The organism is Nocardiopsis rhodophaea (assembly GCF_039530945.1).
GTDB lineage: Bacteria > Actinomycetota > Actinomycetes > Streptosporangiales > Streptosporangiaceae > Nocardiopsis_C > Nocardiopsis_C rhodophaea.
Map to the genome: position 1 here is coordinate 1 of NZ_BAAAPC010000027.1, position 57,037 is coordinate 57,037.

Here is a 57,037-nt window from a genome sequence, read left to right on the forward strand (position 1 = left end):
CCCGCACCGCCCAGCGGCTGCTCGCGATGGCAGCGGCGATCTGGCACAACTGGGAGACCGGAGCACCGGTCAAGCGCTCCCTGATCGCCTACGACCACTAAAGACATCGGACTCAATCATCTAGCCCTAGCCGACCCGCCGTCATACGCGCGCGGCCCGTCGGCCTACGCCGCCCGGCCACGCGCGGTCGTGTGCTCAGGCCAGCCCGCGGCGGGCCACAGCGGGCGGGCGTGTGCCCCGGATCGACGCGACCATGTCGAGCGCCTGCCGGGTGTCGCGCGGCCGGTCGGTCGCGAAGAACCGGGCCCCGAGCCAGGCGTAGACGGAGATGAGCGCGATGACCTCGGCGGCGGCCGCACCGCTGTCGTCGGTGGCCGCGCTCGCGCAGCGCACCAGCACCGGTCGGCCATGCGCGACCAGTTCGCGGACCCGGGCCGCACTCGGGCGGTGACCAGCGTCGACTACGCCGTCCACCACCGCGTCGACTTCCACGACCTGCACAGTTTGATCCGCCCCCACGTCACCGAGTCTGCCACCGCCCGCGACTGCGCTGGAACCGGGTGTTCTCCTCGCGGCCGCGAAGGTGTGGCACCATCGGTCCCGTGAATCCAACCATCATGGTCCTGATCGCCGTGGCCGCGCTCGCCGTCCTCGCCGGCGTGGCGTTCGTGGTCATGGGCAAGGGCGGCGAGCTGGCCCGGTTCGAGGCCGACCACCCTCCGCTGGATCTCCCCACCGACCGGCCGCTCACCAGCTCGGACATGAGCCGGGTGGCGCTCCCGCTGGCCCTGTGGGGATACCATGTCCGGGCCGTCGACGAACTGCTGGTCCGGCTCTCCTCCGCGCTCGATGAGCGCGACGCGCGCATCGCCGAGCTGGAACGGCACGTCAGCGGCACCGCCACGGGGCCGCGCCTGCTCCATCCCCGCGCCGACCCGGCGACCGCGCCCCCGCGCACGGGCGCCAGCACGCGGCCGGAGTACAGTGCCCCCGCTGACACGGAGTCGCCCGCCACGCGCTCGGGCGCAAGTACGCGCGGCGACCGCGGCACCCCGGCCGAGGCGCTCTCCGAACCGTCCGACCCGACCCCGCCACCCGACCCGACCCACCGACCCGAGCGGCCCGACCCGTCCCCGCCCTCCACCGCGTCCGCGGGCGACGATCGCGCGGATGAGGAGCCCCCGGCGGCGCGTTCCTCGCGGCACGGTTGACGCGGGCACCTGACCACCCCACCCACCCCGGTTCCCCGACCACCGTGAGCGACGAGACGACCCCCATGACCGACATGACGGCCCAGCCTGGCGCCGATGGCCGCCGGCGCTGCCACTGGGCGCTGGCCACCCCGGACCTGCTGGCCTACCACGACACCGAGTGGGGCGTCCCGGTCCGGGGCGACCAGGCCATGTTCGAGCGCCTCTCCCTGGAGGGCTTCCAGGCGGGGCTGTCCTGGCTGACGGTGCTGCGCAAACGCGACGCGCTGCGGGAGGTGTTCGCGGGCTTCGACCCGGTGGCCGTCGCCGACTACGGCCCCGGGGATGTCGAGCGTCTGCTCGCCGATGCCCGGATCATCCGCAGCCGCGCCAAGATCGAGGCGGTCATCGGCAACGCGCGGGCGGCCCTGGAACTGAACGAGGGCCTCGCGCAACTCGTGTGGAGACACGCGCCGGATCAGCACCCGACACCCACGACCATGGACGACGTACCCGCCTCCACCGCCGAGAGCACAGCACTCGCCAAGGCCCTGAAGAAACGCGGATTCCGGTTCGTCGGCCCCACCACCGCCTACGCTGCCATGCAGGCCACCGGTGTGGTCGACGATCACCTCGCCGACTGCTTCCGCTAGGGCGGCGGACCGCCGAACCCGACACCGGTGGCCTCGGCCCTCGTTTCCCTCCTGTGCCGCTGGTCACCCTACATTTCCGCATAAACGTGTCCGGTGTGCCCTATTCTCTGTCGCTGTACACGCGAGCGGTTCCCCGCGTCCGTTCGCCTTGGAGGAGTCTCACGCGATGATCAACGCATACGGCACCGCCGACCGCTCCTTCGGGGACCCCCGGTGAGCAGCGCGCCGACCGGCCGACCGGCACCCGACGACCACGGCGCGTCGCCGATCCGGCAGATGTCCCTGTGGCCGCCGCCCCGGTCCAGCCGGCACAACGCCAAGCGCCGTCGGGGCGTCATCGTCATGAGCGGGGCCGCGGTGCTGCTGCTGGGGGCCGCGGGCGGGGCGGCCTGGGCGCTGCGCGACCGCGCCGACACCCCCATGAGCGAGGCCAGCGTCCCCGACTCCTATGCCGGAACGTGGAGCGGGGAGATGAGCCAGCAGGACGCCGACGGCAACCACATCCTCGACTGGGACGCGCAGGTCAAGCTGGAGTCGGGTGCCGAGCGCGGCGTCTCGGTGTGGGCCACGCTGAACTGCCGGGGCAGCCTCTCCCTGACCGAACGCCACGGCGACCGGCTGGTCTTCGACTACGTCGAAACCTACGACCCCGACGCGCGGTGCATCGACGAGTCCGAGCTGACCCTCACGCCCGGCAGCACCACGGGCACGCTGGAGGCGACCTGGAACGCCGTCTCGCACGACGGAACCCCGATGATCTCCACCGGGACGCTCCGCTGAGCACCGTGGAGCGCCGCGCCCGCCCGGGCGAGGCGGATCAACTCCGGTGCGCACGCCGGTGTCCTCGGCGGTGGCGCGGCGGCCGTCCTCGGTGCGCGCCGGTCGTCTGGCCGCTCGACGCGGCGGACGGCTCCTGACCCGGCGCGGATCGCGGGGTCAGCGCCCCTCGAAAGCGGGCTTCTCCTTGTTCAGGAAGGCCAGGGTGGCGTTCATGTGGTCGGTGGTCTCGGCGCACTGGTCCTGCAAATTCGCCTCCATGTCCAGGGCGTTGGCCAGGTCCAGGCCGGAGCCGAAGGTCAGTTCCGCCTTGATCGCCGCGTAGGCGACGGTGGGGCCACTGGCCAGACGCACCGCGAGCTCGCGCGCCGTCGTGTCGAGCTCCTCGGCGGGGACCACCTGGTTGACCAGGCCGATCTCCAAGGCGCGCTGGGCCTTGACCGGCTCGGCGAGCATCAGCAGCTCCGTCGCGCGCGCGTGGCCCACCAGCCGGGGCAGCGTCCACGAGGCTCCGGAGTCGGAGCCCAGTCCGACGTTGGCGAACGCCATGAGGAACGACGCCTTCTCCGAGGCGATCCGCAGGTCGCAGGCGAAGGCGAGCGACGCCCCGGCGCCGGCGGCGACGCCGTTGACGGCGGCGATGACCGGCTTGGGCATACGGGCCAGACCGAGAACGATCGGGTTGTAGTGCTTGCGGACCGTTTCGTTCAGGCCCTTGCCCGCGCCGAGCGCGTCGGCGTGCTCCCGCAGATCCTGGCCGGCGCTGAAGGCCTTGCCGCTTCCGGTCAGCAGGACCGCGCGGGCGTCGGTGTCGGTTCTGGCCTGTTCGACCGCGGCGAGGAGCTGGTCCTTCGCCTCGGCGGTCAGCGAGTTCATCGCGTCGGGTCGGTTGATCGTGATCGTCGCGACGCCGTCGGAGAGGTCGTAGACAACGCTGTCTGACTCGGGCACGCGGATCTCCCTGCTGCGGTCGGCCGTAAGGTCCCGGCGCCCACGGTAGGGCACCGCGGCTATAACCTTACTGTTCGGATTCTCAGCAGCCGAGGGCCTGGGGGCTGTCCGATCGTTCCCATTCAGGTCTGAAAGCTTGAGATAATGACAGAACAGTGATTCATTCCCTGAGTCACGCGGATGAGGCTCGAACCGAGGACCTGGCTCGCCGCTGGCGCGCTCCCTCCCACGGTGTGGCCCATTCACCCGCGAGAGTTTCCTATGAAAGGGGATACGCACATGGCGGCGATGAAGCCGAGGACCGGTGATGGTCCGATGGAGGTCACCAAGGAGGGTCGCGGCATCATCATGCGGGTCCCGCTCGAAGGCGGCGGCCGCCTCGTCGTCGAGCTCACCCCGGATGAGGCCACCGAATTGAAGGCGGCCCTGGAGGGTGTCGTCGGCTAGTCAGCGGTCCTGGCCGTCCCCGTGACCTGGTGATCCTTTCCGGGTCCGTGTCTGTGGCGGGTCCCTGCAGCCGCCGTCGCCGCAGAACGCGTCAGGCCGCAGAGTGCCGGCCGCCCCGTCCCCCCGCGAACGCGGGGATGGTCCCCGCCGATCACCAGTTTGGAAAGATTGTGAGCGCCCGTGCCTTTCGCTACGGAGATCCACCCGGCCCCGGGCACCCTCGCCGATTCCGCCGCCGACCTGGTGGCGATTCCCGTCCGGACTGACAGCGACGGTCCCGTCGCGGTCACCACGGGAACAGGGTGGTCCCCAGAGGCTCTCGACACGCGACTTCCGGCGCCCTTCGCGGACCTGATCGCGCACTACGAACTCACCGGAAAACCCGGTGAGACAGCCACATTCCCGGCCGACCTCGGTCGGGGGCTCGTTCGTCTGGCCCTGCTCGGTACGGGCGCGGGCGTCCCCGACGACCTGCGCGCGGCCGGCGCCGCGCTGGCACGCCTGGCCAAAGGACGTGAGCGTGCCGCCATCGCGGCCCCGTCCCTGGCCGAGGAAGGCCAGACCGGGCGGGACGCCGCCCTGGCCGCCTTCGCGGAGGGGGCGCTCCTGGCCTCCTACACGTTTTCCATGAAGTCCGCCGAGAAGGGGCCGCGTCCGGTCCCGGCGATCGACCTCGTGGCGGACGACGACGGCACGGCCGCCGACCCGGTGCGCCGCGGCACCGCGCTGGCCCGAGCCACGGCGCTGGCACGCGACCTGATCAACACACCGTCGCTGGAGAAGGACCCGGCGTGGCTCGCCGGGCGTGCCGAGGAGATCGGGACCGAGGCCGGACTCGACGTCGAGGTCTGGGACGAGGAGCGGCTGGAACGCGAGGGGTTCGGCGCGATCATCGCCGTGGGGCAGGGCTCGGTCCGGCCGCCGCGCATGGTCAAGCTCAGCTACCGGCCCGAGAACCCGACCTCGCACGTCGTCCTCGTCGGCAAGGGCATCACGTTCGACACCGGCGGTCTGCAGATCAAGCCGACCGACAACATGATGCTCATGAAGACCGACATGAGCGGGTCGGCGGTGGTACTGGGCGTGGTGTCGGCGCTGGCCGAACTGGGGGCGCGCGCGAGCGTCACCGGTCTGATCCCGCTCGCCGAGAACTCGGTCTCCGGGTCGGCTCAGCGCCCCAGCGACGTGATCACCACCTACAACGGGCGTACGGTCGAGGTGCTCAACACCGACGCCGAGGGGCGCCTGGTCATGGCCGACGCCATGGCGTACGCGGTCGAGGAGCTGGACGCCGACACCATCGTCGACGTGGCCACCCTGACCGGGGCCGCCAAGCTGGCGCTGGGCACCCAGACCGGCGCGCTGTTCAGCACCGACGACGCCCTGGCCGAAGCCCTCGCCGCGGCCGGCCGGGCCTCGGGTGAGGAGCTGTGGCGGATGCCGCTCGTCGAGGAGTACCGCGACACGCTGGACTCCCCGGTGGCGGACCTCGCGAACATCGGTACCACGACCGACTACGGCCACCCCGGCGCCACCGAGGCGGCGCTGTTCCTGCGCGAGTTCGCCGGCGGCCTCCCATGGGCGCACCTCGACATCGCCGGGCCGGGACGGGCCACCGGTGACGACGGGTTCATCACCAAGGGCGGTACCGGCTTCTCCACGCGGCTGCTGCTGCGCTGGCTGACGGCGACGCCCTAGCAAAAGGCGGCGCGCGTCAGGCCCCGGGCCGGGACGCTTCGGCTCAGGGGGCCTCCTCGCGGATCGCCGCGAGGAGGCCCTCGCCTACGGGCAGCAGCAGCGGGACCAGGTTCTCGTCCTCCCGGATCAGGCGCCCCACCTCGCGCACGGACTGCTGGGCGCTGGGAACGCTCAGCGGGCCGTCGGGCACCGGGGCGGCGTCCAGGCCGTTGTTGAACACCACGATCCCGCCGACCCGCAGCAGGCGCAGCGACTCGGCGAGGTAGGCCGGGTACTCGTCGGTCGCCGCGTCGATGAAGACCATGTCGTAGGCGCCGTCGGTGAGCCGCGGCAGCACGTCCATGCCGCGCCCCTGGATCAGCCGGGTGCGGTTCGCGGGGAACCCGGCGAGCCGGTAGGCCTCCCGCGCCGCCTCCTGGTACTCGGGTTCGAGGTCCACGGTGGTCAGGATGGCGTCGGGGCGCATGCCGCGGAGGAGCCAGATGCCGGAGCTCCCGCACCCCGTGCCGACCTCCACGACGGAGCGGGCGCCTATGGCGGCGGCGAGGAAGCGCAGCACGGCCCCGCCCGCCGCGCTGATCGGGCCCACGTCGGCCCGTCGCCCGGCCTCGCGGGCCACGGCCAGGGGGTCGTCCTCGGCGACATAGGAATCGATGTACGCACGTGTATCGTCTCGGCTGGCGATGTCGGCCTCCCGCACGTGGAACGGATATGACGGCTGCTCGCCGGGTGGGCCCCGCGGTGGGGAAGCGGGAACGCTCAGTCGTGTCGAGAGTGGGCGGCACGGCCCGGCAGATGCGTTCGATCTGAGAACACCGCGACCATCACGCACTGTCGTAATGTGATTACGGTCAGACGATGTTCCCGGCTAAAGACTAGCCCGTCCGGAAGCGAGACGGGGCTGTGGGAACTTAATTGCCGCCGCGCGGCGTTGCAATCCGGTGAAGGGTCCTCGCGGACGATCCCACATCGGGAACATCTATCCGCGCGATTCGGTCGACGCGACCGGATACGGGACGCCGCTCGCATGCGGATCGTGCCGAAGAAGGGGGTAGCGGTGGCAGGCTCCGAAACTGCCGCGGACTTCGAGCAATGGGAGCCGCCCAGCTGGGACGAGGTGGTGCGGAACCACTCGGCACGCGTGTACCGGCTCGCCTTCCGCCTGACCGGGAACCAGCATGACGCCGAAGACATCACCCAGGAGGTCTTCATCCGCGTCTTCCGCTCCCTGGCCAACTACACGCCCGGGACGTTCGAGGGCTGGCTGCACCGCATCACGACCAACCTCTTCCTCGACATGGCGCGCCGCAGGGCGCGCATCCGCTTCGAGGGCCTCGCCGAGAACGCCCACGAACGCCTCCAGGGCCGGGAACCCTCACCGGCCCAGTCGTATGACGACAAGCACTTCGACGCCGACATCCAGAGCGCGCTCGACGCGCTGCCCGCGGAGTTCCGCGCGCCGGTAGTGCTGTGCGACATCGAAGGGCTCTCCTACGAAGAGATCGCGGCGACCCTCGGAGTGAAGCTGGGCACTGTGCGCAGCCGCATCCACCGCGGCCGCGCTCAGCTGCGCAAGGCGCTGGAGCACCGCAAGCGCATGGCCGCCCAGCAAGAGGGCGTCCCCCACGCGAACGTGACACAGGCTCATGGCTGGGGCCGGGAGGTGGAGTGAACAATGGATCACTTGGGGGAACGGCTGTCAGCTCTCGTCGACGGCGAGCTGGGTGACGCCGAGCGCGATCGGGCGCTGATCCACCTGGCGTCCTGCGAGTCCTGCCGCTTCGAGGCCGAGATGATGCGCCGGCTCAAGCGGCGACTGCACCACCTCGACGAACCCGCGCCCTCGAATGACTTCATGGGACGCCTGTCCGCACTAAGCGGGTCGCCGTCCGCGGAACTACCCGGGGGGCCGCCGCCCAGCGGCGGCCCCGGGGCGCTCAGTCAGCCCAGAGGTAGCCGCCCGCCGTTCGGAACCGATCCGTTCGGCGCCCCGGTGCCGGGTTCGCTCGGCGGTCTGGCCGCCGAGGCCGCGCCCGCTCCCGCTTCCACGGCCACCCCCGCGACGCGGGCGCTGCGTCGCCGCCGCGGCCCCGAGCCGCTCTCGGTGCTCCGCCCCGGCTGGCCGGGCGCGCGCTACGCCGTCGCCGGAGCTTCCGCTGTCGCGCTGACCTTGGGAACGGCGTTCATGGCGGGAGGCGACCCCCAGCCCGTGCCCGTCGTCCGCCCGGCCTTGGAGGAGTACGCGGTCGAGCACGCGGTCACCGCGCGTCAGGGCGCCTTCCCCACGGCTTCCCAGCCCACGCCCGCCCCCGCCAGTGTCGAGACGGTCGTCCACACACCGGCCAGCGGTGCCGACACGGGCGCGGCCGACGCGTCCCGGCCCCGGTGAGCGCGGCGGACCGATGGCGCGGTCCGGCCGTTGCGCTGGTCCTGTTGACGTTGCTCATCGTGGTGCCCCTGACCGCGTCCGGTAGCCGCGGGGCGGCCGCGACCGCCCCGGAGGGCGACGACGACGGCATGGCCCTGCTGCGCCGCGCCGCCCAGGCGGAATTCGGCACCTCCTACCAGGGCGTTCAGTCGGTGACCTCGGGCATCGGTTCGGAGGTCGAGACCCGACTGGTCCAGGTGGTGCACCGGGCCGGGCACGGTACCGAGTACGGCGGCCCCCCGGGGACGACCGGGGCCGACCGCGTCGTGGTGGCCCCGTCGCCGACCCTGCTGCGGATGGACGAAAAGCTGCTGGGCGTCCTCGCTGACAACTACCGCGTGACCCGCGCCGGTTCGGGCACCATCTGCGGGCGGCGTGCGACGGTCGTGGAGGCGCTGCGCGCGAACGGGACCGTCGCCGGGCGGTTCTGGATCGACGACGGCACCGGACTGCCGCTGCGCCAGGAGATCCGGGACGGGGGCGGGCGGATCGCCCACTCCACCGAGTTCACCGAGTTCCAGACCGATGTGGGCGGTGGGGCCGTCCCCGTGTCAGCGCATCGCGAGCTGCCGTGGAAGGGCATGACCTCGGCGGAGCAACTGGACGACCTGCGTGCCGAGGGCTGGACGGTGCCCGACTACCTCGACTGGGACCTTTCCCTGATCGAGGTCTGGTCCCGGGGAGCGGGCGAGGGCCGCGTCCTCCACCTCTCCTACTCCGACGGATTGTCGGTGGTGTCTGTTTTCCTGCAGCGCGGGCGCCTTGACGATGCGTCAGAGGGAACCGACAGCGGCCTGACCGCCGTCGGCAACGGCGATAGCACCGTCTACGTCGACAACGCGGGGCAGCAGCGCCGCGTGTGGGAGACCGATGGATACGTCTACACCGTGCTGGCCGACGCCCCCGAGGAGACGGTCAAGGCGGCGGTCGCGGGTTTGCCGGCCCCCGACGGGAGCGGGTTCTGGCCGCGCGTGATGCGCGGATTCGAGCGGCTCGGTTCCTGGACAGGGCTTCCGTTGGCGGAGGCTACCTGAGGCCGTACCCCCCATAGGCGACCTGAACGGCGTGAACGCCCCGTCGAGGACGTAAGGTGCGCCAGTGGGCGCCGTCTATTGGCGGCGCCTGTTAACCAACGGCTTATGTCGGCCGCCTCAGAATTGGGAGCGGCAGCGACAACACGGAGAATTCATGACGGATGAGACCGGACCCCGCCCCCCGGCGGAGAACGGGGAGCAGACCTGGTCGGTTCCGCCGGGAGCGGAGTGCGAGGACGAGCGCCCCCGGGCCGCGGAGGCGTTCTCGGCGGGACAGACCGAGGCGCGTGGCGCGGACGCCCCGCCGAACCGGGGCGACATCCTCGCGTCGCCCGGTTCCACCGAGGACCAGAGGCAGACCACCCACCTGGTGCCGGGGAGTCCGTGGCAGGGCGCACCGAGTGATGCCGCGGCGGGCGCCCGGAGTCCGGCGGGGGACGGCGTGGCTCCGCCCGACGCGGCTGGACCACCGCAGGCCCTTCCGGGGCCGCCACCGGGCGGACCCGCCGTCGCACCGTCCGGAACCGGCCAGTGGCCGGTCGGCGGCGCGCCTTCGGGCACAACCGGCGCATTCGCATCGGGCGGATTCGGTGGTCCCGGCGGAACCACCGGCCCCGCCTTTCCCGGAGGGCCGGGAGGACCGCGGATCCCCGGTGGCCAAGGAGGCCCCGGGGCGCCCGGAGGCCCTGGCATGCCGGGAGGACCGGGCCACCCCTCTGGACCCGGCGGCCCCACGGGGCCCGGCGGTCCGGTCGGCCCCGGTGGCCCTGGATGGCCGGGGGACGGGGGGCCCGGCGGGCCCTGGGGCACCGGCCCCGGCGGCACGGCGATGATGCAGTTCCCCAGCGCCCCGCGGAAGCGCCGCACCATGCCGGTCTGGTCCGTCGTGCTCGTCGTCGCCCTGGTCGGCCTCGTCTCCGCCGGTGTCGGCGGGACTATCGGCGCGCAGCTCGGGCTGAGCAACGGCGACGGCGGCCAAACGAGCGCGCCGTCGCTGAACAACCCGCCGCCCACCGGCGCCCCGAGCCGCCCGCCCGACACCATCGCCGGGGTCGCGCAGAGGGTCAGCCCCAGTGTCGTCTCCATCCAGGCCAGCGGTCCCGGGCTGAGTGGCAACGGTTCGGGCTTCGTCATCGCCGATGACCACGTCGTGACCAACAACCACGTGTCCTCGGCGCTGCAACGCAAGGGCATCGAGGTCGTCTACAGTGACGGCCACACGAGCGGCGCCAAGGTCGTCGGCGCGGCACCTAGCTCCGACCTCGCCGTGCTCAAGCTGGACGACCCCATCGACGTCGAAGCCCTGGAGTTCGGCGACTCCGACCAGGTCACCGTCGGGGACCAGGTCATCGCGATCGGCGCGCCCCTCGGCCTGGCCGGAACCGTCACCACCGGCATCATCAGCGCGGTCGACCGCCCGGTCACCGTCGGCGAGGAGGGCGAGGAGACGTTCATCAGCGCCCTGCAGACCGACGCCGCCATCAACCCGGGCAACTCCGGCGGGCCGCTGGTCGACGAGCAGGGCCGGGTGATCGGCGTGAACTCGGCGATCGCCACCATGGGGGGCATGGCGGGCGAGCAGACCGGCAGCATCGGGCTGGGCTTCGCGATCCCGTCCACACAGACCGAACGGGTCGTCAACGAACTGATCGAGAACGGCGACATCCGTCCGGCCGTGATCGGCGCCGTGCTCGACATGCGCTACGGCCAGGGCGGCGCCCCGATCGTCACCGACGAACAGGCCGGAGGCGACGCGGTCATCCCGGACGGCCCGGCCGACAAGGCGGGCCTGAAGGCCGGCGACCTGATCGTGGAGTTCGACGGCCAGAAGGTCGCCGACGCCACCGAACTGCGGCTGCTCCTCTCCCAGAAGCAGCCGGGCGACAAGGTCGAGGTCGGCTACGAGCGCGACGGCAAGAAGCGCACCACCACCATCACCCTCGGGGCGGCCAAGGACTGACCCGCGATCCCGCCCGGATCGCGCACCGCCTTTCCGGTGAGGACCACGGGTCGATGCGTGACGCCGCCCGCGCCGCGTCACACCTCGACCGTTGGCGGGGGCCTCCTTCGGGGAGGCCCCCGGCTTATCGTCGGTGGAGGAATCGCACCCCTGCGGAGCAGGGCGAGAACGGGGGCGCGCCCCAGGGCGAACGGCCGCCCCCATGGCCGGGTGCGGTATGCCCCCGCGCGTCGCGAGTACCCGGCGCGCACACGGTGCCGGGGGGAGAAACCACGAGGGCACAGAACGGCCGAGCTCTGCGCCGGGGGTTAGTCCTCGGCGTCCTCGCCGATGTCCTCGTTCCAGAGTGCGGGGTTGGCCGCGATGAAGTCCGTCATCAGCCGCGCGCAGCGCGGGTCGTCGAGGAGGACGATCTCCACGCCGTTCTCGGCGAGCCAGTCGTGGCCGCCGGTGAACGTGGTCGACTCGCCGATAACCACGCGGGAGATGCCGAACTGCCGCACCAGGCCGCTGCAGTACCAGCACGGGGACAGCGTGGTCACCATCGTCGTTCCCGCGTACGAGCGCTGCCGTCCGGCGTCGCGGAACGCGGCCGTCTCGGCGTGGACGGACGGGTCGCCGTCCTGGACCCTGCGGTTGCGCCCGCGGCCGAGGAGCTGGCCGTCGCGGCCCATCAGCGCCGCACCGATGGGGATGCCGCCCTCGGCGAGCCCGGCCTCCGCCTCCTCGACGGCGATCCGCAGCCAGCGTCGGTGAAGCGCGGTGTCCGGCTCGGCCATGGGTCCGTCCCTGTCGTGTGTGTACGTCGTCGCGGTGGATCGACGAAGGCCGCCAACCTCACCGGGTGGCGGCCTTCGTCGTGGTTAATCGAAGCTTCCGACGGTCAGCGACCGGCCGGGGTGATGCCCAGCTGCATGCCGGACAGCCCCCGCGGCTTGCCGACCAGGTCGTCGGCGATCTTGCTGAGCACAGCCGCCGCCTCGGAGTCGGGGTCGGTCAGGACCAGCGGCTTGCCCTCGTCGCCGCCTTCGCGCATACGCATGTCGAGCGGGACCTGGCCCAGCAGCGGCACCTGGGCGCCCAGCGAACGGGTGAGGCCATCGGCCACGGTCTGCCCGCCGCCCTCGCCGAAGAGGTAGGTGCGCTCGTCGCTGCCCGGGGCGATGTAGTAGGACATGTTCTCGATGACGCCGGCCACCCGCTGGTGGGTCTGCGCGGAGATCGCGCCCGCCCGTTCGGCGACCTCGGCCGCTGCCTGCTGCGGCGTGGTGACGACCAGGATCTCGGCGTTCGGCAGCAGCTGCGCGACGGAGATCGCGATGTCGCCGGTGCCCGGGGGCAGGTCCATCAGCAGGACGTCGAGGTCACCCCAGTACACGTCGGCGAGGAACTGCTGCAGCGCGCGGTGCAGCATCGGTCCGCGCCACACCACCGGCTGGTTGCCCTGGGTGAACATGCCGACGGAGATGACCTTGATGTCATGCGCCGACGGCGGCATGATCATGTCCTCGACCTTGGTCGGGTGGTCGCCCACCCCCAGCATCCGGGGAACCGAGTGGCCGTAGATGTCGGCGTCGACGACGCCGACCTTGTGGCCCTGCGCGGCCATCGCGGCGGCGAGGTTCACCGTCACGGAGGACTTGCCCACACCGCCCTTGCCGGAGGCGACCGCGAAGACCTTGGTCAGCGAGTTCGGCTTGGCGAAGGGGATCTCCTTCTCCGCCTGCCCGCCGCGGAGCTTGGTCTGGAGTGCCTTGCGCTGCTCGTCGCTCATCACGTCGAGCTCGACCGCGACCCGCGTCACGCCGTCGACCTTGGAGACGGCCTCGGTGACGTCCTTCTCGATGCGCCCCTTCATGGGACAACCGGCCACCGTGAGGTAGATGCCGACGTTCACGACGCCGCCGTCGCCGATCTCGACGCTCTTGACCATGTCGAGATCGGTGATGGGGCGGCGGATCTCGGGGTCCTGGACTGTGGCCAGGGCCGCGTTCACCTGCTCGGTGGTGGGTGTGGAGGACATGCACCCCATGGTAGTAAAGCCCGCGCGTGACCCAACACACGGACCCGCCCAGCTGAAATCTCCGTCGTCGCTGGTCAGGTGAGTATTCCCGGAATCCTGGCGATACTTCTTTCCCCACTCCCTGTCACAGTCGCGCCCCGCCGCGGGTCCTGGTGGGCATGAGCGGAAGAATGGAGCGGGTGGAGGGCGGACGCCATGGCCCGGGTCTCGGTGGAGCCGCCCCGCACCCCGCCGAACCGGCCGGTGATACCCCGGGCCCGGCGCGGTCGCGGCACGAGTTCCAGCCCGATGGCGACAACCGAGGTGATGGCCGGGGTGCTGCGGGCCGACCCCGGCGCGGCCGGCCCGATGGAGCTGAGCGCGGTGGTCGCGGTCGAGAACCGGTGCTGCCGGATCAACCGCGTGCTCGGCCAGGCGGGCCGCAGGTGAGCGACGATGTGCGACGTGCCGCGGGCACGGCTGGAGGAACGCGCGTGAACACGGCCCCGAGGGACGGGCGGCAGGACGAGGGCATCGGTTGCCCCGACGCCACCGAGGTCTTCGAGCGGTACCGGCGGCTGCTGTTCAGCGTGGCCTACGACCTGCTGGGGAGCGTCGCCGACGCCGAGGACTGCGTGCAGGAGGCGTGGATCCGATGGACGCGCGACGACCGCTCCGACATCACCGACCCCAAGAGCTACCTGGTCCGTATCGCCACCAACGTGAGCCTGAACCGGCTGCGCGCGGCCCGCGGCCGGCGCGAGTCCTACGTCGGGCCGTGGCTGCCCGAGCCGCTGGTCACGATGCCGGACGTGGCCGAGGAGGTGGAGACCGCGGACGCGGTGTCCTACGCCATGCTCGTGGTCCTGGAGACGTTGAAGCCCGTCGAGCGGGCCGTGTTCGTGCTGCGTGAGGTGTTCGGGATGCCGCACACCGAGATCGCCGAGGCGGTGGGCAGGTCGGAGGTGGCCGTGCGCCAGCTGGCCCATAGGGCGCGGGAGCACGTGCACGCGCGCCAGCCCCGCTACACACCGGACCCCGACGAGCGGCGCCGTCTGACGGAGAGGTTCCTGGCCGCGTGCGCCGAGGGCGACGTCGCCGGGCTCAAGGACCTCCTCGCCGAGGACGCGACCGTTGTCACGGACGGCGGTGGCAAGGCCCGGTCGGCCCTCCGTCCCGTGTTCGGCGTGGACAAGTGCGCCCGCTTCCTGGCCGGGATCGGTGCCGGGTTCCAACGGAAGAGCTGGCTGGTCGCCTGGGCCGAGGTCAACAGCGCTCCGGGCGTCGTCCTCTACGACGCGGACGGCACGGTGCGGGCGGCCGGGCTGGTGGAGGCCGTGGACGGGAGCATCACCCAGGTGCTCCTGGTCCGCAACCCGGACAAGCTGGCTCACCTGAGCGAGCTGGCCGCCCCCGAAAAGAAACGGGAAGCACCAGGTCATCAATGAGTAGCTGGTTGACCACAGCGAGTTCTTAACGCTGCCGATACACCGGCGGATAGTAATCTCGGCAGACGATGAGAAACACGCCGCCACCGCCTGGTTCGGCCTGGCAGCCCGATCCGCGGCACACCGAGGGACGGGAACCGTCAGCGTACCCGGACGCACAGGCGTGGGCGTGGCCACCGGGGACCCCGGAGGCCAGCGCCCAGCCCGCCCAGGCATGGGCTTGGCCACCGCCCCAGGAGCGGCGGCCCCGGACGGCCCCGCCATCGGGCCCCGCGCTTCCCCGCCCCGGCAGCGCCTATCACCGCATGGGCCGCACCTGGCGGCACCGCTGGTGGATCCCCGTGGTGGCGTTCGTCTTCGCCGCCGCGCTCTACCTGCTCGTGCAGACCATCATGGGCGTCGCCGGCGCCATCATCGCGGTGCTGCACGGGCACGAGTTCAGCGCCGAGTCTCCGCTCGGGGCGACCGTGCCCGATCTGGTCTTCCTGCTGCTCACGATCGCCGTGATGACGCCGGTGGTGATGCTGGCCGTGCGGCTGATCCAGCGGCGGCCTGTCGGCACGCTGATCTCGGTGGAAGGTCGGATGCGCTGGCGCTGGCTGTTCATCTGCCTCCTCGCCGCGGTCCCGGTCCTGGTGGTGTTCGCGGCCGCCCTGTACGTTCTGCAGGCGGTCGTCGCCCCGGATGAGCCGTTCATCGCCGAGTTCGGCGGCGGGAGCGCCTTCGTCCCCGCGCTCGTGGCAATCGTTCTGCTGGTTCCGTTCCAGGCGTCCGCCGAGGAGTTCGCGCTGCGCGGGTTCCTGATGCAGCTGGTCGGCTCCTACGGCGCCGACCCAGGCGAGCGGCGCGGCAGCGGCGCGTGGGCGCGGTTCCTGCGCACGCCGGTCCTCGGCATTGCCGTCACCACCGCGCTCTTCACCTCACTGCACGAGTACACCGGCTGGGGGCTCGTCAACGTCGCGGTCCTGGGCGCCGGACTGGCCCTGATCACCTGGTACACGGGCGGGCTGGAAGCGCCCATCGCGCTGCACGTGCTGCACAACATCCTGGTCTTCTCGATCAGCGCCTACGAGGGCACGCTTGAAGCCGCCGCGCAGGGGCCCGGGTCGTGGGAGGGCGTGGTCGGCACGATCCTGGAGGTCGGACTCTTCGGTCTCATCGTCGTCTGGCTGGTGCGGCGGCTGGGGATCCGGCGCACCGCTCCCGCCGAGCTGTCCACCGCACGAGGCCACCGCGTGAGCCCGACCTCCGGTGCCTCGGGCGATGCCCCAGGCCACCGGCGGCCGAGCGGCTCCGGTCCCTCCTACGGCGGCCCTGACGTTCCCGGTATCCAGGGCGCCTCCGGTGTCCCCGGTATCCGGGGCGCCTACGGCGCGACCGGCGGGCGTCCCCCGGCCCCTCCCGCCGACCCCGGCCCGCTGTCGGGGCCGAGCGCGCTGTAACGGGAGGGCCGTGCGTCGGCCGGGGCGCAAGGTTCGGGAGTTTCCGCACAGGTCACCGGGGTATCTCTCCGACCAGCCATGAGATCGGATCCGACCTGCCCGCGGTGCGGCCGCGCCATCCACCCGCCGAGTGTGTGGACGAGCGCGTGGCAATGCGACGCACACGGTCCGGTGGCACCGCTCCGACCGATCCGGCCCCTGGGGGAGGCCTCGGTCGACCTCATCGTCAAGTCCGCCCAGGTGCCCGTGTGGGTGCCCTGGCCCCTGCCCGCGGGCTGGGTCGTCACCGGCTTCGCCGAGGCGGGTGACGAGCGCAGCGGTGCGCTGGGTGCCGTCGTCGCTCTGTCGGGCCCGGCCCCGCTGGGCGGGGTCGGGGAGATGGCCATCGTCGCCGAGGACCCCGGTATCGGCCTGGGCGCGCGCCTCGCCGGGTTCGACGGCCCCGATCCGGGCGACGGTTTCGACGACGGCCCCGTCGACAGCAAGATCCGCCACGACGGCCACGAGATCGCCCTGTGGAGTGTCGACGCGGGCAAGCAGCGCGCGGTCTACGCCGGAGAGGCGAACAGCTGCTGGATGTGGATGGTGTTCAAACCCGCCGACGCCGGCGTCCTGATGTGCGACCTCAAGACGGTCATCGATCTCCGCGACCACCGGAACGGCGTCGCCCGGCAGCTGCCGTTCGGCGCTCCCTCGCCCTTTCTCGCCTCCGCGCTGCGGCCGGCGGACTGACCAAAAACGCGCCGTGCCCGTACCTGTATCGTCGTGTGATGCGCATTGACCTGCATTCGCACAGCTCCGTCTCCGACGGCACCGAACCTCCCGAGAAGGTCGTCGGTCACGCGCTCGCGGCGGGGCTCGACGTCCTCGCGCTCACCGATCACGACACGGTCGGCGGACTGGCCGCGGCCGCGGCCCACGTCCCGCCCGGGTTCACCCTCGTCCCCGGCATGGAGCTGTCCTGCGCGTATGAGGGCTCCAGCGTGCACCTGCTGGCCTACCTCTTCGACCCCGATCACCCCGAGCTCGCCGCCGAACTGCGGCGGATCCGCCTCGACCGCACCGAACGGGCCGCGACGATGGTCCGGATGCTCCAGGACGCCGGTGTGGGGCTGACCTGGCAGCGCGTGCGGGAGATCGCCCACGGGCGGGAACCGGGCGCCGACCTCGGCGACGTCGATTCCGACGACGTCATCGGGCGGCCGCACATCGCCCGCGCCATCGTGGAGGCCGACGCGGCCGAGGACGTGCAGGACGCGTTCGACCGCTGGATCGGCTCCGGCGGCCCCGCCTACGTGGCGCGCTACGCCCTGGACCCGGTGCGCGCGGTCGAGCTGGTGCGTGCCGCCGGGGGCGTGTGTTCGCTGGCCCACCCGGCGCGCGGTGAGGGGGCGCTCACCGGAGCGGTCCCCGAACCCCTCGTGGAGCGCATGGCGGAGGCCGGACTCGGCGGGATCGAGGCGGACCACCCGTCGCACGACGAAGAGGAGACCGAGCGCTGGCGTGCGGTCGCCGAACGCCTCAACCTGGTGGTCACCGGCTCCAGCGACGACCACGGCGAGCTGACCGGTCACCGGCTCGGGATCCGCACCACGGATCCGGCCGCGTTCGAGCGGCTGATCGCGCCGGCCACCGGAGCCTCCCTCATCACCGGGCCAACGGGCTAGACTGCCGGGCTGAGGTGGGATGATGACCTGCTGGATGGGGACCCCGAGGGTCTTATCGGCCGCTTAGCGGTGATGTGGGATCCTCACAAGCCGCGCGGAGGGGGTACCCGATCACGCCGCGGGGCCGGAACAATGGGCCCCGCACACTCGAAGTGAGTTCCCAAGAAGCGAATCGAAGGGTCGGCACCGTGTTCTGGAATCGGAAGAACAGAAAGAAGGACGTCAAGGAAGCCGGCGGCAGCGGCTCGACGTCCTCGACGGTGACGGCCGACGAGGCTGCCGACGAGGAACGCGACGAGCCGGAGGCGCCCGAGACGGCGGCGGAGACCGGCGCGGACGAGGAACCGGAAGGCGCCGCGGCCGCCAAGGACGACACGGCCACCGAGGGCGACGAGAGCAACGAGGACGCCACGGCCGATGACGTGAAGGCCGAGGACGACGAGGAAGCCGAGCCTGAGCCCGAGGTCCCCGGCATCGGTGAGCCCGACGCCGAGGGCATCCAGCGCGTCCGTACCGAGGGCGTCCTGCAGGTCGACGGTGAGGAGTTCGACGTCGTCAGCAACACCTGGATCGTCGACGTCGACGACGAGGGTGTCGTGGTGATCGACCCGGCGCATGACGCGGAGGCCATCCTGGAGGCCGTCGGCAAGCGCGAGATCTACCTGGTCGCCTGCACCAACGGGTACAACACGCACATCGAGGCCGCAGTCGAGGTGGCCGAACGCGATGAGGCCCCCATCGCTCTGCACCGGCGCGAGATCCGCCCCTGGCGCCGGGTCCACGGCGCCGAGCACCGCCCCGAACTGGAGGTCGAGGGCGGCGGCAAGCTGCAGGCCGGTGACAAGGAAGTGGACATCCTCCCCGTCCCCGGCACCTCGACCGGGAGCGTCGCCTACTACATCCCCGAACTCGGCGCGGTCTTCAGCGGCGACACCCTCCGCAAGGGCGAACTGGGCACCGTCGGCGAGGGCTACGTCGACTACACGCGACAGCTGCACTCGGTCGGCGAAGTTCTGCTCTCCCTGCCGCCGGACACCCGCATCCTGCCGGACCGCGGCCCCGAAACCACCGTGGGAGGCGAGGCGAAGAACTTCGAAGCCTGGGTCTGAGCCCGCGTCGGCCGACCCGATGCCGCGTCCACACTGCCGTGATCGCCGCGGGCAAGGGCGGAGGCCCGCGCCGTCACGAAGCGCGGGCCGGGGTCTCCGCGTCGTGCCAGAAGTGGGTGAGAGCGCTGGCCGTGGTCTCGGGGGCTTCGACGTTGGGGGAGTGGCAGGCGCCGGGGATGACGACGCGGCGGGCGCTGATGCGTTCGGCCATGTCGGCTTGGACCTCCGTTGGCCACGCGTCGTCGTTCTCGCCGTAGATCACCAGCTTCGGCAGGTCCATCCGGGCGAGTTCGGCGCTGCGGTCGGGGGCGTCGAGGATGACTTCGGCCATGCGGACCAGGCCGCGGGGGTCATTGGCGAGCATCCGGGCACGGAGGAAGGCGTGGATCTCGTCGCTGATGCCGCTCGACCGTGCGGGACCGTCGAGGTACTCGTCCCAGACCTCGCGCAGCCGCTCGCGCGTGGGGGAGGCTTCGAGCGCGCCCTTCAGCCTCCGGGCGTCGGCCGCACGCAGGCCGCTGATGGCCGAGGGGCCGGAGCTCATCAGGGCGAAGGAGAGCAGCGGTACCTCATCAGCGAGCACCGTTTCGCGTGTCACCAGTCCGCCGAACGAGTGTCCCAGCAGGTGCACAGGCCCCTCGTCGAGGGCGAGGATCAGCTCGGTGACCGCCCGGCCCAGCCCCGCCCGCGTGTAGGCCTCGGGGTCCTTGGGGCCGGGGGACTCGTACTGACCCGGCATGTCGATCGCGAGTACGGAGCGCCCGGCCTGCGCCAGCGTCTGCAGCAGCGCGATGAAGTCCTCTTTGCTGCCCGTGTACCCCGGTACCAGTACGGCGGTCTGGCGGTCAGTGCCACCGGCCGTGGGCATGGCGTGCAGCGCGGCGATGGGGCCGAGCGCCGTTGGGACATCGATCCGCCGGACACCAGGCGGAAGGTCCAGAAACCGAGGTGTACTCACGACGGTTTACCTTAGACGATCTCCTCCACCTGGTGGGGTGTCCGCTGGCCCCGGATTTCGTCGACATTGGCACGGTTTGGCCGGGGCCGTCGAGCCGACGATGCCCCAGCGTCCGGAATCATCCGGGGCCGGGGCTTCTCCAAGGGGCCGACGCGGCGCGATGCCGGTCGAAGCCGTGCATCGCCGACGTGGCCGATGGCATCGGCCGGTCCCGGCGCACGCACCGCCGACCGGCCTGGCACGTCCACGGCCCCTCTCAGGCGACTGCAAAGAACCGCTAGTCCTGGTCCTTCTTCACGTCCACGCCGCTGCGGGTGCGGCGGCGACGGCGGCGACGCGGGGCGGGCTTGTCGGCCCCCTCGCCGCTCTTCTTCTCGCTGCGCTCGGCACTGGCGGCCGCGCGCCCACCGTCGCCGGACGGCTTGCGGCGGGTGCGGCGGCGGTTGCGCGAACGGCCGTGCGCGGGGCGGTCCTCCTCGTTGCGGGACTTCCCGGTCTCGCCGATGTCCTCGACTTCCTCGGCCTGGAGCCCGGCGCGCTCCCGTTGCTCCTTGGCCAGCGTCCCCTTGGTGCCCGCGGGGATCTTCAGGTCCTCGAAGAAGTGCGGCGAGGTGGAGTAGGTCTCCTCCGGTTCAGGGAAGGGCAGGTCGAGCGCGGTGTTGATGAGCTTCCAGCGCGCGGTTTCCCGCCAGTCGACGAAGGTGACCGCTGTGCCCGAGCGCCCAGCGCGGCCGGTGCGGCCGATGCGGTGCGTGTAGGTCTTCTCATCCTCGGGGCACTCGTAGTTGACGACGTGCGTGACGTCGTCAACGTCGAGGCCGCGGGCAGCCACGTCGGTGGCGACCAGCACGTCGATCTTGCCGTTGCGGAACGCGCGCAGCGCGCGCTCGCGCTGGCTCTGCCCGAGACCGCCGTGCACGGCCGCGGCGGCGAAGCCGCGCCCCTCCAGCGCCGTGGCGACCTTGTCGCAGGCGCGCTTGGTCTCGCAGAACACCATGCTCAGGCCACGGCCCTCGGCCTGCAGCAGCCGCGCCAGCATCTCCGGCTTATCCATCTGGTGCGTCCGGTACACGTACTGCTCGATGTCGCCGATGCTGGTCTGGCCCGGTTCGTTGTCGTCTCCGGCCCGCACGTGGGTGGGACGGCTCAGGTACTTGCGCGACAGCGACACGATCTCGCTCGGCATGGTCGCCGAGAAGAGCATGGTCTGGCGCTCGTCCGGGATCTTCGTCAAAATCCGCTCGATATCGGGCAGGAAGCCCAGGTCGAGCATCTTGTCGGCCTCGTCGAGCACGACCGCCTGGACGCCCGCTAGGTTGAGGTGCTTCTGCTGTTCAAGGTCGAGCAGGCGGCCCGGGGTACCGACGACGACGTCGACGCCGGCCTTCAGCCCGTCGATCTGCGGCTCGTAGGCCCGGCCGCCGTAGACGGTCAGAATGCGGCTGCCGGTGCGCTTCCCGGCCGTGGTGAGGTCGGCGGCCACCTGGATGGCGAGCTCGCGCGTCGGCACGACGACGAGCGCGCGCGGGCGCTTGGACTCACCGGGTCTGCTCTGTGCGAGCTGGAGTAGGGGAAGGCCAAAGGCGAAGGTCTTGCCGGTGCCGGTCCGGGCCTGGCCGATGATGTCGGAACCGGCCAGGGCCAGCGGAAGGGCCAGGGACTGGATTGGGAAGGGATCGACGATCCCTTCGGCTTCGAGTGCGTCCGCGATCTCGGTGCTGACACCGATATCGCGGAACGTCTGTCGGGGTTCGTTGGTCGAGTCTGTGGTTGTCAGGGCTCATGCCTCCATCTGGGCGGGCCTGTCATCGCAATGCGGCCGGCTGACGCGGACGGCTCGCGGCGCGGCGAGCAGAATGTGTCGCTCCTCGTGCGGGTCCCCGAATGCCAGGCGGGGACGAATCCGGCGCGGCGCGAGGGCCCGGAGCGATCCGGTGCCTCGGCGCGGCCTGGTCGGCGGCCGCGGCGTCGCCGCCGCGGGACACGGATTCATGGTCAGTGCACGCAAGCCATCCGCTGTACTTGTCTTCCGCGCTCCGGCCCCCTCCTCCGGTCGCCATCGCGCGTGATTGTCATGGTGCGCGGCGGAGAACACCGGGCCGTGGGCCCGTGCCCCGAGACGCCGTCTGCGGGCGCCACGTTTCACGTCTCTCCGCGATCGAGGTGCGCCGGGGGGACTCCGCGCGATGACCGGCAGCGGCCGGTCACTGGTCATGAGTCTAACCTGTAGGTCCGGCGGCCGGATATAGGAGTCCGTACCACATGCGCGGGACGGCAGCGCACCGTGTTTTCGTTACCGTCCACAGCTTCTGGAAAGCTCCACAACGGGAACACGGATCGGGGCACGGATAATCCCGGAGGGCCGGTGCGCCCCGCACGGGCGCTAATCTGTGCGGCATGACCAACGGTGCTGCCTCCGACACCACTCCGGTGGACCCCGACGACAAGCCCGGCCGAGGTGTGATCGATCTGCTGGCCATGATGGCCTACGCCGAGCTGGTGGCCTTCTTCCGGTTGTCGGACGACGCCGGGCTCGCCCCGGACCTCGCGGCCAAGGGGGAGCTGGCCGGTATCGCCGCCACGGAGTACGGGCATTACAAGCTGCTGCGCGACCGCCTGGAGGAGCTGGGAGTCGACCCCGAGGCGGCGATGCGGCCGTTCGTCGAGCCGCTTAACGCGTGGCATGCGCGCACCGAGCCGCAGAGCTGGTTGGAGAGCCTCGTCAAGACGTACGTCAGCGACGGCATCGCCGGTGACTTCTACCGCTACATCGCCGACCAGACCGATGACCGGACGCGCGCGCTGGTCGCTGAGGTGGTCTCCGACACCGGGCGCGGGGAGATCATCGCCGCGCGGGTCCGCGCGGCCGTCGAGGACGATCCCAAGCTCGGTGGACGCCTGTCGCTGTGGGCGCGCCGCCTGGTCGGTGAGGCGCTGAGCCAGGCTCAGATCGTCGCGGCCCAGCGCGTGGAGCTGGCGGCGCTGCTCGCTCCGCGGGGCGCTGACACAGGCGAGGGAGAAGGCGGGAGCGAGGGGGCATCCTCTGACCTCGCGGCGGTGAGCCGGGTCTTCGCCAAGCTGACCGAAGCGCACTCGGCCCGCCTGGAGGCCATGGGCCTCAACGGCTGACGTTCCCGGCGCCCTCGGCGATCCCGTGGCGAACCTCCCGCCGAGATGGGAGTCGGCCCAGGTCAGAAGGGGTGTGTGGTCAGTCACGGCCTAGCTGATTTCATTGCATATTCGTATATAGTCTGTTGCGTTCCCTTTTGTTCTCATTCCCTGAGGTAACCAGCTATGCCCCGTGAATTCTTCGCGGAGGGCCCGCTGGTCCGGCTCTCCCGTGAGCTCGACGTCTTCGGCCCGCTGAGTTCTGACCCCGAGCCGTGGATGATCGCTGAGCTGGACCAGCACGCTGCCGCGGTGTGCGAGTCGATCACGCGGGACGGCGCGGAGGTGACGCTCCAGAGCCTCACCCGCTACCTGCACGGTTTCATCGACGGCTGCCGCGAGCGCGGCTGGGACTCGGACTCGGCCGGGTACGACTGGGAGACCCTCCGGCTGCTGGCTGTGTGCCGTCTGGCTAAGGAACACGGCTTCGTCCGCTAGGTTGGTTTGGCCGCCGGCGGATACGCCGACCGCGCCCCACCCGCGCGGTGATCGAGAAGTGATCTCGCGAACGCCCTGACTGGGCGTACGCTAAGCCATACCTGGGGCGGCCGCCGCACGGTGGCCTCCTGAGTCTCCATTCCGTGGCAGGATGCCTCCGGCATGGACCCGACTCGACAGACCTGACCGCGATCCCCCTCGGGAGCGAAGGATGCGGTCCGACGCGGACCGTGAGAAAGGAAGAACGCATGAGGAGCGGCCGGCACGGGGCGGCGCGCCCACCGATCGGCGTCCTGATCCACCGGGATCGCGTCGACTTCTCACTCTTCGCGTTGATCATCGTGGTCGCACTGGCGGTCATGGTGCTGACCGGCTGGTCGACCATCGTGTTCTGGCTGGGCTTCGTGCCGATCTTCGCGACGCTGGCGCTGATCGTGCGCCGCATCGACCGCCTCGCCCGCGATGAGGTCCGCGACGAAGAACTGCTCTAATCCCTCGGCCCTGGAGCGGCGCTCAGGCCGCCATGGGTCACTCCTGCGTGGAACGGCCCTGCTCGCCGCCCCGTTCTTCCTCGCCCATCGCCGGGCCGTGCGTCGCCGGAGTCTGCCGCTCCTCGGACGCCGCCTGCGCGGGGGCTCCTCCCTTGCGCATCGCGTCGGCGCGCCCGGCCTGGTAGGTGCCGTCCTCGCGCATCACCGCGGTGGTCTCCCGCTCCGCGCTGTCGAGCCAGCGGCTCCACCGCTCTTGCATCGGCTTGATCATTCCGCCGCCGACACCGACGACGAGAATGCCGCCGACCGTGGCCAGTACGGCGATCAGGACGGGCTGGGTCACCGTGGTGGCAATGCCGACCTGGTTCAGGGCGGCGATGACACCGAGCGCCATGATGAAGATGCCAGCGAGGTTGGCCACGAAGCGCCCGTAGCTGAGACCGCCCAGCGCGCCGGAGACGATGTCGCGCGCCGCCTTGGCGATCATGCCGGCCACCACGACGATCACCAGCGCCACGACGGCCTTCGGAATCCAGGCGATGACGCTATCGAGCAGCTGGGTAATCGGGTTGGTCGGACCGAACACGCTGAAGGCGAGCTGCAGCACGATGAGCAGACCGACGTAGTACACGATCTTTCCGCAGAGCTCGCTGGCGTCGTAGCGGCTGCGCTCGAAGTACTCACCGACGCCGCTGCGCTCCAGTCCGCGGTCGAGGCCGACCCGGGCGAGCCCCTTGCCGACCATCCGGCCGACGAACTTCGCGATGATCCAACCGATGACCAGGATTACCAGGAACATGGCGAGAAGCGGTGCGAAGGTCGCTACCGCGCTCCACGCCTCGGTAAGGCCCTGTTCGATGTCCATGAGGTCCCCCCGTGGGGTTCCGTCGACCGGGAAGCAACGCGGCTACCCGGGGCGAAGGTGGTCCAATCGCATCTCAGTACCGCGATTCCCCGTCTGGGAGACCAGCAATCGTAACGGCGCGACCAAGAGCCGGACACCGCCAGAATTGGTCGGTCGTATACCTCCGTATTGTGCCGGGATTACCAGGCCGCACGGCGGTGGGGGCGGCGTCAGCTGCGGGTCAGGTCCCAGCCACTGATGCCACGCCAGGCGAGTCGGGCCACCAGTTTTTCCGCGGCGTCCTTGGGGATGGAGCCGTAGTTGCTGATCCAGTAGCGCGCACTGGTCTCGGCCATGCCGACCAGCGCGATGCTGAGGAGATTGGCCTCGTCATCGGAGATGCTGGTGTCCTGACGAATGACCTCGCCGATGAGTTCGGCGCAGCGCTGCAGGGTCTGCTCGGTCTTCTCCCGGACAGCGGGAAGGTTACGCAGATCGGATTCGAAGACAAGGCGGAACGCCTCACCCTCGCCGGACACGAAGTCGAAGTAGCCCTGGAAACTGGCGGTGACGCGCTGCCGGTTGTCGTCCGTGCTCTCCAGCGCCTCGCGCTGCTTCTCGACCAGCGACTCGGAGTGCTGCTCCAGCAACGCCAGGTACAGCTCCAGCTTGCCGGGGAAGTGCTGGTAGAGAACGGGCTTGCTGACACCGGCGCGTTCGGCGATCTCGTCCATCGCCGCGGCGTGATACCCCTGCGCGACGAACACCTCCTGGGCCGCGGCCAGCAGCTGCTTCCGGCGCTGCAGCCGGGGCAGCCGGGCCCCCCGCGGGCGCGCGTCTGAAGGAGCAGTCACACCCAATACCCTCCGAATTTCCGTGCGGCGCGAGGGGCGCCGCTGTTTGCGTGAATGCGGACCGTCGACTCATCGTCGGGGCTGGGACCAGCCGCGACGTTGACTCGGCGAGTGTCCCCATATCTTACCCATGCGTAGGTTCGGGGCCGCCAGACCTGGAGTCGTCGTATTCGCAGCGTTATCGCGCGTCAGCGGTATTCGTCCTCGTCGTCGCCCACTTCCTGGTGCTGTTCGACGGCGTCGGCCTCGGGCACCTCGGTGCCGCGCTCGACGCCGCCGCGCTCCAGCCAGTCGTCCGGTGCCTGGGGCGATTCGGTGATGTCCGCGTGCTGCTCCGCGACGTCGGCTTCCGGGGCCTCCACGGGGGCCTCGTAGTCCTCGTCGTCCGGTGCCTGCTGCCGAGGCTGGGATGTCACGGTCGCCCTCCCTGCTCACTCCACCGGGCATTGCACTGGGTTCGCCCTCACGCTACCCCGATGTGTCCAACGACACGGGAAAGCCCCGGTCTGTGATTGGCCCACACTGCAAGGGTCCAGATGCGTACAGTCGTGATGAAGAGCGAACGCGACGGAGGCGTGATGGCCGAACCGATCGAGGCGTGGCCGGGGGTGTTCCGGCGACTCGGCGAACGGCGGATCTTCGTCCGCCGGGATGTGGGCGGCGTCGGCGGCGCGGTCGAGCGCGCCGATGACGCTGACTACGGCGGCGCCGCCGAGAGGGCGCTCGGCCGCATGGTGTACGTGCACGGCCTGGGCGGGGCCTCCACCGACTGGACCGACCTCATGGGGGCACTGTCCCAGGGGTCAACCGCCGATGCGCCGGACCTGCCCGGCTTCGGGAAGTCGCCGCCGCCACCCGACCTCGACTACGGCGTCGACGCGCACGCCGCTGTCATCCGCGACCTGGTTCGCTCCGGCGAACACCCGGTGCACCTCGTTGGCAATTCCCTGGGCGCCACCGTCGCCGTGCGGCTGGCCGCCGAGCACCCGGAGCTGGTGCGTAGCCTCACCCTCATCTCGCCCGCGCTGCCGGACCTCCTGCCCCGGCTCATCCCGGTGCAGATGACGGGCGCGCTGGTGCCGGTGATCGGACCCTGGGCCTACACACGGATCCAGAGCCGCCCGCCGGAGGTGCGGGTGCAGAGCCTGCTGGACGCCACCTTCTACGATCCCACCGCGGCGCCCGCGAAGCGCGTGCTGGAAGAACTGGAGGCCGAGCGCGAACGGGACTCCCACGATTACGCGCACGCGGCGACGCTCGGGTCGCTGCGCGGCCTGGTCGCCGAGTACCTGCGACGCGGACCCCGTGCGCTGTGGCGTCAGGCCGCCGCGATCCATCGGCCCACGCTGCTCATCTACGGCATCGGCGACAAGTTCGTGCGCCCGCGCATGGCCCTGCGGGCCGCCGCCACCTTCCCCAACAACCGGCTGGTGCTGATGCCGCGTACCGGGCACGTGCCGATGAAGGAGCAGCCCGAGCGGGTGGCACGGGAAATGCGTCCGTTTCTGGCCGCGTCGATGGCGGGTGCCGACGAGGGTGCTGGTGGGGGCGTCCACGCGGGCGCTGATGAGAAGACGTCCCCGGGGTGGGAATGCCAAACCCCACCCCGTAGGTTGGGTATGAGAGGAAGCACGTCACGTGCCCATCCCCAGGCACGTCCGGCGGACGACGCCGAGGGGGCGTGACGCCATCGAGGAACATCGAGGAGCCGCTGTGTCGCTGCCGCCGCTGGTCGAACCAGCCGACGAGCTGACCGTCGACGAAGTGCGACGCTACTCTCGTCACCTGATCATCCCCGACGTGGGCATGGACGGACAGAAGCGCCTGAAGAACTCCAAGGTGCTGGTCGTCGGTGCCGGCGGACTCGGCTCGCCCGCTCTGCTCTACCTGGCCGCAGCCGGGGTGGGAACGCTCGGCATCATCGACTTCGACGTGGTGGACGAGTCCAATCTGCAGCGTCAGATCATCCACGGGCAGAGCGACGTCGACCGCCCCAAGGCCGTCTCGGCCCGCGACTCCATCCGCGAGGTCAACCCCAACGTCGAGGTCGTCCTGCACGAGGAGCGCCTGGACTCCGACAACGCGTTCCGCGTCTTCGAGCCCTACGACCTGATCGTCGACGGCACGGACAACTTCGCCACCCGCTACCTGGTGAACGACGCCTGCGTGCTGTTGGGCAAGCCGTACGTCTGGGGCTCCATCTACCGCTTCGACGGCCAGGCGTCGGTCTTCTGGGCCGAGCACGGCCCCTGCTACCGCTGCCTGTACCCCGAGCCCCCGCCGCCGGGCATGGTCCCCTCCTGCGCCGAGGGCGGCGTGCTGGGCGTGCTGTGCGCGTCCATCGGCTCCATCCAGGTCAACGAGGCCATCAAGCTGCTGGCCGGGTTCGGTGACCCGCTCGTCGGGCGGCTGATGATCTACGACGCCCTGGAGATGAGCTACCGGTCGGTGAAGGTCCGCAAGGACCCCGAGTGCCCGCTGTGCGGCAAGAACCCCACGATCACCGAGCTGATCGACTACGAGGAGTTCTGCGGCGCGGTGTCGAACGAGGCCGAGGAGGCCGCCGCCGGGTCCACCATCACGGCCGCCGAGCTCAAGAAGATGATGGACGACGGTGAGGACTTCCAGCTCGTCGACGTTCGCGAGAAGAACGAGTACGAGATCGTCAACATCCCCGGCGCGGTGCTGATCCCCAAGGGCGAGTTCCTGAACGGCGAGGCGTTCGCCAAGCTGCCGCAGGACAAGAAGCTCGTGCTGCACTGCAAGTCCGGAGCCCGCTCGGCCGAGGCCCTGGCGGCGGCCAAGGGCGCCGGTTTCAGCGACGCCGTCCACCTGGGCGGCGGTGTGCTGTCCTGGGTGCATCAGATCGACCCGAGCCTGCCGACCTACTAGCCGCGAGGCCCGCGGCCCCGCTCCCGGGCGGGGTCCGCGGCATCGGGGTTCTGAGGGCCGCCGCGAAGCCACGGCTGCGCGGCGGCCCTCGCCGTGTTCGGAAGTCTTCGGGCCGATCGGCGCCGCTTGACAGAACGTTCTCCGCCACGCGGTTCGCGCCGGCCTCACCCGGGCAGCCCGCGACAGCCCTGGTTGCGACCCAGGTCGCATTGGGTACGAACAACAAATCCAATGCCGACGCAGAACCGCCCGTCGGGGGAGGTGCTCCATGAAGATCAGGGGCATAAAGATCACGGGGCGTTGGGAGGACTGGGTCGCCGTGGCCGCAGGCGTGGCCGCCGCGATCAGCTTCGCCTGGCACGGAATGGTGGGTGCCCCCATGCTCGCCCTCTACCTGACCGGCCTGCTGACCGTGCTCGCCGCGGTCCTGTCGATCACCCGCCCCGGGCTGATCGCCTCGGAGGCGGTCATGATCGTCCTGGGCGCGTTCATGTTCCTCTCCCCGTGGCTGGTCGGCTTCGCCGACGTCGCGGCCGGGGCATGGACGGCGTGGATTCTGGGAGTCGTGATCGCCGCGGTCGGAGCCGTCGACCTGCCGATGGCGAACAGGGCGCACCGCAGGGGCAGGCCCTCCCACCTGGCACGCGGAGCGGGCGCGCACGGAACCGCCCGGACATGAGGCCTGCCCACACCGAGCCGTCACCACAGGTGCCGTCCGTCCCTTCGCTGGTCTGGGAGATACCGGGGTCATGATCGCCCGGCATTACCCCGGTATCTCCCAGACCAACGGAGGTGAGGAGGCGGCCCCGGCATGGTGGGCGAGACCACTGGCTAGGGTCGGGGCATGGCCCGACCCGACTCCCACCCCGACGAGTACGCCGAACGCGTCCTGGACATCGTCGAACGCATTCCTCCGGGCAAGGTGATGTCCTATGGCGACATCGCCGAGTACCTGGGCGAGGGCGGCCCGCGCCAGGTCGGCGCGGTGATGTCGGCCTGGGGAGGCGGCGTTCCCTGGTGGCGCGTCCTGCGCACCGACGGCACCCCGCCACCCGGCCACGAGGTCCGCGCCCGCGAGCACTACGCCGCCGAGGCCACCCCGCTCCGTTCCGGCGGCCACCGCGTCGATATGCGTGCGGCGCGATGGGACGGTGTGTCGTGACAGTTGGCGGAGTGCCTCTGTTGGTCGCGAGCATCTGGTGAACTAGGAGGGGTGAACTCCTCCCCATACCGCCTCGTGCGTCGTGTACATCACGAGACGCCGCCGCCCGCGTTGGACGAGAACCAGCAGCGCGTGGTCGGCCACAAGGGCGGCCCGCTGCTGGTCCTCGCGGGGCCGGGCACGGGGAAGACCACGACGATCGTCGAGGCGGTCGTCGACCGCATCGAGAACCGGGGCGTGGATCCGTCGCGGGTCCTGGTCCTGACCTTCAGCCGCAAGGCGGCCCAGGAACTGCGGGAACGCATCACCGCCCGGCTGCGCCGCACCACCCGCGAACCGCTGGCGCTCACCTTCCACAGCTACGCCTACGCCCTGATCCGCCGCGAGTTCCAGCGTCAGGGGGATCTGCCGCCGCGCCTGCTGTCGGGCCCCGAGCAACTCATGGAGATGCGTGAGCTGCTGGCGGGAGAGGCCGACGACGGCGCGCCCATGTGGCCCGAGCGGCTGCGCCCGGCCCTGCGCACCCGCGGGTTCGCCGAGGAGCTGCGTGACTTCCTGATGCGCGCGCAGGAACGCGGCCTCGGGTCGGCCGACCTGGACCGGCTCGGCCGCGAGTTCCGGCGTGACGACTGGGTCGCCGTCGGGGACTTCCTGGACCGCTATACGGGGCGGTTCGATATCGCGCCGATGCCCACCTTCAACTACGCCGAGCTGGTCCGCGTCGCCGCGAATCTGCTCGCCGACCCCGGCGTGCAGGCGCGCGAGCGCGCCGCCCGCGGAGTCGTGTTCGTCGACGAGTACCAGGACACCGACCCCGCCCAGGAGGAACTGCTGCGCGGGCTCGCGGGGGACGGGCGCGACCTCGTTGTCGTGGGCGACCCTGACCAGTCCATTTACGGCTTCCGGGGCGCCGACGTGCGCGGAATCCTGGAGTTCCCGCAGCGCTTCCCCACCATGGCGGGCGCCCCCGCCCCCGTCGTCGCGCTCCAGACCTGTCGCCGCAGCGGGGCGGCCCTGCTCGCCGCGTCACGCGGGGCCGCCCGCCGCCTGCCCGCCGCACCGGCCCCGGGCGGCGGCCCGGTCAACGCCCACCGCGCCCTTGCCCCGGCCCCCGGCACTCCGGAGGGCGAGGTGCGGGTGCTCATGGCGGAGAGCCCGACGCAGGAGGCGGCCGTCATCGCCGATACGCTGCGCCGCGCGCACCTGGTCGACGGCGTCCCGTGGTCCAGGATGGCTGTTCTGGTCCGCTCGGCCACCCGCCAGATCCCCGTGCTGCGCCGCGCGCTCGCCGCCGCGTCGGTTCCGGTGGCGGTCGGCGGCGACGAGCTCCCGCTGGCCGCCGAACCGCTGGTGCGCCCGCTTCTGCTGCTCCTCCGTTGCGCGCTCTACCCCCACACCCTGGACGACGACACCGCACACGAGCTGCTGACCAGCGCCTTCGGTGACGCTGACGCCGTCCGGCTGCGCCGCTTGAGGCGGGCGTTGCGACGGCTCCGGCTGGACACCGAAGCCGCGAACCGTCGAGCGAGCGGAGGCGTCGACCCTGATGGCCGGAGGCTGATGGGTGTCGGCGGTGGAGTCGAGGGAGATGGTGAGCGCGAGGGGGGGTGCGGAGCCGCGAACCGTCGAGCGAGCGGAGGCGTCGACCCTGATGGCCGGAGGCTGATGGGTGTCGGCGGTGGAGTCGAGGGAGATGGTGAGCGCGAGGGGGGGTGCGGAGCCGCGAACCGTCGAGCGAGCGGAGGCGTCGACCCTGATGGCCGGAGGCTGATGGGTGTCGGCGGTGGAGTCGAGGGAGATGGTGAGCGCGAGGAGCCGTATACAGCGGCGAGCCAGTGGGCGAGCGAGGTCGCCGAGGCCAGTGCACTCGATGCGGGCGGGCACCCCGGTGGGGGCGTCGAGGGCGTCGATGGGGCCGGCGGAGGTGACGGCGCGGAACAACGCGGCCCGCGGCCTTCGCGAACATTGCTGGCCGAGGCCCTGCTCGATCCGCGGGAGCTGACCCTGGTCGACCCCGAGATCGCTGCTCCCGCCGTCCGGGTGGCCGCCCACCTGAAGCTGGTTCGCGACCGCGCCGCCGCGGGTGCCAGCGCCGAGGACGTGCTGTGGGAGGTCTGGCGCGCCAGCGGTCTGGCCGACCGGCTGCTCAAGGCCAGCCAGGCCGGGGGGCGGCGCGGAGCGGCGGCCGACCGCGACCTCGACTCCGTCGTCGCGCTGTTCGAGAGCGCGGCACGCTACTGTGACCGGCTACCGCCGGGGTCCCCCGCCGGCTTTCTGGAGGACCTGGAGGCCCAGGAGATCCCCTCCGACACCCTCGCCGAACGGGCCCCCGAGGGGGAGTCGGTGCGGATCCTGACCGCGCACCGCTCCAAGGGGCTGGAGTGGGACCTGACCGTGGTCGCCGGTGTCCAAGAGGGGCACTGGCCCGACCTGCGGTTGCGCGGGTCGCTGCTCGGCGTGGAGCAACTCGTCGACACGGTCACGGGGTTCGCCGACAGCTCTGGGGCGGCTGTGGCGTCCAAGCTGCTCGACGAGGAGCGGCGGTTGTTCTACGTGGCCGTCACCCGGGCGCGGCGTACGCTCGTCGTCACCGCCGTCGGTGGTGACGACACCGAGGAGCGCCCGTCGCGCTTCCTCGACGAACTCGGGGTCGGCGCGCCCGAGCGTGTGAACACGGGCCGCCGCTGGCTTTCCCTGCCCGCGCTTGTGGCCGACCTCCGCTCGGTTGTCACCGACCCCTCCCGCCAGGCCCCCCTGCGACGCGCCGCCGCCGCGCACCTCGCACGGCTCGCGGCGGAGGGTGTGCGCGGAGCCGATCCCTCGGAGTGGTACGCGCTCACCCCGTTCTCCGATGACCGCCCGCTGGTGGACGAGGACAGCACGATCCGGGTGTCGCCGTCGCAGGTGGAGAAGTTCACGACCTGTCGGCTCCGCTGGCTTCTGGAGAGCGCGGCCGGTGCCTCGGCCATGGAAATGTCGTCGGCACTCGGCAGTATCGTGCACGCGGTCGCCGTCCTCGTCGCCGAGGGCGCGAGCATGGACGACATCCGGCGCCGGATGGACGGCATCTGGTCGGAACTGGACTTCGGCGGCCTCTGGTACGCGGGCAAGGAACGCGAGCGCGCCGACGAGATGGTGCGCAAGCTGATCTCCTGGCACGAGCGCAATGAGCGGGAACTCGTCGTCACCGAGGAGGGCTTCAAGGTCGAGCTGGACGGCATCGAGATCACCGGCCGCGTGGACCGGCTGGAGCGCGACGCCGAGGGTCGGGCGGTGGTCGTCGACATCAAGACGGGCGGCGGCCGCCCCAAGGACGACGAGCTCGCCCGCCATCCGCAGCTCGGCGTCTACCAGCTCGCCGTCCTGGAGTCGGCGTTCGCCCAGTTCGGCCTGACCGCTCCGGGTGGCGCCGAGCTCGTCCAGGTCGGTAAGGCGGCGCTGAAGAACCAGGCGCGCGACCAGCGGCAGCCGCCGCTGGAAGCGGATCCCGACCCCGAGTGGTCGCGGACCCTGGTGCGCGAGGTCGCCGACGGCATGTCGGGGTCGCGTTTCGACGCCACCCGCAACCCGCACTGCGACTCCTGCCCGGTCCGCTCCAGTTGCCCCGCCCACGACGAAGGAAAACGCGTGTGACTACCCCTGAGCTGCGTCGCCTCCCGGACCTTTCCCTCGGTGATCACGGGGACTGGCGGGACAGGACCGGCGGGAGCGATCGTCTGCCCGTGATCACCGGGAGACGTTCTCAACATCCGGAAAGAGCGTGCACGTGACCCAGGAACTGACCGAAGAGGCCGCGGCCTTCCCCCGCCGCGAGCTGACGCCCGCCGAGCTGGCCCGACTGCTGGGGCAGCCCGAGCCGACCGCCGAACAGGCCGCCGTCATCTCCGCCCCTCTCGGGCCGAGCGTGGTGGTGGCCGGTGCGGGCTCGGGTAAGAGCGAGACCATGGCCGGACGGGTGGTCTGGCTGGTCGCCAACGGCCACGTGCGCCCGGAACACGTCCTCGGCCTGACCTTCACCCGGAAGGCAGCCGCCGAGCTGGCCGAACGCGTCCGCAAGCGGCTCGACCAGCTGCGCGCCACCGAGCAGGTGCCGAGCGAGGTCCTCGACGGCGATCCGATGGTCTCCACCTACAACTCCTACGCCGCCCGCCTGGTCGGCGACCACGCGCTGCGGGAGGCCATCGAACCCACCGCCCGGCTCATCAGCGAGGGCCAGTCCTGGCAGCTCGCCGCCCGCATCGTGGCGGAGTACGACGGCCCCATGGACGCCATCACCGTCACCCCCGGCACCGTCACCGGGCGGATGCTGGAACTGGCCGGTGAGCTGGCCGACCACCTGCGCACCCCGGACGACGTGCGTGGCGTCGGCGAATGGATGGCCGAGCGCGCCCAAGCGCTGCCCAAGCGGCTCAAGGAGACCCGCGACCTGCTCGATACCCAGCGTCGGCGCGAGCAGCTGCTGCCGCTCATCGAGCGCTACACCGACGCCAAGGCGGCGCGCGAGGTGATGGACTACGGCGACCAGGTGGCGCTGGCGGCCCGTATCGCCACGCGCCACCCCGAGGTCGGGATGATCGAGCGCAGCAGGTATCGGGTGGTGCTGCTCGACGAGTACCAGGACACCAGCCACGCCCAGTTGCTCCTGCTCCGGGCTCTCTTCGGCGACGGCCACCCCGTCACCGCCGTCGGCGACCCCTGCCAGTCGATCTACGGGTGGCGCGGGGCGAGCTCCGGGAACCTCACCGGCTTTCCCACGGACTTTCCCGAGGCCCCGGGCCGACCGGCCCCCGTGCGCCGACTCGCCACTAGTTTCCGCAACGGCGAGCGCGTCCTGCAGGCCGCCAAGCTGCTCTCCGAACCCCTGCGGGAGGAAGCCGAGTACGTCCCCGTGCTCTACCCCGGCGCGGCGCGGCGCGGGCGCGGCAAGGTCACCTGCGGATTGTTCGGGACCGAGACGGAGGAGGCCGCCTGGATCGCCGCGCGTATCAAGAAGGCGCTGAACAACCCAGGCCACCTTGCCCCCGATGGGGACCCCTGGCCCCAAGACGAGGGCGGGGCCGCGATCACGTACGGGGACGTGGCGGTCCTGTGCCGCAAGCGCTCCCAGTTCCCCGCGCTGCGGGAGGCGCTGGAGGAGCTCGGCATCCCCGTGGAGGTCGTGGGCCTCGGCGGGCTCCTGACGGTTCCCGAGGTACGCGACATTGTGGCCACGCTCCGCGTCATCCACGACGCCAACGCGGGCAACGAACTCGCCCGGCTGCTGACCGGGCCGCGCTGGCGGATGGGGCCGCGGGACCTCGTCGCGCTCGGCCACCGTGCCGCCGAGCTCGCCAGGGAGGTCCGCCGCGACCTCAGCGGGTCCGCCGCGGAACCGGACGAGGCGGCCGAGGACGCAGAAGAGGAGCTGCTGCGGCGGACTGTCCTTGATGTGACCGCTGAGAGCGGCAGCCTCGTCGACGCCCTCGACGACCTCGGCCCGGCCGATCGCTACTCGGACATCGGCTACCAGCGGCTCACCGCCCTCGCCGAGGAGCTGCGCGGACTGCGCCGGCAGGCCACCCAGCCCCTGCCCGACCTGATCACCGAGATCGAGCGGGTGCTGGGCCTGGACATCGAGGTCCAAGCGCGGGCCGGCCGCGACCCGATGGCGGCCCGCGCCGACCTCGACGCGTTCGTCGACGCGGCGGTGCGCTTCGTCGGCAACAGCGAGGACCCCTCACTCGGAACGTTCCTCGCCTACCTGCGCGCCGCCGAGGACGCGGAGAAGGGGCTGGACCCGGGGGAGCGGGTCGGCGGCAGCGACACCGTCAAGCTGATGACCGTGCACGCCGCCAAGGGGCTCCAGTGGCCGCTGGTCGTCGTGCCGGGGCTGTCCGGGGGCCGCTACCCGCTGTTCCCGACCAAGCCGAAGGCCAGCGGCGGGTGGCTCACCCAGGAGCAGCAGCTCCCGTTCCCGCTGCGTGGCGACGCCGCGGGCCTTCCCCGGCTCGACGACGTCGACAAACCCAGCATCGTCCGGTTCAGGAAGGCCGACCGCGACCGGCACCTGATGGAGGAGCGGCGGCTGGCCTATGTCGCCGTTACCCGCGCGTCCTTCGCGCTGCTGTGCACCGGCCACTGGTGGGGGCGCGCCAGCGCGAGCAAGCGCGGCCCGTCGCCGTTCCTGGAGGAGATCCGCGAGGCGTGCGCGGCGGGAGCGGGCGGCGTGGCGCACTGGGCTCCGCAACCCGGCGACGACGAGACCAACCCGCAGACCACCGAGGCGGAACCGGTGCCCTGGCCGCAGCCACCCGAGGAGTACGAGGGCAACGCGGCGCGCCGGTACCGCGAGGTGGTCGAGGGCGCCGAACTGGTGGCTCGGGCCGCCGCCGGTAGTCACGCCGAGGGCCGGAAATGGCTGGAGACGCTAGAGCGTGCCGACATGCCCGCGGCGATGCGGCGCCGACTTGAGGGGTGGAGCCGCGACACCGAGCTGCTGCTGGCCCACCGCGATGCCGGGGACCGTCCCGCGGACGGCGCGATTCCGGTGGAGCTTCCAGCGCACCTGTCGGTGTCGTCCCTGGTGTCGCTGGCGCGCGACCCCGCGACGCTGGCCCGGCAGATCCGCCGACCGCTGCCGCGCCCTCCTGCCCCGCACACCCGCCGTGGCACCGCCTTCCACACCTGGCTGGAGCAGCGGTTCGGCCAACAGAGCCTGCTGGTGCCGGACGAGCTGCCCGGCGCGGCCGACGAGACGGCCGTGGAGGTGGACGACGACCTTGCCGACCTGCAGCGCCGCTTCGAGGAGGGCGAGTGGGGCGGGCGCACCCCGCTGGACGTGGAGGTCCCCTTCGAGACCATCATCGGTGACCGCCTGGTCCGGGGGCGCATGGACGCGGTGTTCTACGACCGCGGCGACGACCACTACGACGTCGTGGACTGGAAGACCGGGCGGCCGCCCGGCAACGAGCGCGAGCGTGCGGCGGTCGCGGTGCAGTTGGCGGCCTACCGCATCGCCTGGGCGGAGTTGGCCGGTGTTCCCCTCGCCAACGTCCGCGCGGCCTTCCACTACGTGCGCGCGGGGGAGACGATCCGCCCGGCCGACCTGCTCGACGGCGATGGGCTGGCGGCCCTGATCGAGGGGCTGCCGGAAGCGGACTGAAGGGCCGCCACCGGCGCGGTCCCGCCGCACGCGCGTCGCCCGGCCGCCGGCCGGGGAAGCCGCGGGGAGGCGGTGGCGTGTCAGAGCGTCAGGCAGTGCACCTGAGGGGCGGCCGGCGGGCTATCGGCCGTGACCGTACCGAGGTAGGGAAAGGCGAGGACGTCGCCGGTCCGCAGCCGGTCGATGTGGACATCGCGCACCAGCACCTGCTCCATGCCGGAGCGCTGGAACGTGATCGTCACGGGTTCGTCCACCAGTTCGGGGCGGGTCCAGGGACGGTCCCAGCTGTCGTCCAGGGGTATCACCCCGAGGGCCGCTCGGCCGTCCTCGCCGACCGCGGCTTCCGCCGCCCGCGCACCGCCCGCCACCACGGCGTAGGCATGCCCGTGGTTGCGCTTCACATCCAGCACGAGGGTCAGGTACCAGCCGCACCAGGCTCCCGGGTGGGAAACCGGGGTGACCTGCAATGTCTCACCGGGAACGAGAGCTTCGGCCAGGAGCGCGCCGTACTCCTGCCAGTCGAACGCGGGTTCGCCGGTGCTGGGCTGGCCCAGGGCGCCGCCACCGATCGCGTATCGAGGGGCCCGTATGCCGAACATCTCCCCCCACGGGCGCAGACACCGGATCAACTGGCGGACCCGGTCGGCGAGCGCCGTCGCGCCCAGGCCGGGCAGCATGTCGGCGCTGAACCCGCGCAGACGGACGCGCACGTCGGCCCGCAGGATCTCCGCGCACTCCACGAGGGCGGCGAGGTCCATTCCGGCGCCGACCCCGCTGCTCGCCGGGTCGGGTTCGCCGTCTTCGGTCGGCGGGTCGACGCGCAGGAGGACGTCGGCGGTGCGCTGCGCCTGCTCGGCGCGGTGAGCCACCAGGCGTAGCTCGCCGGTGCTATCGACGTGGATCGTCGTCCCTTCGGACGTGAGGACCTGGGCGATGTCATCCGGCCCCTTTCCCGGGCCGCGCAGGGCCGCCGGCGCTCGCGGGAGTTCCCGGCGCAGCCCCCGCAAGGCGGCGGAGGAGGACACCTCGAACCCGGCGACATGCGGGGCGAGGGCGGAGGCCATACCCGGTGGGGGATCGTGCAGGGACAGGTGGGCCTCGATCGCCGAGGGGAGGCGCTCCCGGAGGCGGCGGATCTCCTCATCGAGCCGCGGCAGGTCATAGACGCAGGCGGGGAGTCGTTCGGGCGTGATGCCGAGCGCGTGCTCACGGACGCGCTTCGGAAGTTCGATCATGGGGGCTCCTACAGCCGTTCGCTGGAGGAGGTAGTACCCAGCATGGGGCCCTATAGCAGAAAGATCGCGGCCCAGGCGTACCCGATGGCGGCCGCCCCGACAGCGACCCGCACGGGCCAGCATCCCAGGAGTGTCCCGCTCCACGGCCGCTCGAATCGGTGCAGCGCGGCGCTCACGGGGATCAGCACCGCCGCGAACAGCACCAGCCAGGGCACCCGCGCGAGCAGCCAGCCCGCGCTGTCGGGCACCGACGTGAGGCCGGGCACCACACCCCAGGCCGACCCGGCCGCGCTCACGACGAACAGCGCCGTCAGGTGCCAGCAGAAGACGGTGAGCGCGTTCAGGTTCAGCACGGCGATACCGGCCCACGGCAGCGGGCGCCGGAGCAGCCGGTCCAGCCGGTCGCGGAGGAGAACCGCCACGCCGATCTGCGCCATCGCCAGCACGGGAACGAACAGCGAAGGCGGATTGAGGTTGGAGCGCTCCGCCCCCGGATACCCGATGGGGGCCGCCGGGTACCCCAGCCGCGTCACCAGCACGACGAGACCGGCGGTCCCGACGACGACCAGTGCGAGCGCGAGGGCGCGCCGGAGGCGTCCGTTGGCCCAGGCGATCCCGAGCTGGAAGGCGAACATCCAGGCGGGGACAACGTTGACGTACCCGACCCCGTCGGGGACCGCCGCGGCCCACGGCCCGAAGCGCGCCAGGTCGATCAGGGCGACGACGGCCAGGGGGATGAGCGCGGCCGCGGCGCCCAAGCGCCGGTCGGCGGCGAACAGCACCTTCGTCAGCGCCGTGATGAGGAGGAATACGCCGATGAACCAGAGCGGCTGGAGCACCAGCACCGCACCGGTCCGCACCGTCACGGGCGGGACACCGAGCAGGGGGAGGGCGACCAGCAGCACCCCCCAGACCGCCGTCACCAGAACCACCGGCCGCCCCAGCCGGAACAGGCGAGCGCTCAACCAGGCGGGATAGTCGGACCTGCCCCGACTGCGGGCGGACACGTATCCGCCCACCAGGAAGAACAGGGCGAGCAGCTGCACGCCCCACCCGATCGGACCGATCCAGGGCAGCGACGGCAGCGGGCTGGAAGCACGCAGCCCGCCGTCCTGCCAGATTACGAGCGCCGCCACCATCCAGTGGCCCAGAACGATCCCGACGATCGCGATCGCCCGCAGGCCGTCGATCGCCCGCTCCCGGCTCGGCGGTGTGGCCCGCTCCAGCCGCACGGCAGCCGCACGCAGGCGCCCCATCGGTCCGCCGGACGGCGTCCCCGGGGGAGGAACCGGGGCAGCGGCGTCGCCGCCCAAGGTGATCACCCCCACTCGCCACGGCCGCCTCGCAGGACGACGCCCACCGCCCGGCTCAGCGTCGCGGCGGCACGGTGTCCCGTCGGTACGGCCCGTTCACGGATGTGATGCCCGCTGCGGGTACCACTTGCAGCACCCAGCGCGCGTTCGTGATGGCCGGCCGAGCCGTCGGCTCGCGGCGCGGCCCGGTACCCGCTCCTTCACCTTTTCCCCCACGGTGATCCCCGGTCGCGTCGGCGGGGTGCCCGCACGCGCGCGGCGCGGGCTGATCTCCGCCCCGCCGCCGGACCCCGCGGCCGGCGGGCTCCGCGGTGCGGAGACAGCGTGCGCGGAGGCGCGAGAGCGGGTCTAGGCTCGATAGAAGTCCCATCAGCTTCGTGGAAGGACAGCGGCCCGCCAATGGATGCGCGCACCTACATCGCAGAACACCGCGACGAGTTCGTCGCCGCGCTGAAGGAATGGCTGACCATTCCCTCCATATCGGCCGCCCCGGACCACCACGTCGACGTCCGGCGGTCCGCCCAGTGGTTGTCCGAGCACCTGACCGCGACCGGCTTTCCGACCGTGGAGATCTGGGAGACCGGTGGACTTCCGTCGGTCTTCGCCGAGTGGCCTGCCGCCGATCCGCAGGCGCCCACCGTGGTCATCTACGGCCACCACGACGTGCAGCCCGTCGACCCGGTCGAGGCGTGGCGCACCGAGCCGTTCGCGCCCGTCGAGGACGGCGACCGCCTCATCGGTCGCGGTGCCTCCGACGACAAGGGCCAGGTGCTCTTTCACACGCTTGGCCTGCGCGCCGGAATGGCCGCCTCCGGTGCGACTGCCCCGCCCGTCACCATCAAGCTGCTCGTCGAGGGCGAGGAGGAGAGCGGCTCCCCGCACTTCGCCGAGCTGCTCAGAAAGCACCGCGACCGGCTCGCCTGCGACATCGTCGTGATCTCCGATACCACCATGTGGGCCGCCGACACCCCCTCGATGTGCGTCGGCATGCGCGGCATGACCGACTGCGAGATCAGCCTGTACGGCCCCGAGGTCGATCTGCACAGCGGGTCCTTCGGCGGCGCCGTCCCCAACCCGCTGCAGGCGATGGCCGGCCTGCTGTCCGGCCTGCATGACGCCGAGGGCCGCGTCACCGTCCCCGGCTTCTACGACGACGTCGTGGAGATCAGCCCGGAGGAGCGCGAGCTCATCGCCCGGCTGCCGTTCGACGAGGCCGAGTGGCTGCGCACTGCGAGCAGCACCGCCACGGCCGGGGAAGCCGGATACAGCACCCTGGAACGCGTCTGGGTGCGGCCGACCGCCGAGATCAACGGCATGTGGGGCGGCCACACCGGCGCTGGGTCCAAGACCATCGTGCCCCGCTCAGCCCACGCCAAGGTGAGCTTCCGGCTCGTCCCCGGCCAGGAGCCGCTCCGCGTTCAGGAGGGCCTGCGCGCGTACGTCGCCGCGCACACCCCGCCCGGCCTGCGCGCCGAGGTGGAGTTCTCCGGGCCCGGTGTACGTGCCTGCGCGTCCGACATCCACTCGACCGCGGTGCGCGCCGCCCGCAACGCGATGAGCACGGCCTTCGGTACCGAGGTGCTGTTCACCCGCGAGGGCGGCAGCGGACCCGAGGCCGACATCGCCGACATCCTCGGCGCCCCACTGGTGTTCGTGGCGGTCGGCCTGGACGACGACCGCATCCACGCGCCTAACGAGAAGGTCGAGGTCCCGCTCCTGCTCAAGGGTGCGGAGAGCGTCGCCTACCTGTGGGACGAACTGGGGAGAAGCACGACGATGTAGTTCACGCGGTCCGTCGGCGGGGCGGTGGCGGACCGGCCGCCGCCCTCCCTGATCGGCCCCCAGCCCGCATTCTCCCGTTCTTCGGACCCTGTGAAAGGTCGGCATGCAAGGATCATCGAAGCGACCCGCGCTCTCCCGGGGCACCGTCGATATGGCGGCGCACCGGCGGAACGATGCCGCATGGCTGGACAAGGCCTGGGCCGACCCCGCCACGCGGGTCTTGGTCCTGGAGGCAGGGGAGCCGGGGTCCTACGGGTGGCGGGCGCTCTCGGGGCGCCAGTCCGGGCTGCTGGTCGAGACCGTCGGCGACCGACCGCGCCTGTTCTTCGTCTCCCCGGACGACGCCCCCGACGGGGACCACTACCTGCTCGGTGTCGACGGCGACGGCCACGCCTACTTCGCGCTGAGCGCCCACGGCGAGGGCGCCCTGCCGGAGGTCGAGGGGACGCGGCGCGCCTCCCTGCGCGAGGTCGGGGCGCTGCTCGACGACCGCGACGCCGGTCTGCTCACCCACGCCATCGCCCTGGTGAACTGGAACGGCACGCACCGCTTCTGCCCCGTCTGCGGCGCCCCGACGCGCTCCGCCTCATCCGGGCACGTGCGGATCTGCCAGGAGGACGGCACCGAGCAGTTCCCGCGCATGGACCCGGCCGTGATCATGCTGGTCCACCGGGAGGTCGACGGCGTCGAGCAGTGCCTGCTCGGGCACACGCCGAAAGCGCCGGAGAAGTGGTACTCCACGCTGGCCGGTTTCGTGGAACCGGGGGAGTCGCTGGAGCAGGCCGTCATCCGCGAGGTCGCGGAGGAGGCCGGCGTGGCCGTGACGGAGCCGCGCTACCTGGCCTCGCAGCCGTGGCCCTTCCCGCGCAGCCTGATGCTGGGGTTCTTCGCGAGGGCGATCGGCGAGGCAGAGCGCACCGACTTCGACGAACTCTCCGACCTGCGCTGGTTCAGCCGGGAGGAGCTGCGCGCGGCGGTGGAGAGCGGCGACGTGATCCTGCCCGGCGCGGTGTCGATCGCACGCGTCCTGATCGAGGAGTGGTACGGCGGCGCACTGCCGGGCTAGCGGGCCCTGGCCCGTGGCTGCGAGGGGAGTCGGCGCGGCCGGTACCCGACCGAGCCGCCACTGTCCCCGCAGGTCGGCCCCCCTTCTAGGCGGACCCGTTGTCGACCGCCCCCTTCGCCGTGAGCTCGTCGGGCAGGGGGACGAGCGGGTCGGTGCTGCTCTGCACCACCTCGCGGGCGAGGTCGGCGACCTTGCGGCCGCGCGACCGGGCGGCGGAGCGCAACCGCTCGAACGCCTGGCGCGGCGGCACTTGGTGGCGTTCGGAGAGGACCCCGATCGCCTGCTCGACGACGACCCGGGTGTGCAGCGCGTGCTGGAGCTGAGCCACCGTCAGGCGCAGCTGCTCGACCTCCGAGCCGTTCTCGACGGCGCGCGGCGGAGCGGTGCCCGCGGACACCGCCCCGCCCTCTTCGGCCACCAGGAGATCGGCGAGGACCATCGCGTTGAGCAGGTCGGGAAGCTCCTCGCCGTCGTGAACCCGCCATCCCGTCGGGGTCCGCTGGATCAGCGCGGCGGACTCCTCACCACTGACTGTGCTGTGCGGCTTCACGTACATTTCCCCCAGTTCTCTCTCCTAGCCCGGGGCGTCGGGCCGCCCCCCCGGCCGAGCCGGACGACGGCCGGACACCTACGACTGCGCCGCGAGCTTTTCCTTGACCTGCGCGAGCGACGGATTGGTCAGGGCGGTCCCGTCGGCGAACACGAGCGTCGGCACCGTCTGGTTGCCGCCGTTCACGTTCATCACATACTCGGCCGCGGCCGGGTCCTGCTCGATGTTCACCTCGTCGAGCGCGATCCCCTCACGTCCGAGCTGGCTCTTCAACCGCTTGCAGAATCCGCACCAGGGGGTGCTGTACATGGTGATCTGAGCGGTGGTCGGGGTGGCCATAGGGAGGTCTCCTTCTTCCATGCGAACGGGAACACCGCCTACTACCAACACCGGACACCCCGCTGAGCTTCCCCCCGGCATTCGGATGTCAGCTGGTGGGACGCTTGCCGGTCGGCGGAGGTTCCCGGAAAGTGTCCCACCGGCCGGGACTAATGGAGTGTGCCAGGTTCTGGAGACAACTCGTCCACGACCTCGTCCGTCGCGACAAAATTCGCTGTCCACAGCCCCGCGGCGCGTGGCGGGACGGCCCCGGCGCTCCCCCATACTGTGATAGGCGCGTCGCCGCCCGAGACCTGAGAGACTGACCCGCGTGACTGAGGCTGACACGGCCGAGCGCGGCCGATGCGACACGGCGTGCCGCAGGGTCGTGCGGTGCGCCGTGTGGCCGGAGTCGACGAGAGGTTCGCCTACTTCCCCGCCCGCCGCGGGGATGGTCCCGGGAGCGGATGCATGAATCCTGATCGCGTGCTGGAAGGGCTCGACCCCGAACAGCTGGAGGCGGCGCGCGCCCTGCGCGGCCCGGTGTGCATCCTGGCGGGTGCCGGAACCGGGAAGACCCGCGCGATCACGCACCGCATCGCCCACGCGGTCGCCAGCGGCGTCGCCACCGAGCAGCAGATCCTCGCCGTGACCTTCACCACCCGCGCCGCCGGTGAGATGCGCGGGCGACTGCGCGCCCTGGGCGCACCGCGCGTGCAGGCCCGGACGTTCCACGCCGCCGCGCTGCGTCAGCTCTCCTTCTTCTGGCCCGATGCCATCGGCGGGCCGAAGCCCACGCTGATCAACAGCAAGATCCAGGTGGTCGCCCACGCCGCCCACTCGTGCGGCCTGCAGGTCGACGGCACGGGTCTGCGCGACCTCGCCACCGAGATCGAATGGGCCAAGGTCACCCAGGTCCGCCCCACCGACTACGAGAAGGCCGTCGTCAAGGCCGGGCGCACCGCCCCCATGGCGGCCCACGACGTCTCCCGCGTCTACGAGGAGTACGAGGAGCTGCGCCGCGAGCGCAACCTGCTCGACTTCGAGTCGATGCTGGAGCTCACCGCGGCGATGCTCACCGAATACCCGAAGATCTCCGCACGCGTCCGCGACCAGTACCGCTACTTCGTGGTCGACGAGTTCCAGGACGTCAACCCGCTGCAGAAGCTGCTCCTCGACGCCTGGCTGGGCGAACGCGACGACCTGTGCGTCGTCGGCGACCCCAACCAGACCATCTACTCGTTCGCCGGGGCCACACCCACCTACCTCACCCGCTTCTCCGCCGCCTACCCGCACGCCACGGTGGTGCGGCTGGTCCGCGACTACCGGTCCACCCCGCAGGTGGTCCGGGTGGCCAACGGCGCCCTGAAGCACGCGCGCGGCGCAGCGGCCGAGCACCGGCTGGAGCTGGTCGCGCAGCGCCCCGACGGCCCCGACCCCACCTACACCGAGTACGACGACGAACCGGCCGAGGCCACCTCGGTGGCGCGCAAGATCGCCGTGCTGATCGAGTCCGGAACCCCGGCCCGCGAAATCGCGGTGCTGTTCCGCACCAATTCCCAGTCGGCCGCCTACGAGCAGGCGCTCGCCGACGCCGGGGTCCCGTTCACCGTGCGCGGCGGCACCCGCTTCTTCGAACAGCCGGTCATCAAGCAGGCCGTGCACACGCTGCGCGGGGCGCGCCAAGGCGCCGGCGACGAGCCGCTGATCACCACGGTCCGGCACATCCTCGCCCCGCTCGGGCTCACCGACACCGCGCCCGAGGGCCGCCAGGCCCGCGAACGCTGGGAGTCGCTTGCGGCGCTGGCGCAGCTGGCCGAGGACGTGGCGGCGGCGAAGCCGCGACGCGATGGCGATCGAGCGAGTGAGGAGCCGGAGCGCGCAGGCAAGCAGAGGGTCGGGATGGCGGAGTTCGTCGCCGAACTCGACGCCCGTGTGGCCACCGAGCACGCCCCGGAGTTCGAGGGCGTCACCCTGGCCTCACTGCACTCGGCCAAGGGCCTGGAATGGGACGCCGTCTTCCTCGTCGGGTTGACCGAGGGCATGCTGCCCATCGTCTACGCCGAGTCGTCCGAGCAGGTCGAGGAGGAGCGGCGGCTCTTCTACGTCGGCGTCACCCGGGCCCGCGAATACCTCGCGCTGTCGTGGGCGCTGGCGCGCTCGCCCGGCGGGCGCAAGAGCCGCAAGCCCTCGCGGTTCCTCGACGGCCTGCGCCCGGCGTCGCCCAGTCTCGCCAGCGGCCGCGCCGAGCGCCGCAAGCAGCCCAAGGTCGTGCACTGCCGCATCTGCGGGAATACCCTCATCGAGGCCGCTGAGCGCAAACTCTCCCGGTGCTTGGACTGCCCGGCCGACTACGACGAGGAGCTGCTCGACCGGCTCAAGGCGTGGCGCCGCGAGACCGCCCAGGAGCAGAAGGTGCCGCCCTATGTCATCTTCACCGACGCCACACTGCAGGCGGTGGCCGAAAGGGTGCCGGGCGACGTCTCCCAGCTATCGCGCATAGCCGGTGTGGGGGCCGTGAAGCTTGAGCGGTACGGTGCGGCGGTACTGGCGCTGTGCGCGGGCGAGGAGCCCCCTGCGGCCCTATCGGCGGCGGGCCAGGCGGATCGGGAGGACGAGGGGGAGCAGCCGGATGGGTGAGGAACGGCGCGCCGCGGCCACACAGGACGAAGGGCGGGGCGGCCAGACGCTCGACGCCCTGCTCGGCATCCTCGACCTGGAGCGCATCGAGGAGAACATCTTCCGCGGCAACAGCCCCGACGAGGGGCCGCAGCGTGTCTTCGGCGGCCAGGTCGCGGGGCAGGCCCTGGTCGCGGCCGGGCGCACCGTCCAGGCCGACCGGCACGTGCACTCCCTGCACGCCTACTTCATCCGCCCCGGCGACCCCGCGGTACCCATCGTCTACGAGGTCGACCGGGTGCGCGACGGCCGTTCGTTCACCACCCGCCGGGTCGTCGCCATCCAGCACGGCAAGCCGATCTTCACGCTGTCGGCCTCGTTCCACCTGGCCGAGCCGGGGTTGGAGCACCAGGCCGAGATGCCCGCTGTTCCCGGACCCGACGCTCTCCCCACCATGCGCGACCGGCTGCTCGCGGCCTTCGGCAAGGTGCCCCGCTTCGCCGGGTGGCACCCCATCGAGCTGCGGCCGGTCGGTCCGCTGTCCTGGGAGGTCGAGCGCGACCCGTCGCTGCGGACCCTCGACAACCCCGTGTGGCTGCGCGTCGAGGGCAAGCTGCCCGATGACCCGCTCCTGCACGTGTGCCTGATGACGTACGCGTCCGACACCACGCTGCTCGACACCGTCCTGCTCCGGCACGGCCGGTCCGACCGCGGCGTCTTCATGGCCAGCCTGGACCACGCCATGTGGTTCCACCGTCCGTTCCGCGCCGATGAGTGGCTGCTCTACGCCCAGGAGACCCCGACCGCCGTCGGCGCCCGCGGCCTCGCCCGGGGGCTGGTCTTCACGCGCGAGGGTGAGCTGGTGTGCAGCGTCGTGCAGGAGGGGCTGATCCGCGTTCCCGACCCGGAGTCCGGGCCGGAGTCCTGACCGGCCGCACATCGCGAGGTCGCGGAGGCGGCGGGACCGGACGCGCGGCGTCGCGCGCGTCCGTGCCGACGTGCCGCCGAAATGGCGCGGTAAACCCCGCGAACCCCCGGAAAATTCCCAGTGAGTTCCGGCCAGATTCGGCCAGCATCGCAGGTCAAAAATAGGTTGCCGGTCCTGATCGCCACCCTCTAGGGTTTAATCCGTCGACGAAGGCAATGGCCCGGGAGAGATCCCGTCGGCCCGACCGTGAAGGAGGTGTCCCATCTGATGAACATGCAGACTCTGCAGTTCGGCCTGAGCGTTGGCTTCGGCCCGATCAGTGCTGTCGGGGGCACCGCCATGCACGGTGACGTCGCATCCCAGGAACTCCGTTACGTCGAAGGCCGGACCGCCACGGTCCAGATGCCTCTGACGCAGAGGGAGTTCCAGCCGGGTCCGGGGGAGATCTATGCCCTCGTGGCCACCGGCACGGATCGCCGCCACGTCGAACTCGCATCCGCAGTAGCAACCACCCCGCGCCCCAAGGGCGCTGTGGGGGAGTGTCCACGGAGGTCACCGGTCTAGCTCACCAGGCCGGGTGATTCCTCCCGTGGCCGCGGACCCCACATAAGGGGCCGCGGCCGTTTCGCTTCACCGCATCGACGGTCTCCCCGCCAGGAGAGGACCGTCTCGCGGCGTTGCACGCAGTCTTGGCCCCGCCCTCCGGAAGAACCTCCGGAGGCAGATGTCGCCAACCGCGTTCAACACGAAATCAGGGAGGACACCGATGCTCGCGTCGGTCCTGGAGACTCCGTGGCTCGGCGAGGCCGAGGTTCCGTGTCGTTGGGAGCCTGACCTCTTCTTCGCCGAGGCCCCGGCGGATGTGGAGGCCGCCAAGGCGGTCTGCCAGTCCTGCCCCGTCCGGGAGCAGTGCCTGGCCGACGCCCTGGAGCGGCGGGAGCCGTGGGGCGTGTGGGGTGGCGAGCTTTTCGTCGCCGGCAAGGTCGTCGCGCGCAAGCGTCCGCGCGGCCGTCCCCGGAAGAACCCCCAGCCGGTCGCGGCCTGAGCCGCGCCCACGACCCTTGGTCCACCGGTCACACCCGGCCGGGTCCACTGCCCGCATCACCTCATCGCGGTGCGAGAACCGCGCCACACCCAGAAGAAGGTCACTCAGCATGCTGTTCGAACTCGTCCAATTGCAGAAGACGGTCGATGAGAAGACGCACGACCGCCAGCGCAGCCGTCTCCAAGCACGCCAACTCCGGGCCCAGCTGCGGGAGCGCGCGCGTGCGGAACGAGCGCTCATAGAAATACGGTGGTCGCGCCTGTGTTGACGGCACACGGCCGGTGAACGAGGCGCTGAGCACGGCACGTGTGGCACGCGATAGTGCCTGACGGCACGGGGCCGATGACCCGCGGCGGAGCCCGGGGGCATCGGCCCCGTCCGCTGTGCCAGACGAACGCAGCGCTACCACGCCACGTCGCCGTTGTGGCGCAAGGCGGCCAGGATGGCCGGATGTGGCCACTTCGAGGGGTGTGCCGCAAGCGGCTGCGGGAAGGACGGGTGCCGGAGATCACATAGGGTTCCGCGCCCCTCGCCGCGTGGTCCTGCAGCGGTGAACGGCAAAAAAGCCGCAACATCGGTCTGTGGTGTTCGTCAACTCTGAGCTAACGTGATTTTGTGCCTTCGAACACGAAGATCGAGGTACGTCGCAGTCCTCGCCGCCAGCGGACCGTGTCCGCCTACCGCGATGGGGACAAGACGGTCGTCCTCGTTCCCGCATCGTTCTCCAGCGCCGAGGAGCAGCGCTGGGTCGATCGCATGCTTGAGCGGCTGGAGGCGCGGGAGGAACGCCGCCGCCCCGACGATGAAGCCCTCCAGACCAGAGCGTTCGAGCTGGCGGAACGCTACCTCGAAGGGCTGGCCCAGCCCGTCAGCGTGCGGTGGGTCGACAACCAGCGCACCCGGTGGGGCTCCTGTACCCCCGATGCCGGGTCCATCCGCCTCTCGCGGCGGCTGTCCGGCATGCCGTCGTGGGTCGTCGACTACGTCCTCATGCACGAACTGGTGCATCTGATCATCCCGAACCACGGTCCGGAATTCTGGGATATGGTCCGTCGCTATCCCAAGGCCGAACGTGCGCGCGGCTACCTGGAGGGCGTCAGTGCCGCCCCGCGCCTCGACGCCGGAGGCAGTGGCGAGGTCGAGGACGAAGAGGACGACATCCTCGAAGACGAATAGCGGAACCGCCACACGCCAGCGAGGTGGCGTGGCATCCTCGTCGTGGAATCGATGTGTGATGGAGCACAGCTTCTACGACGGAGGGGGAACCGCTCGGTGCGCATGGCGGCCGTACTTATCACGCCCGGTACAGGAACCGCACCGCCACCCGGAATCGACCCTGGCACGTTCCAGTCCGTCCTCTCCGAAGACACCTATGACGTCGTCGCGGACCTCGAACAGTGCGCCCCCGCTGTCGCGGCGTGGGCCGAGCGTCCCGACGCAGCCGACCGCCTCGCCGCCGCGGCCACCGACCTCACCTGGCCCGGCACGCCCGTACTGCGCCTCACCGGCGGCGCTCCGCTGTCGCGGACCCTGGCCGCCCTGCGCGATCACGGCGCCGAGGAGGCCGCCGTGATCGCGGCCGACGCCCCGGACCTGCCGAGGCTGCTGATCGGCAAACTCTTTCGCGCCCTCGGCGGCGCCGCCGTCGCCGTCTGCCCCGCCGATGGCGGCGGCCTGGTCGCCCTCGCCGCTCGTATTCCCGCCCCGGCCTGGGCCGACGGTGTCGATCTCGATGCCCCGGATGCTCTCGCCCGCCTGAGCACGCTCTGCCCGGAGCGCCGCGCCCTGTCCGCGGTCCCCGGCTGGCACCGGATCCGCACCCCGGCCGACATCTCCCGCCTCGACCCCGGCCTGGAGGGATGGGAGGTCACCCGCTCCCTGCTGAGCACTGGGCGGCGGTAAGGGGTCTGCTGGGCGGCCTTGTCGGCGTTCGCCCTGTCCGATGTTCTGCGGTGAAAAGCGGCACCGAGGGCGGAGGGGGCTGGGGGCGCCCGGTCCCCTGGCGGGGGCGGCGGGGCGGAGACGCGCGGCCTGAGGCGGTCTTCTCGCTTCGCGTGAGGCGCCTTCCGCGATGCGGCGACCCCCTCTGGCGATGATCATGGGGATGGTCCCGGCAAACCGGACAGAACCGGGACAACTCCCATGATCATCGCGGGGAACTTGTGGCAAACCGGACATAGTCGGCGCACGGCGGCCTACCACCCGACTTCCGGGCCGCCCGCATGGCCCGCCCGAGAGCCGGCCAGGGGCGCGCCACCCCCTCTCCCTCGTCGCCGCCCCGCCCCTCCGCCCGGCAGGTGTCCGGCGGGGCGGGCCGCCGCCGCTGCCCCGCCCGGCCGCGCCCCCGGAGACGACCAGCGACCCCAGCCCCCTCCGCCGTCAGTGCCGCTTTTCACCACCGAACACCGGAAAGGGAGAACGCCGACAAGGCCGCCCAGCAGACCCCAGGTCCCCGCACCGCGACGATCAAGGGGAGACCGCCTGCTCAACCGGCCCCGGCTCAGGTGGCGCGGCGGGCCGCCGCGGCAGCGGCGGCGACCAGCGCGCGGCAGGCCGCGTCGGTGGGCTCGGGCAGGCCGTCGGCCGGGAACCAGCCGAGGTCGTCGGACTCCGCGGGATCGCGCACCGGCTCGGCATCAGGCGGGGCGATGGCGACGTACTGCACGTCCAGGTGCCACGTGCCCCCGCCGCAGCCCACCCAGTGGCGATCAAGGCGTACGGGCTCCGGGAGCAGCCGCAGGTCCGCGATGCCCGACTCCTCTGTGGCCTCACGCAGGGCCGCCGACGCCAATGCCGCGTCGGCGGATTCGCAGTGGCCCCCGGTCTGCAGCCAGAGCCGGATCTTGCGGTGCAGGGCGAGCACGGTGCGCGTGCCGTCCGGATCGACGATCGCGGCGCTCGCCGTCACGTGGCCGGGCAGGCAGGACCGCCACACCCCATCGGGATGGCGGTCCAGGTGGTCGAGGTAGGTGCGGCGCAGCTCCTCCTGGGCGGCGTCGGGCGCGGTCCAGGACGCCAGGACCTCGCGGGCGTCGGCGTGCAGGTCGCGGGTGCCAGCGTCAACGCTCACCTAACCGTTGTCCTCCTTGTTGTCCCCGTTGTCCGTGCCGGGCGCGTCGTCGGTGTCCTTGGCGTCGGTGGCCTCGCTGTCGGAGGCGTCCCGCTCGGTCGGCTGCGCCTCGGTGAACTGGCTGATGTCGATGTCCGGCACGTCGATGTCGGACTCGCCGCGCACGAATGCGCCTGGATCGTCCAGGTCGGAGCTGGACGGCATGAGGTCGGGGTGCGCCCAGACGGCGTCGCGCCCCTCGGTCCCGCGGGCCTCACCCAGGGCTCTCCACAGCGCGGCGGCCTCGCGCACCCGGCGCGGGCGCATCTCCAGGCCGACAAGCGCGGCGAAGGTGTGCTCGGCCGGTCCTCCGGAGGCACGCCGACGGCGGGTGGCCTCGCCCAGGGACGCCGCCTGCGGCAGCCGGTCGGCCACAGCGGCCTCGACCACGACCGAGACCCATCCCTCGATCAGGGCGAGGGCCGTTTCCAGCCGCGCCAGCGACGCCTTCTGCTGCGGCGTGTCCTCGGGCTGGAACAGCCCGCCGCCCTCCGCCCCGGACAGCGCTTCCTGCAGCGCCTCGGGGTTGGAGATGTCGATGTGGCCGAGCTTCTCCTCCAGCCCGCTCATGTCGAAGGACATGCCGCGCGCATACTCCTCGACCAGGCTGAACACGTGCGAGCGCAGCCACGGCACGTGGCTGAACAGGCGGTGGTGCGCGGACTCGCGGGCCGCGAGGTAGAGACGCACCTCGTCCCGCGGGATCTCCAGACCCTCACCGAACGCGGTGACGCCCGACGGCAGCAGCGCCGCGTGTCCCTCGCCCGCGAGTGGAATGCCGACGTCGGTGGAACCGACGACCTCGCTCGCCAGCTCGCCGATGGCCTGCCCGGCCTGCTGGCCGACCAGCATGCCGCCCACCTGCCGCACCATGCCCATGAAGGGGCCGGCCACGGACTGCATCTCCTCCGGCAGGTTCTGCCCCATCGACTCGACGATGCGGGAGGTCAGCGGGTCGCAGAGGCGCGCCCAGGTGTCCATGGTCCGCTCGACCCACTCCGACCGGCTCCACGCCTCCATCGTCTGCACACCCGAGGGCAGCGTGGTGGCCTCGTTGAGCCACAGGTCGGCCAGTTGCAGGGCCTCCTGCATGTGGGCGTTGTCGATCGGCCCGACACTGGCGTCGCCCTTGGCGGACACCGTGTGCCGCGCGATGTTCTTGGCGATGTCCCAGCTCACGCCGCCCTCACCGGCGGGCGAACCCGGTGACGGCTGCGCCGCCATCATGTCGGCGAACTGGCGCAGCATCTGGGCCATCTGCTGGGGATCACCGAACGGGAATCCCCCTGGCATGTTCGGAACCCCGCCTGGGCCGTTGTCTCCGGCCCCGGAACCGGAGTTACCCGATCGCCGTCCCGACTCGTCATCCGGGTCGTTCGGCATGCTGAATCCAAAAGGTAGGTCGCTCACGATTAGACCTCAGGCAGGATAGGAATGTCTCCACTGTCACGTTAGCTGGGAGCCGCCTGGAGTGAGTACCCGAAACAGTCAGGTTCGCCCACAGCACACTCCCGGCGCCGGGGGGCCCGTCGTCGCGGTCACTGGGGCCGCGTCCGGCGTTGGACGCCTGCTCGTTGAACGACTGGCGGAGGCCCAGGATTCCGGAAATATCGGGCGGGTCGTCGCGATCGACTCACACCGGGGCGACGCCGAAGGCGTCACCTGGCGTATCGCCGATGTCCGTAGCCCGAGCCTGGCGAGTCGGCTGACCGGAGTCGATGTCGTCGTGCACGCCGACGACGACCGCTCCCTGGACACCCCCGCCGCCGAGCGCCGGGCGAGCAACATCCGCGGCGCGCAGACCGTGCTCACATCGGCCGCCGCCGAACGCGTGCCCCGCGTGATCCTGCTCACGAGCACGATGGTCTACGGCGCCGCCCCGGACAACCCCGTCCCGATCCCCGAGGACGCGCCGGTCACCGCAGAGATGGGCGGTGGCCTCATCGGGGAGTTCACCGAGATCGAGGACCTCGCCGGCCGCGCACGCCGCGCCCACCCCGGGCTGTCGGTCAGCGTGGTGCGCCCGGCCCCCCTTGTCGGTCCCGGGCTCGACACCCTGGTCACGCGGCACTTCGCCGCGCCCCGGCTGCTCTCGGTCAAGGGGTGCGAGCAGCAGTGGCAGTTCTGCCACGTCGATGACCTGGCCGACGCGCTGGAGTTCATCGTGGCGCACGGCGTGGACGGTAAAGACGGCGCGCTCGCGGTCGGCTGCGAGGGGTCGCTCTCCCAGACCGAGGCGCAGGAGATCGCCGAGCTGCGCCGCTTCGAGCTGCCCGCGAACTTCGCGTTCGGCACCACGCAGCGGCTGCACCGGGTCGGGATCACTCCGGCATCGGCGAGCGAGATCAAGTTCCTGGTCTACCCGTGCGTGGTCGACTGCGTGACCCTGCGTGAGGCCGGGTGGCGGCCGATGTACGACAACGCCGAGGCGCTGCAGGTCCTGCTGGAGGCGCGTGCCGGTGAGCACGCCCTGGTCGGCCGGAAGGTCGGCCGCAAGGAGGCCACGATCACCGCGGCCGGTGCGGCGGGCGCCGCCGTGGCCGCGATCGGTACGGCGGCGGCCGTGCGCCACCTGCGCAAGCGCCGCAGGGGCTGAGGCGGGGCCGGTCGGCGTCGGCCGCTTCTGGTCAGCCAGGAGCGGTGCCGAGCGGCCGCGGGCGCCGCGGAGTGCGGCTGCGCTGGCTCGGAACGGCGGGGCCTGCCAGCCCGGTGGGTGCCGGGGAGCGCACCGCGGTTGTGGGGCGCTCCAAGCGTCGGAGTACGAGGTCACCGGCGCATTGGATGTTCGTCCGGCCGGGCGGGCCCGTTGGTAACGTCGACTCTGTGGATCACATCACTCTGGCAGGAATCCGTGCGACGCCCTTGTCCGTCGACGAGGTCATCGACGCCGTGGGCGAGCCTCGCGTCGGGGGGACCGCGTTCTTCATCGGGACGGTCCGCGACCACGACCACGGGCGGGGCGTGTCGGCCCTGACGTACTCGGCGCATCCGAGCGCCGAGGCGGAGATGCGGCGCGTCATGGAGAAGGTCGTGGCCGACACCTCCGAGGACGGTCGGCCGGTGTGGAAGGTCGCCGCGCTGCACCGCGTCGGCGAACTGCGCATCGGTGACATCGCGGTGGTCGTGGCGGCCGCCGCCGAGCACAGGGAGGAGGCGTTCGCCGCCTGCCGGCGGCTCATCGACGACATCAAGGCGGAGGTCCCCATCTGGAAGCACCAGGTCTTCGACGAGGGCGACGCCGAGTGGGTCGGGGCCTGCTGAGCCCCGTGCGTGACGGTTGCCCGGTCTGACGGAGACGTGGCGTGACCTGGCGGCATGACACGATTCGGGGGCTCCGCGCCCGGGATGCGCCCCGATTCCCGGTGGTCCGTTTAGGCTGTGCAGCATGTTGCGTCGTGTCATCACCCTGTTCGTCGCCTTTGTTCTGCTGGTCGGCTTTGGCGTCGCGGGGATGTACCTCCCGGTCCCGTATCTCGTGGCCTCGCCCGGTATCACGCTGAACACCATCGGCGAGGACCCCGAAGGCGGCCCGGTCATCCGCATCAAGGGGGAGGACAGCTACGAGCCCGACGGCGGGCTGTCGATGGTGACCGTGCAGTACTCCGGCGGCCCCAGCTCGCGCATGGACCTGTTCACCGTGCTCAGCGCGTGGCTGTCGCCGAGTCAGGCGGTCCTTCCCGAGGAGGCGCTCTTCCCGCCGGACCGCACCGTCGAGGAGATCTCCCAGGCGCAGTCCGTGCAGATGAACGACTCACAGACGAACGCCACCGCCGCCGCCCTCACCGAACTGGGCATCGACTACGACACGCGCGCCCTGGTCGCCGGGGTCGGCGACGACATGCCGGCCGAGGGCGAGATCGCCAAGGGCGACATCATCACCGCCGTCGACGGTGAGCCGGTCGGCGGCAAGGAGGAGGTCGTCGAGGAGGTCGGTGACCGGAAGCCGGGAGACGTCGTCGATATCACCGTCGACCGCGACGGGAAAAGCAAGGAGATCACGCTGACCACGGCGAAGGGCGACGACGGCACCCCCATCATCGGCGTCCTCGTCCGCGACGACATGGACTTCCCCATGGACATCGACATCAGCGTTGGCGACATCGGCGGCCCGAGCGCAGGGATGATGTTCTCGCTGGGCATCATGGACCGGCTCAGCGAGGAGAGCCTCACCGGCGGGCACAAGATCGCCGGGACGGGCACTATCAGCCCGGACGGCACCGTGGGGGCGGTCAGCGGCGTTGAGCAGAAGATGGTCAGTGCCCAGCGCGAGGGAGCCGAGTACTTCTTCGTGGCCGCGGGCGCCTGCTCGCAGACCTTCGACTCGGCGGCCACCGGCGATATCGAGGTCGTCAAGATCAGCGAGCTCGGCGAGGCGGTGGACGCCCTTGAGGCCATCCGCACCGGCGACGGAGCAGACGACCTGCCCCGCTGCGAGCCGAATCAGTAGGGCCGCGGCGCCGGGCGTGGAGCACCGCCGCTGCTGAGTCCCGTGCGGGAGGACAGGGGCGGCAAAAACACAGTCAAGGTAGCTCCAATACGGCGGGAGGGCGGCGCACGCCTCCCGTAGAGTCGTTCCGTTCCGGTCTCCCTTTCCCTCTCGACCTTCCGGAGGTTTTCCGCGTGCGTCGAACGCTTGCCGCCCTGTCCCTATTGGGCGGCATCGGTCTCCTCAGCGCGTGCGCTGTCCACATGGACACGGCGCCCGACGGCGAAGAGACGGTCACGCGTGCCGCCTTCGAGCGCGACGGCAAGACATGGCCGCTCAAAACCGACAATGCCGAACTTCGCTGCTACAACGGCGAGGTCGTCACCGCGACCGTCGACGGCACGGAGTACCAGCTCAACAGCCAGGCACAGCGCGCGGGGTTCCCCAGCATCAAACCGGTGTGGGCCGATGCGCCGGAGTCCCCCTACGACCTCAAGGCCAACCTCGGCGAACTCATCGACGCCGGTGTCGGGCTGTGCGCCACGCCCCATTGACCTCGTCCCATCGCCCCTACGGCTCCGCCCCCGCCCCCGCCTGACGCTGGCCTCGGGGATAGCGACCGAGATACCCGCCGGAGCAAGGTCGATATCCCCGAGACCAACGGAGACGAGGGGTGACGGGGAAGCGGTGGTGGAGGCTCAGCCGTCGCCGTCCTCCTCCAGCGTCAGCGCGAGCGCCGAGGTGAGCGCGGGCACCAGGTCCTCCCCGTTGAGTACCTGGTCCTCACTGTCATGGCTGCGCATGCGCAGCGCCGAGTGCCGCCCGCCGTCCCGGAGCACCCCCGCGACCATCCGGATCTCCTCGGCCCCCTCCTGCGACTGGGCCCACGGGCCGGTGTCGCCGTCCTTCGGCGGCGCCAGCGTCTCGTCGGACCCCTTCACCACGAGCCGTTCCATCACCAGCGCGCACCCGGCCACCGCATCGGGCCAGGCCATCCGGCCCAGAGCCTGTTCGAGCGGCAGCTCCTCGGGCAGCGGTTCCTGCTCGATCGGCGTCAGCGCCGACGGGTCCACCGGCGCGCTTACGCCCAGCATCCCGGCGAGCGCGGGCTCACGCTCCAGCAGATCGGACGTGGGCACCAGGGCGTAGACCCGCACTGGCTGGTCCCACCCCTGATCAGAGGCGTGGCGTTCGAGGTCCATGACGACTTCGCGAATATTGAAAGACACCCTTCCATGGTGGCCTATCCACACCACCGGACAGGTGGATGAGCGAAAAAGCGTCAGCGCAGTAGGCTCTGTGTCACAGAAGGCCGATACGTCCCCGAGTCCAGGACGATGCCAGGTTGTCATCGCTCCGGCGCGTGGATTCGGGAACCCTCGGGCGACCCAATAAGTTGCCGGTTACAGGGGGACCGTGCGTTCCTCGGCCTACCAACATCGACCGTCAGAACGAGGGGGAGGCGTGAGCTTCCGATCGCCCGGCGCACCGACAGCGCGTATGCCTCGCCGATCAAGGCTGCTCGCGCCCGTCGCGGCAGTCGTGGTCGTCATCATCGCGGGTCTGCTGCTCTCCGTGAATTTCCTGACCGACTACAAATGGTTCAGCTCCGTCGGCTTCGCCTCGGTCTTCCTGACCGAGCTGCGTACTCGGGCGCTCCTGTTCCTCGGCGCCGGACTGGTGATGACGCTCATCGTCGGTGCCAGCATGTACTTCGCGTACCGCACCCGCCCGATGTCCCGGCCGGTGAGCCTGGAGCAGCAGGGCCTCGACCGGTACCGGATGACGATCGACCCGCACCGCAAGCTGTTCTTCTGGGGCATCGCCGGCGGCCTCGGCCTGCTCGCGGGCGCCTCGGCCAGCAGCGACTGGAACGTCTACCTGCAGTTCGC

General features: G+C 71.3%; 54 protein-coding genes and 1 pseudogene (1 of these 55 cut by a window edge). 38 read left to right on the top strand and 17 right to left on the bottom strand.

Going from position 1 to position 57,037, the window contains the following annotated elements:
- Positions 1-101, top strand: a pseudogene (locus ABD259_RS25980) (IS982 family transposase); the annotation flags it as partial.
- Positions 102-195: 94 nt separating this feature from the next.
- Here the strand turns inward: ABD259_RS25980 and ABD259_RS23370 are convergent.
- Positions 196-519 (bottom strand): hypothetical protein, encoded by a 324-nt coding sequence (locus ABD259_RS23370; protein ID WP_412759361.1) that lies wholly within the window; start codon positions 517-519, stop codon positions 196-198.
- Between the two features lie 83 nt (positions 520-602).
- Here ABD259_RS23370 and ABD259_RS23375 point away from each other — a divergent pair, with 83 nt between their 5' ends.
- The 3 genes from ABD259_RS23375 (at position 603) to ABD259_RS23385 (ending at position 2,623) form a co-directional block, all read left to right on the top strand.
- Positions 603-1,211 (top strand): hypothetical protein, encoded by a 609-nt coding sequence (locus ABD259_RS23375; RefSeq protein ID WP_344165290.1) that lies wholly within the window; start codon positions 603-605, stop codon positions 1,209-1,211.
- Positions 1,212-1,276: 65 nt separating this feature from the next.
- The gene (locus ABD259_RS23380) at positions 1,277-1,843 is read left to right on the top strand and encodes a DNA-3-methyladenine glycosylase I (RefSeq protein WP_344101806.1); all 567 of its coding nucleotides are present in this window, start codon (positions 1,277-1,279) and stop codon (positions 1,841-1,843) included.
- A gap of 213 nt (positions 1,844-2,056) precedes the next feature.
- Positions 2,057-2,623 (top strand): hypothetical protein, encoded by a 567-nt coding sequence (locus tag ABD259_RS23385; RefSeq protein ID WP_344101610.1) that lies wholly within the window; start codon positions 2,057-2,059, stop codon positions 2,621-2,623.
- 156 nt (positions 2,624-2,779) lie between these two features.
- On the opposite strand, the gene ABD259_RS23390 is transcribed toward ABD259_RS23385, so the two are convergent.
- Positions 2,780-3,571, bottom strand: a complete 792-nt coding sequence (locus ABD259_RS23390; RefSeq protein ID WP_344101608.1) for an enoyl-CoA hydratase-related protein — start codon at positions 3,569-3,571, stop codon at positions 2,780-2,782.
- A 279-nt stretch (positions 3,572-3,850) separates the two neighbouring features.
- Between ABD259_RS23390 and ABD259_RS23395 the strand changes: the two genes are divergently transcribed.
- Positions 3,851-4,018: a DUF3117 domain-containing protein gene (locus tag ABD259_RS23395; RefSeq protein ID WP_017620122.1), complete on the top strand. Its 168-nt coding sequence runs from the start codon at positions 3,851-3,853 to the stop codon at positions 4,016-4,018.
- 180 nt (positions 4,019-4,198) lie between these two features.
- The gene (locus ABD259_RS23400) at positions 4,199-5,716 is read left to right on the top strand and encodes a leucyl aminopeptidase (RefSeq protein ID WP_344165293.1); all 1,518 of its coding nucleotides are present in this window, start codon (positions 4,199-4,201) and stop codon (positions 5,714-5,716) included.
- Positions 5,717-5,759: 43 nt separating this feature from the next.
- On the opposite strand, the gene ABD259_RS23405 is transcribed toward ABD259_RS23400, so the two are convergent.
- Positions 5,760-6,416, bottom strand: coding sequence for an O-methyltransferase (locus tag ABD259_RS23405; protein WP_344101603.1), 657 nt, complete (start codon positions 6,414-6,416; stop codon positions 5,760-5,762).
- Positions 6,417-6,743: 327 nt separating this feature from the next.
- Between ABD259_RS23405 and sigE the strand changes: the two genes are divergently transcribed.
- From sigE to ABD259_RS23425, 4 genes are all read left to right on the top strand, one after another.
- Positions 6,744-7,388 carry an RNA polymerase sigma factor SigE gene (sigE, locus tag ABD259_RS23410; RefSeq protein WP_344165297.1) on the top strand — a complete coding sequence of 215 codons (645 nt, stop codon included), beginning with the start codon at positions 6,744-6,746 and terminating at the stop codon, positions 7,386-7,388.
- 3 nt (positions 7,389-7,391) lie between these two features.
- Positions 7,392-8,105: an anti-sigma factor family protein gene (locus tag ABD259_RS23415; RefSeq protein ID WP_344165300.1), complete on the top strand. Its 714-nt coding sequence runs from the start codon at positions 7,392-7,394 to the stop codon at positions 8,103-8,105.
- Between the two features lie 44 nt (positions 8,106-8,149).
- A complete protein-coding gene (locus tag ABD259_RS23420) occupies positions 8,150-9,178 on the top strand; it encodes a sigma-E factor regulatory protein RseB domain-containing protein (RefSeq protein ID WP_344101597.1) in 1,029 nt (342 codons plus the stop codon).
- 868 nt (positions 9,179-10,046) lie between these two features.
- Positions 10,047-11,138: a S1C family serine protease gene (locus ABD259_RS23425; protein ID WP_344101595.1), complete on the top strand. Its 1,092-nt coding sequence runs from the start codon at positions 10,047-10,049 to the stop codon at positions 11,136-11,138.
- 308 nt (positions 11,139-11,446) lie between these two features.
- On the opposite strand, the gene ABD259_RS23430 is transcribed toward ABD259_RS23425, so the two are convergent.
- Both ABD259_RS23430 and ABD259_RS23435 read right to left on the bottom strand, forming a co-directional pair.
- The gene (locus ABD259_RS23430) at positions 11,447-11,917 is read right to left on the bottom strand and encodes a nucleoside deaminase (RefSeq protein ID WP_344101593.1); all 471 of its coding nucleotides are present in this window, start codon (positions 11,915-11,917) and stop codon (positions 11,447-11,449) included.
- 104 nt (positions 11,918-12,021) lie between these two features.
- Positions 12,022-13,161 (bottom strand): Mrp/NBP35 family ATP-binding protein, encoded by a 1,140-nt coding sequence (locus ABD259_RS23435; RefSeq protein WP_344101591.1) that lies wholly within the window; start codon positions 13,159-13,161, stop codon positions 12,022-12,024.
- Positions 13,162-13,449: 288 nt separating this feature from the next.
- On the opposite strand from ABD259_RS23435, the gene ABD259_RS23440 reads away from it, so the two are divergent.
- The 6 genes from ABD259_RS23440 to ABD259_RS23465 all read left to right on the top strand — a co-directional run bounded on the left by ABD259_RS23440 (position 13,450) and on the right by ABD259_RS23465 (position 18,806).
- Complete coding sequence (locus tag ABD259_RS23440) at positions 13,450-13,590, top strand: hypothetical protein (protein WP_344101589.1); 141 nt, start codon at positions 13,450-13,452, stop codon at positions 13,588-13,590.
- A 44-nt stretch (positions 13,591-13,634) separates the two neighbouring features.
- Entirely contained in the window at positions 13,635-14,588 is a 954-nt protein-coding gene (locus ABD259_RS23445; protein ID WP_344165303.1) for an RNA polymerase sigma-70 factor, read from the top strand.
- A 305-nt stretch (positions 14,589-14,893) separates the two neighbouring features.
- Positions 14,894-16,030: a CPBP family intramembrane glutamic endopeptidase gene (locus tag ABD259_RS23450; protein WP_344101585.1), complete on the top strand. Its 1,137-nt coding sequence runs from the start codon at positions 14,894-14,896 to the stop codon at positions 16,028-16,030.
- A gap of 78 nt (positions 16,031-16,108) precedes the next feature.
- Positions 16,109-16,762 (top strand): DUF6758 family protein, encoded by a 654-nt coding sequence (locus ABD259_RS23455; protein WP_344101583.1) that lies wholly within the window; start codon positions 16,109-16,111, stop codon positions 16,760-16,762.
- Between the two features lie 35 nt (positions 16,763-16,797).
- Positions 16,798-17,697, top strand: coding sequence for a PHP domain-containing protein (locus ABD259_RS23460; protein ID WP_344165306.1), 900 nt, complete (start codon positions 16,798-16,800; stop codon positions 17,695-17,697).
- 188 nt (positions 17,698-17,885) lie between these two features.
- A complete protein-coding gene (locus ABD259_RS23465) occupies positions 17,886-18,806 on the top strand; it encodes an MBL fold metallo-hydrolase (protein ID WP_344165309.1) in 921 nt (306 codons plus the stop codon).
- Between the two features lie 73 nt (positions 18,807-18,879).
- Here ABD259_RS23465 and ABD259_RS23470 read toward each other — a convergent pair whose 3' ends face one another.
- Positions 18,880-19,764 carry an alpha/beta fold hydrolase gene (locus ABD259_RS23470; RefSeq protein WP_344101577.1) on the bottom strand — a complete coding sequence of 295 codons (885 nt, stop codon included), beginning with the start codon at positions 19,762-19,764 and terminating at the stop codon, positions 18,880-18,882.
- 277 nt (positions 19,765-20,041) lie between these two features.
- On the bottom strand, positions 20,042-21,448 hold the full coding sequence (locus ABD259_RS23475) for a DEAD/DEAH box helicase (protein ID WP_344101804.1): 1,407 nt from the start codon (positions 21,446-21,448) through the stop codon (positions 20,042-20,044).
- 713 nt (positions 21,449-22,161) lie between these two features.
- Between ABD259_RS23475 and ABD259_RS23480 the strand changes: the two genes are divergently transcribed.
- The 3 genes from ABD259_RS23480 (at position 22,162) to ABD259_RS23490 (ending at position 23,861) form a co-directional block, all read left to right on the top strand.
- Positions 22,162-22,893, top strand: a complete 732-nt coding sequence (locus tag ABD259_RS23480) for a ferritin-like fold-containing protein (RefSeq protein WP_344165311.1) — start codon at positions 22,162-22,164, stop codon at positions 22,891-22,893.
- Between the two features lie 165 nt (positions 22,894-23,058).
- Positions 23,059-23,370 (top strand): DUF6401 family natural product biosynthesis protein, encoded by a 312-nt coding sequence (locus ABD259_RS23485; RefSeq protein WP_344101573.1) that lies wholly within the window; start codon positions 23,059-23,061, stop codon positions 23,368-23,370.
- A 248-nt stretch (positions 23,371-23,618) separates the two neighbouring features.
- Positions 23,619-23,861: a hypothetical protein gene (locus ABD259_RS23490; RefSeq protein ID WP_344101571.1), complete on the top strand. Its 243-nt coding sequence runs from the start codon at positions 23,619-23,621 to the stop codon at positions 23,859-23,861.
- Positions 23,862-23,898: 37 nt separating this feature from the next.
- On the opposite strand, the gene ABD259_RS23495 is transcribed toward ABD259_RS23490, so the two are convergent.
- The 3 genes from ABD259_RS23495 to ABD259_RS23505 form a co-directional block, all read right to left on the bottom strand.
- Complete coding sequence (locus tag ABD259_RS23495; RefSeq protein WP_344101569.1) at positions 23,899-24,726, bottom strand: mechanosensitive ion channel family protein; 828 nt, start codon at positions 24,724-24,726, stop codon at positions 23,899-23,901.
- 209 nt (positions 24,727-24,935) lie between these two features.
- Complete coding sequence (locus tag ABD259_RS23500) at positions 24,936-25,559, bottom strand: TetR/AcrR family transcriptional regulator (protein WP_017620144.1); 624 nt, start codon at positions 25,557-25,559, stop codon at positions 24,936-24,938.
- 188 nt (positions 25,560-25,747) lie between these two features.
- Complete coding sequence (locus tag ABD259_RS23505; RefSeq protein WP_344101564.1) at positions 25,748-25,975, bottom strand: hypothetical protein; 228 nt, start codon at positions 25,973-25,975, stop codon at positions 25,748-25,750.
- Between the two features lie 120 nt (positions 25,976-26,095).
- On the opposite strand from ABD259_RS23505, the gene ABD259_RS23510 reads away from it, so the two are divergent.
- The 6 genes from ABD259_RS23510 to ABD259_RS23535 all read left to right on the top strand — a co-directional run bounded on the left by ABD259_RS23510 (position 26,096) and on the right by ABD259_RS23535 (position 36,754).
- Complete coding sequence (locus tag ABD259_RS23510) at positions 26,096-27,244, top strand: alpha/beta fold hydrolase (RefSeq protein ID WP_344101562.1); 1,149 nt, start codon at positions 26,096-26,098, stop codon at positions 27,242-27,244.
- A 28-nt stretch (positions 27,245-27,272) separates the two neighbouring features.
- Positions 27,273-28,451, top strand: coding sequence for an adenylyltransferase/sulfurtransferase MoeZ (moeZ, locus tag ABD259_RS23515; RefSeq protein WP_344101560.1), 1,179 nt, complete (start codon positions 27,273-27,275; stop codon positions 28,449-28,451).
- Positions 28,452-28,719: 268 nt separating this feature from the next.
- Positions 28,720-29,130 (top strand): SPW repeat protein, encoded by a 411-nt coding sequence (locus ABD259_RS23520; protein WP_344101558.1) that lies wholly within the window; start codon positions 28,720-28,722, stop codon positions 29,128-29,130.
- A gap of 165 nt (positions 29,131-29,295) precedes the next feature.
- The gene (locus tag ABD259_RS23525; protein ID WP_344101556.1) at positions 29,296-29,613 is read left to right on the top strand and encodes an MGMT family protein; all 318 of its coding nucleotides are present in this window, start codon (positions 29,296-29,298) and stop codon (positions 29,611-29,613) included.
- 51 nt (positions 29,614-29,664) lie between these two features.
- On the top strand, positions 29,665-33,246 hold the full coding sequence (locus ABD259_RS23530) for an ATP-dependent helicase (protein ID WP_344165314.1): 3,582 nt from the start codon (positions 29,665-29,667) through the stop codon (positions 33,244-33,246).
- Between the two features lie 133 nt (positions 33,247-33,379).
- Complete coding sequence (locus ABD259_RS23535; RefSeq protein WP_344165317.1) at positions 33,380-36,754, top strand: ATP-dependent helicase; 3,375 nt, start codon at positions 33,380-33,382, stop codon at positions 36,752-36,754.
- An 80-nt stretch (positions 36,755-36,834) separates the two neighbouring features.
- On the opposite strand, the gene ABD259_RS23540 is transcribed toward ABD259_RS23535, so the two are convergent.
- Entirely contained in the window at positions 36,835-37,989 is a 1,155-nt protein-coding gene (locus ABD259_RS23540; RefSeq protein ID WP_344101552.1) for a type III PLP-dependent enzyme domain-containing protein, read from the bottom strand.
- Between the two features lie 50 nt (positions 37,990-38,039).
- The gene (locus ABD259_RS23545; protein ID WP_344101550.1) at positions 38,040-39,317 is read right to left on the bottom strand and encodes an acyltransferase family protein; all 1,278 of its coding nucleotides are present in this window, start codon (positions 39,315-39,317) and stop codon (positions 38,040-38,042) included.
- Positions 39,318-39,701: 384 nt separating this feature from the next.
- Here ABD259_RS23545 and ABD259_RS23550 point away from each other — a divergent pair, with 384 nt between their 5' ends.
- Together ABD259_RS23550 and nudC are read left to right on the top strand one after the other, a co-directional pair.
- Positions 39,702-41,084 carry a dipeptidase gene (locus tag ABD259_RS23550; protein ID WP_344101548.1) on the top strand — a complete coding sequence of 461 codons (1,383 nt, stop codon included), beginning with the start codon at positions 39,702-39,704 and terminating at the stop codon, positions 41,082-41,084.
- 103 nt (positions 41,085-41,187) lie between these two features.
- A complete protein-coding gene (gene nudC / locus ABD259_RS23555) occupies positions 41,188-42,150 on the top strand; it encodes an NAD(+) diphosphatase (protein ID WP_344101546.1) in 963 nt (320 codons plus the stop codon).
- 85 nt (positions 42,151-42,235) lie between these two features.
- Here the strand turns inward: nudC and ABD259_RS23560 are convergent, their stop codons facing one another.
- Together ABD259_RS23560 and ABD259_RS23565 are read right to left on the bottom strand one after the other, a co-directional pair.
- Positions 42,236-42,706 (bottom strand): ANTAR domain-containing response regulator, encoded by a 471-nt coding sequence (locus tag ABD259_RS23560; RefSeq protein ID WP_344101544.1) that lies wholly within the window; start codon positions 42,704-42,706, stop codon positions 42,236-42,238.
- Between the two features lie 72 nt (positions 42,707-42,778).
- Positions 42,779-43,039 carry a mycoredoxin gene (locus tag ABD259_RS23565; protein WP_344101542.1) on the bottom strand — a complete coding sequence of 87 codons (261 nt, stop codon included), beginning with the start codon at positions 43,037-43,039 and terminating at the stop codon, positions 42,779-42,781.
- A 450-nt stretch (positions 43,040-43,489) separates the two neighbouring features.
- On the opposite strand from ABD259_RS23565, the gene ABD259_RS23570 reads away from it, so the two are divergent.
- The 6 genes from ABD259_RS23570 to ABD259_RS23595 all read left to right on the top strand — a co-directional run bounded on the left by ABD259_RS23570 (position 43,490) and on the right by ABD259_RS23595 (position 49,512).
- Positions 43,490-45,658, top strand: coding sequence for an ATP-dependent DNA helicase UvrD2 (locus tag ABD259_RS23570; RefSeq protein WP_344101540.1), 2,169 nt, complete (start codon positions 43,490-43,492; stop codon positions 45,656-45,658).
- Entirely contained in the window at positions 45,651-46,565 is a 915-nt protein-coding gene (tesB, locus tag ABD259_RS23575; RefSeq protein ID WP_344101538.1) for an acyl-CoA thioesterase II, read from the top strand. The genes ABD259_RS23570 and tesB overlap by 8 nt, the downstream gene beginning before the upstream one ends.
- A 267-nt stretch (positions 46,566-46,832) precedes the next feature.
- Positions 46,833-47,129: a hypothetical protein gene (locus ABD259_RS23580; protein ID WP_344101536.1), complete on the top strand. Its 297-nt coding sequence runs from the start codon at positions 46,833-46,835 to the stop codon at positions 47,127-47,129.
- Positions 47,130-47,331: 202 nt separating this feature from the next.
- Positions 47,332-47,610, top strand: a complete 279-nt coding sequence (locus tag ABD259_RS23585; protein ID WP_344101534.1) for a WhiB family transcriptional regulator — start codon at positions 47,332-47,334, stop codon at positions 47,608-47,610.
- 615 nt (positions 47,611-48,225) lie between these two features.
- On the top strand, positions 48,226-48,786 hold the full coding sequence (locus tag ABD259_RS23590; protein ID WP_344101532.1) for a M48 metallopeptidase family protein: 561 nt from the start codon (positions 48,226-48,228) through the stop codon (positions 48,784-48,786).
- A gap of 102 nt (positions 48,787-48,888) precedes the next feature.
- Complete coding sequence (locus ABD259_RS23595; protein ID WP_344101530.1) at positions 48,889-49,512, top strand: DUF2064 domain-containing protein; 624 nt, start codon at positions 48,889-48,891, stop codon at positions 49,510-49,512.
- A 598-nt stretch (positions 49,513-50,110) separates the two neighbouring features.
- Here ABD259_RS23595 and ABD259_RS23600 read toward each other — a convergent pair.
- Positions 50,111-50,680, bottom strand: a complete 570-nt coding sequence (locus tag ABD259_RS23600; protein ID WP_344101528.1) for an NUDIX domain-containing protein — start codon at positions 50,678-50,680, stop codon at positions 50,111-50,113.
- Positions 50,681-52,129, bottom strand: a complete 1,449-nt coding sequence (locus ABD259_RS23605) for a zinc-dependent metalloprotease (RefSeq protein ID WP_344101526.1) — start codon at positions 52,127-52,129, stop codon at positions 50,681-50,683. It abuts the gene before it with no gap.
- A gap of 61 nt (positions 52,130-52,190) precedes the next feature.
- Between ABD259_RS23605 and ABD259_RS23610 the strand changes: the two genes are divergently transcribed.
- From ABD259_RS23610 to ABD259_RS23625, 4 genes are all read left to right on the top strand, one after another.
- Positions 52,191-53,315, top strand: a complete 1,125-nt coding sequence (locus ABD259_RS23610; protein WP_344101524.1) for an NAD-dependent epimerase/dehydratase family protein — start codon at positions 52,191-52,193, stop codon at positions 53,313-53,315.
- Between the two features lie 227 nt (positions 53,316-53,542).
- On the top strand, positions 53,543-53,980 hold the full coding sequence (locus tag ABD259_RS23615) for a molybdenum cofactor biosynthesis protein MoaE (protein WP_344101522.1): 438 nt from the start codon (positions 53,543-53,545) through the stop codon (positions 53,978-53,980).
- A gap of 124 nt (positions 53,981-54,104) precedes the next feature.
- Complete coding sequence (locus ABD259_RS23620; protein ID WP_344101520.1) at positions 54,105-55,166, top strand: YlbL family protein; 1,062 nt, start codon at positions 54,105-54,107, stop codon at positions 55,164-55,166.
- Between the two features lie 173 nt (positions 55,167-55,339).
- The gene (locus tag ABD259_RS23625) at positions 55,340-55,699 is read left to right on the top strand and encodes a hypothetical protein (RefSeq protein WP_344101518.1); all 360 of its coding nucleotides are present in this window, start codon (positions 55,340-55,342) and stop codon (positions 55,697-55,699) included.
- A 144-nt stretch (positions 55,700-55,843) separates the two neighbouring features.
- On the opposite strand, the gene ABD259_RS23630 is transcribed toward ABD259_RS23625, so the two are convergent.
- Positions 55,844-56,374 carry a PPA1309 family protein gene (locus ABD259_RS23630; RefSeq protein ID WP_344101516.1) on the bottom strand — a complete coding sequence of 177 codons (531 nt, stop codon included), beginning with the start codon at positions 56,372-56,374 and terminating at the stop codon, positions 55,844-55,846.
- A gap of 271 nt (positions 56,375-56,645) precedes the next feature.
- Between ABD259_RS23630 and ABD259_RS23635 the strand changes: the two genes are divergently transcribed.
- Positions 56,646-57,037, top strand: partial view of a UPF0182 family membrane protein gene (locus ABD259_RS23635; RefSeq protein WP_344101514.1) — the 5' portion only. Its footprint extends 2,662 nt past the window's final position; the window shows 392 of its 3,054 coding nt (coding positions 1-392); the start codon lies at positions 56,646-56,648; its stop codon lies beyond the right edge, outside the window.

Excerpts from the sequence above, each read along its gene's own strand:
- ABD259_RS23495 (WP_344101569.1), bottom strand. The coding sequence starts at position 24,726 with ATGGACATCGAACAGGGCCTTACCGAGGCGTGGAGCGCGGTAGCGACC.
- ABD259_RS23430 (WP_344101593.1), bottom strand. The coding sequence starts at position 11,917 with ATGGCCGAGCCGGACACCGCGCTTCACCGACGCTGGCTGCGGATCGCC.
- ABD259_RS23485 (WP_344101573.1), top strand. The coding sequence starts at position 23,059 with ATGCCCCGTGAATTCTTCGCGGAGGGCCCGCTGGTCCGGCTCTCCCGT.
- ABD259_RS23510 (WP_344101562.1), top strand. The coding sequence starts at position 26,096 with ATGCGTACAGTCGTGATGAAGAGCGAACGCGACGGAGGCGTGATGGCC.
- ABD259_RS23440 (WP_344101589.1), top strand. The coding sequence starts at position 13,450 with ATGGCGACAACCGAGGTGATGGCCGGGGTGCTGCGGGCCGACCCCGGC.
- ABD259_RS23525 (WP_344101556.1), top strand. The coding sequence starts at position 29,296 with ATGGCCCGACCCGACTCCCACCCCGACGAGTACGCCGAACGCGTCCTG.
- ABD259_RS23380 (WP_344101806.1), top strand. The coding sequence starts at position 1,277 with ATGACCGACATGACGGCCCAGCCTGGCGCCGATGGCCGCCGGCGCTGC.
- ABD259_RS23395 (WP_017620122.1), top strand. The coding sequence starts at position 3,851 with ATGGCGGCGATGAAGCCGAGGACCGGTGATGGTCCGATGGAGGTCACC.
- ABD259_RS23620 (WP_344101520.1), top strand. The coding sequence starts at position 54,105 with ATGTTGCGTCGTGTCATCACCCTGTTCGTCGCCTTTGTTCTGCTGGTC.
- ABD259_RS23595 (WP_344101530.1), top strand. The coding sequence starts at position 48,889 with ATGGCGGCCGTACTTATCACGCCCGGTACAGGAACCGCACCGCCACCC.
- ABD259_RS23425 (WP_344101595.1), top strand. The coding sequence starts at position 10,047 with ATGCCGGTCTGGTCCGTCGTGCTCGTCGTCGCCCTGGTCGGCCTCGTC.
- ABD259_RS23560 (WP_344101544.1), bottom strand. The coding sequence starts at position 42,706 with ATGTACGTGAAGCCGCACAGCACAGTCAGTGGTGAGGAGTCCGCCGCG.
- tesB (WP_344101538.1), top strand. The coding sequence starts at position 45,651 with ATGGGTGAGGAACGGCGCGCCGCGGCCACACAGGACGAAGGGCGGGGC.
- ABD259_RS23550 (WP_344101548.1), top strand. The coding sequence starts at position 39,702 with ATGGATGCGCGCACCTACATCGCAGAACACCGCGACGAGTTCGTCGCC.
- ABD259_RS23540 (WP_344101552.1), bottom strand. The coding sequence starts at position 37,989 with ATGATCGAACTTCCGAAGCGCGTCCGTGAGCACGCGCTCGGCATCACG.
- ABD259_RS23565 (WP_344101542.1), bottom strand. The coding sequence starts at position 43,039 with ATGGCCACCCCGACCACCGCTCAGATCACCATGTACAGCACCCCCTGG.
- ABD259_RS23415 (WP_344165300.1), top strand. The coding sequence starts at position 7,392 with ATGGATCACTTGGGGGAACGGCTGTCAGCTCTCGTCGACGGCGAGCTG.
- nudC (WP_344101546.1), top strand. The coding sequence starts at position 41,188 with ATGCAAGGATCATCGAAGCGACCCGCGCTCTCCCGGGGCACCGTCGAT.
- ABD259_RS23520 (WP_344101558.1), top strand. The coding sequence starts at position 28,720 with ATGAAGATCAGGGGCATAAAGATCACGGGGCGTTGGGAGGACTGGGTC.
- ABD259_RS23480 (WP_344165311.1), top strand. The coding sequence starts at position 22,162 with ATGACCAACGGTGCTGCCTCCGACACCACTCCGGTGGACCCCGACGAC.
- ABD259_RS23585 (WP_344101534.1), top strand. The coding sequence starts at position 47,332 with ATGCTCGCGTCGGTCCTGGAGACTCCGTGGCTCGGCGAGGCCGAGGTT.
- ABD259_RS23455 (WP_344101583.1), top strand. The coding sequence starts at position 16,109 with ATGAGATCGGATCCGACCTGCCCGCGGTGCGGCCGCGCCATCCACCCG.
- ABD259_RS23580 (WP_344101536.1), top strand. The coding sequence starts at position 46,833 with ATGAACATGCAGACTCTGCAGTTCGGCCTGAGCGTTGGCTTCGGCCCG.
- ABD259_RS23435 (WP_344101591.1), bottom strand. The coding sequence starts at position 13,161 with ATGTCCTCCACACCCACCACCGAGCAGGTGAACGCGGCCCTGGCCACA.
- sigE (WP_344165297.1), top strand. The coding sequence starts at position 6,744 with ATGCGGATCGTGCCGAAGAAGGGGGTAGCGGTGGCAGGCTCCGAAACT.
- ABD259_RS23450 (WP_344101585.1), top strand. The coding sequence starts at position 14,894 with ATGGGCCGCACCTGGCGGCACCGCTGGTGGATCCCCGTGGTGGCGTTC.
- ABD259_RS23570 (WP_344101540.1), top strand. The coding sequence starts at position 43,490 with ATGAATCCTGATCGCGTGCTGGAAGGGCTCGACCCCGAACAGCTGGAG.
- ABD259_RS23490 (WP_344101571.1), top strand. The coding sequence starts at position 23,619 with ATGAGGAGCGGCCGGCACGGGGCGGCGCGCCCACCGATCGGCGTCCTG.